This window comes from Chromatiales bacterium 21-64-14, from assembly GCA_002255365.1.
Classification (GTDB): Bacteria; Pseudomonadota; Gammaproteobacteria; order 21-64-14; family 21-64-14; genus 21-64-14.
This window is the reverse complement of sequence record NCBI01000001.1, coordinates 287,161-343,875: the sequence shown is the minus strand read 5'-3', so window position 1 is coordinate 343,875 and position 56,715 is coordinate 287,161. Positions and strand designations below refer to the sequence as shown.

The 56,715-nt window shown below is 66.6% G+C and carries 53 protein-coding genes and 1 pseudogene (2 of these 54 cut by a window edge); 36 read left to right on the top strand and 18 right to left on the bottom strand.

Annotated features, from left to right (window positions below):
* The 11 genes from B7Z66_01565 to B7Z66_01515 all read left to right on the top strand — a co-directional run.
* Positions 1–136, top strand: the final stretch of a protein-coding gene (locus tag B7Z66_01565) for a phospho-N-acetylmuramoyl-pentapeptide-transferase (protein ID OYV78259.1). 947 nt of this gene lie to the left of the window's left edge; only the last 136 of its 1,083 coding nucleotides appear in the window; its start codon lies off the left edge, out of view; its stop codon occupies positions 134–136.
* A gap of 167 nt (positions 137–303) precedes the next feature.
* Positions 304–1,647, top strand: coding sequence for a UDP-N-acetylmuramoyl-L-alanine--D-glutamate ligase (locus B7Z66_01560; protein ID OYV78397.1), 1,344 nt, complete (start codon positions 304–306; stop codon positions 1,645–1,647).
* Entirely contained in the window at positions 1,644–2,864 is a 1,221-nt protein-coding gene (locus tag B7Z66_01555; GenBank protein OYV78258.1) for a putative lipid II flippase FtsW, read from the top strand. The genes B7Z66_01560 and B7Z66_01555 overlap by 4 nt, the downstream gene beginning before the upstream one ends.
* The gene (locus B7Z66_01550; GenBank protein OYV78257.1) at positions 2,861–3,967 is read left to right on the top strand and encodes an undecaprenyldiphospho-muramoylpentapeptide beta-N-acetylglucosaminyltransferase; all 1,107 of its coding nucleotides are present in this window, start codon (positions 2,861–2,863) and stop codon (positions 3,965–3,967) included. Before B7Z66_01555 ends, B7Z66_01550 begins: the two co-directional genes overlap by 4 nt.
* Before the next feature lie 52 nt (positions 3,968–4,019).
* On the top strand, positions 4,020–5,471 hold the full coding sequence (locus tag B7Z66_01545) for a UDP-N-acetylmuramate--L-alanine ligase (protein OYV78256.1): 1,452 nt from the start codon (positions 4,020–4,022) through the stop codon (positions 5,469–5,471).
* Between the two features lie 23 nt (positions 5,472–5,494).
* A complete protein-coding gene (locus B7Z66_01540) occupies positions 5,495–6,409 on the top strand; it encodes a UDP-N-acetylenolpyruvoylglucosamine reductase (GenBank protein OYV78396.1) in 915 nt (304 codons plus the stop codon).
* A gap of 59 nt (positions 6,410–6,468) precedes the next feature.
* The gene (locus tag B7Z66_01535) at positions 6,469–7,416 is read left to right on the top strand and encodes a D-alanine--D-alanine ligase (GenBank protein ID OYV78395.1); all 948 of its coding nucleotides are present in this window, start codon (positions 6,469–6,471) and stop codon (positions 7,414–7,416) included.
* Positions 7,404–8,234 (top strand): hypothetical protein, encoded by an 831-nt coding sequence (locus tag B7Z66_01530; protein ID OYV78255.1) that lies wholly within the window; start codon positions 7,404–7,406, stop codon positions 8,232–8,234. Before B7Z66_01535 ends, B7Z66_01530 begins: the two co-directional genes overlap by 13 nt.
* 7 nt (positions 8,235–8,241) lie before the next feature.
* Positions 8,242–9,477, top strand: a complete 1,236-nt coding sequence (locus tag B7Z66_01525) for a cell division protein FtsA (protein OYV78254.1) — start codon at positions 8,242–8,244, stop codon at positions 9,475–9,477.
* Positions 9,478–9,610: 133 nt separating this feature from the next.
* A complete protein-coding gene (locus B7Z66_01520) occupies positions 9,611–10,750 on the top strand; it encodes a cell division protein FtsZ (protein ID OYV78253.1) in 1,140 nt (379 codons plus the stop codon).
* Positions 10,751–11,031: 281 nt separating this feature from the next.
* Positions 11,032–11,943 (top strand): UDP-3-O-[3-hydroxymyristoyl] N-acetylglucosamine deacetylase, encoded by a 912-nt coding sequence (locus B7Z66_01515; GenBank protein ID OYV78252.1) that lies wholly within the window; start codon positions 11,032–11,034, stop codon positions 11,941–11,943.
* 80 nt (positions 11,944–12,023) lie between these two features.
* Here B7Z66_01515 and B7Z66_01510 read toward each other — a convergent pair whose 3' ends face one another.
* The gene (locus B7Z66_01510) at positions 12,024–12,581 is read right to left on the bottom strand and encodes a hypothetical protein (protein ID OYV78251.1); all 558 of its coding nucleotides are present in this window, start codon (positions 12,579–12,581) and stop codon (positions 12,024–12,026) included.
* A gap of 63 nt (positions 12,582–12,644) precedes the next feature.
* Between B7Z66_01510 and B7Z66_01505 the strand changes: the two genes are divergently transcribed.
* From B7Z66_01505 to B7Z66_01490, 4 genes are all read left to right on the top strand, one after another.
* Positions 12,645–13,568: a hypothetical protein gene (locus B7Z66_01505; GenBank protein ID OYV78250.1), complete on the top strand. Its 924-nt coding sequence runs from the start codon at positions 12,645–12,647 to the stop codon at positions 13,566–13,568.
* Positions 13,569–13,713: 145 nt separating this feature from the next.
* Complete coding sequence (locus B7Z66_01500; protein OYV78394.1) at positions 13,714–16,443, top strand: preprotein translocase subunit SecA; 2,730 nt, start codon at positions 13,714–13,716, stop codon at positions 16,441–16,443.
* Positions 16,444–16,498: 55 nt separating this feature from the next.
* Positions 16,499–17,707, top strand: a complete 1,209-nt coding sequence (locus B7Z66_01495) for a bifunctional ornithine acetyltransferase/N-acetylglutamate synthase (protein OYV78393.1) — start codon at positions 16,499–16,501, stop codon at positions 17,705–17,707.
* A 346-nt stretch (positions 17,708–18,053) separates the two neighbouring features.
* Positions 18,054–19,052: a thiamine monophosphate synthase gene (locus B7Z66_01490; protein ID OYV78249.1), complete on the top strand. Its 999-nt coding sequence runs from the start codon at positions 18,054–18,056 to the stop codon at positions 19,050–19,052.
* A 91-nt stretch (positions 19,053–19,143) separates the two neighbouring features.
* On the opposite strand, the gene B7Z66_01485 is transcribed toward B7Z66_01490, so the two are convergent.
* The 6 genes from B7Z66_01485 to B7Z66_01460 all read right to left on the bottom strand — a co-directional run bounded on the left by B7Z66_01485 (position 19,144) and on the right by B7Z66_01460 (position 24,892).
* Complete coding sequence (locus B7Z66_01485) at positions 19,144–19,347, bottom strand: DNA gyrase inhibitor YacG (protein ID OYV78248.1); 204 nt, start codon at positions 19,345–19,347, stop codon at positions 19,144–19,146.
* Between the two features lie 36 nt (positions 19,348–19,383).
* Entirely contained in the window at positions 19,384–20,247 is an 864-nt protein-coding gene (locus tag B7Z66_01480) for a hypothetical protein (GenBank protein ID OYV78247.1), read from the bottom strand.
* 1 nt (position 20,248) lies between these two features.
* Positions 20,249–20,851, bottom strand: coding sequence for a dephospho-CoA kinase (locus tag B7Z66_01475; protein OYV78246.1), 603 nt, complete (start codon positions 20,849–20,851; stop codon positions 20,249–20,251).
* A 107-nt stretch (positions 20,852–20,958) separates the two neighbouring features.
* A complete protein-coding gene (locus tag B7Z66_01470; protein OYV78245.1) occupies positions 20,959–21,837 on the bottom strand; it encodes a prepilin peptidase in 879 nt (292 codons plus the stop codon).
* Positions 21,838–21,949: 112 nt separating this feature from the next.
* A complete protein-coding gene (locus B7Z66_01465; GenBank protein OYV78244.1) occupies positions 21,950–23,167 on the bottom strand; it encodes a type II secretion system protein F in 1,218 nt (405 codons plus the stop codon).
* Positions 23,168–23,170: 3 nt separating this feature from the next.
* Entirely contained in the window at positions 23,171–24,892 is a 1,722-nt protein-coding gene (locus tag B7Z66_01460) for a type IV-A pilus assembly ATPase PilB (protein ID OYV78243.1), read from the bottom strand.
* A 621-nt stretch (positions 24,893–25,513) separates the two neighbouring features.
* Between B7Z66_01460 and B7Z66_01455 the strand changes: the two genes are divergently transcribed.
* Positions 25,514–26,866 carry a hypothetical protein gene (locus B7Z66_01455; protein ID OYV78242.1) on the top strand — a complete coding sequence of 451 codons (1,353 nt, stop codon included), beginning with the start codon at positions 25,514–25,516 and terminating at the stop codon, positions 26,864–26,866.
* Positions 26,867–26,926: 60 nt separating this feature from the next.
* Here the strand turns inward: B7Z66_01455 and B7Z66_01450 are convergent, their stop codons facing one another.
* From B7Z66_01450 to B7Z66_01420, 7 genes are all read right to left on the bottom strand, one after another.
* Positions 26,927–27,793 carry a glycosyl transferase gene (locus B7Z66_01450; GenBank protein ID OYV78241.1) on the bottom strand — a complete coding sequence of 289 codons (867 nt, stop codon included), beginning with the start codon at positions 27,791–27,793 and terminating at the stop codon, positions 26,927–26,929.
* 40 nt (positions 27,794–27,833) lie between these two features.
* Complete coding sequence (locus tag B7Z66_01445; GenBank protein OYV78240.1) at positions 27,834–29,816, bottom strand: hypothetical protein; 1,983 nt, start codon at positions 29,814–29,816, stop codon at positions 27,834–27,836.
* 26 nt (positions 29,817–29,842) lie between these two features.
* The gene (locus B7Z66_01440; protein OYV78239.1) at positions 29,843–30,277 is read right to left on the bottom strand and encodes a hypothetical protein; all 435 of its coding nucleotides are present in this window, start codon (positions 30,275–30,277) and stop codon (positions 29,843–29,845) included.
* Between the two features lie 157 nt (positions 30,278–30,434).
* A complete protein-coding gene (locus B7Z66_01435; GenBank protein ID OYV78238.1) occupies positions 30,435–30,926 on the bottom strand; it encodes a hypothetical protein in 492 nt (163 codons plus the stop codon).
* Between the two features lie 610 nt (positions 30,927–31,536).
* Complete coding sequence (locus B7Z66_01430; protein OYV78237.1) at positions 31,537–32,865, bottom strand: sigma-54-dependent Fis family transcriptional regulator; 1,329 nt, start codon at positions 32,863–32,865, stop codon at positions 31,537–31,539.
* Position 32,866: 1 nt separating this feature from the next.
* Positions 32,867–34,642, bottom strand: a complete 1,776-nt coding sequence (locus tag B7Z66_01425; protein ID OYV78236.1) for a hypothetical protein — start codon at positions 34,640–34,642, stop codon at positions 32,867–32,869.
* Positions 34,643–34,735: 93 nt separating this feature from the next.
* Positions 34,736–34,972: a hypothetical protein gene (locus B7Z66_01420; protein ID OYV78235.1), complete on the bottom strand. Its 237-nt coding sequence runs from the start codon at positions 34,970–34,972 to the stop codon at positions 34,736–34,738.
* A 108-nt stretch (positions 34,973–35,080) separates the two neighbouring features.
* Between B7Z66_01420 and B7Z66_01415 the strand changes: the two genes are divergently transcribed.
* From B7Z66_01415 to B7Z66_01405, 3 genes are all read left to right on the top strand, one after another.
* A complete protein-coding gene (locus B7Z66_01415) occupies positions 35,081–36,250 on the top strand; it encodes a succinate--CoA ligase subunit beta (protein OYV78234.1) in 1,170 nt (389 codons plus the stop codon).
* Positions 36,251–36,341: 91 nt separating this feature from the next.
* The gene (locus B7Z66_01410) at positions 36,342–37,214 is read left to right on the top strand and encodes a succinate--CoA ligase subunit alpha (GenBank protein OYV78233.1); all 873 of its coding nucleotides are present in this window, start codon (positions 36,342–36,344) and stop codon (positions 37,212–37,214) included.
* 55 nt (positions 37,215–37,269) lie between these two features.
* Positions 37,270–38,925 (top strand): NAD+ synthase, encoded by a 1,656-nt coding sequence (locus B7Z66_01405; GenBank protein ID OYV78232.1) that lies wholly within the window; start codon positions 37,270–37,272, stop codon positions 38,923–38,925.
* Here the strand turns inward: B7Z66_01405 and B7Z66_01400 are convergent.
* Positions 38,916–39,437 (bottom strand): nitroreductase, encoded by a 522-nt coding sequence (locus B7Z66_01400; GenBank protein ID OYV78231.1) that lies wholly within the window; start codon positions 39,435–39,437, stop codon positions 38,916–38,918. The genes B7Z66_01405 and B7Z66_01400 overlap by 10 nt on opposite strands.
* A 50-nt stretch (positions 39,438–39,487) precedes the next feature.
* Complete coding sequence (locus B7Z66_01395; GenBank protein ID OYV78392.1) at positions 39,488–40,252, bottom strand: outer membrane protein assembly factor BamD; 765 nt, start codon at positions 40,250–40,252, stop codon at positions 39,488–39,490.
* Between the two features lie 255 nt (positions 40,253–40,507).
* On the opposite strand from B7Z66_01395, the gene B7Z66_01390 reads away from it, so the two are divergent.
* From B7Z66_01390 to B7Z66_01350, 9 genes are all read left to right on the top strand, one after another.
* Positions 40,508–41,479: a 23S rRNA pseudouridine(1911/1915/1917) synthase gene (locus B7Z66_01390; protein OYV78230.1), complete on the top strand. Its 972-nt coding sequence runs from the start codon at positions 40,508–40,510 to the stop codon at positions 41,477–41,479.
* A 17-nt stretch (positions 41,480–41,496) separates the two neighbouring features.
* Entirely contained in the window at positions 41,497–42,258 is a 762-nt protein-coding gene (locus tag B7Z66_01385) for a hypothetical protein (GenBank protein OYV78229.1), read from the top strand.
* Positions 42,259–42,327: 69 nt separating this feature from the next.
* Positions 42,328–43,104: a ZIP zinc transporter gene (locus tag B7Z66_01380; GenBank protein ID OYV78228.1), complete on the top strand. Its 777-nt coding sequence runs from the start codon at positions 42,328–42,330 to the stop codon at positions 43,102–43,104.
* Positions 43,105–43,130: 26 nt separating this feature from the next.
* Entirely contained in the window at positions 43,131–43,652 is a 522-nt protein-coding gene (locus B7Z66_01375; protein OYV78391.1) for an amino acid-binding protein, read from the top strand.
* A 65-nt stretch (positions 43,653–43,717) separates the two neighbouring features.
* Positions 43,718–44,257: a peptide deformylase gene (locus tag B7Z66_01370; protein OYV78227.1), complete on the top strand. Its 540-nt coding sequence runs from the start codon at positions 43,718–43,720 to the stop codon at positions 44,255–44,257.
* Positions 44,258–44,278: 21 nt separating this feature from the next.
* Positions 44,279–44,935: an amino acid transporter gene (locus B7Z66_01365; GenBank protein ID OYV78226.1), complete on the top strand. Its 657-nt coding sequence runs from the start codon at positions 44,279–44,281 to the stop codon at positions 44,933–44,935.
* Between the two features lie 98 nt (positions 44,936–45,033).
* Positions 45,034–47,631, top strand: coding sequence for an ATP-dependent chaperone ClpB (locus tag B7Z66_01360; protein ID OYV78225.1), 2,598 nt, complete (start codon positions 45,034–45,036; stop codon positions 47,629–47,631).
* A 74-nt stretch (positions 47,632–47,705) separates the two neighbouring features.
* On the top strand, positions 47,706–48,131 hold the full coding sequence (locus tag B7Z66_01355; protein OYV78224.1) for a hypothetical protein: 426 nt from the start codon (positions 47,706–47,708) through the stop codon (positions 48,129–48,131).
* On the top strand, positions 48,128–48,871 hold the full coding sequence (locus tag B7Z66_01350) for a hypothetical protein (protein OYV78223.1): 744 nt from the start codon (positions 48,128–48,130) through the stop codon (positions 48,869–48,871). Before B7Z66_01355 ends, B7Z66_01350 begins: the two co-directional genes overlap by 4 nt.
* 15 nt (positions 48,872–48,886) lie before the next feature.
* Here the strand turns inward: B7Z66_01350 and B7Z66_01345 are convergent, their stop codons facing one another.
* Positions 48,887–49,729, bottom strand: coding sequence for a short-chain dehydrogenase (locus B7Z66_01345; protein OYV78222.1), 843 nt, complete (start codon positions 49,727–49,729; stop codon positions 48,887–48,889).
* A gap of 59 nt (positions 49,730–49,788) precedes the next feature.
* Positions 49,789–50,200 (bottom strand): annotated as a pseudogene (locus tag B7Z66_01340) (hypothetical protein).
* A gap of 170 nt (positions 50,201–50,370) precedes the next feature.
* Here B7Z66_01340 and B7Z66_01335 point away from each other — a divergent pair.
* From B7Z66_01335 to B7Z66_01300, 8 genes are all read left to right on the top strand, one after another.
* On the top strand, positions 50,371–50,676 hold the full coding sequence (locus B7Z66_01335) for an FmdB family transcriptional regulator (GenBank protein ID OYV78221.1): 306 nt from the start codon (positions 50,371–50,373) through the stop codon (positions 50,674–50,676).
* 141 nt (positions 50,677–50,817) lie between these two features.
* On the top strand, positions 50,818–52,599 hold the full coding sequence (locus tag B7Z66_01330) for an aspartate--tRNA ligase (GenBank protein ID OYV78390.1): 1,782 nt from the start codon (positions 50,818–50,820) through the stop codon (positions 52,597–52,599).
* A gap of 18 nt (positions 52,600–52,617) precedes the next feature.
* On the top strand, positions 52,618–53,118 hold the full coding sequence (locus B7Z66_01325) for a dihydroneopterin triphosphate diphosphatase (protein OYV78220.1): 501 nt from the start codon (positions 52,618–52,620) through the stop codon (positions 53,116–53,118).
* Between the two features lie 5 nt (positions 53,119–53,123).
* Entirely contained in the window at positions 53,124–54,224 is a 1,101-nt protein-coding gene (locus tag B7Z66_01320; GenBank protein ID OYV78219.1) for a quinolinate synthetase, read from the top strand.
* Positions 54,225–54,286: 62 nt separating this feature from the next.
* Complete coding sequence (locus B7Z66_01315; protein OYV78389.1) at positions 54,287–54,934, top strand: hypothetical protein; 648 nt, start codon at positions 54,287–54,289, stop codon at positions 54,932–54,934.
* 49 nt (positions 54,935–54,983) lie between these two features.
* Positions 54,984–55,727 (top strand): YebC/PmpR family DNA-binding transcriptional regulator, encoded by a 744-nt coding sequence (locus tag B7Z66_01310; GenBank protein ID OYV78218.1) that lies wholly within the window; start codon positions 54,984–54,986, stop codon positions 55,725–55,727.
* 139 nt (positions 55,728–55,866) lie between these two features.
* Positions 55,867–56,385, top strand: coding sequence for a crossover junction endodeoxyribonuclease RuvC (locus B7Z66_01305; protein OYV78388.1), 519 nt, complete (start codon positions 55,867–55,869; stop codon positions 56,383–56,385).
* Positions 56,382–56,715 carry the 5' portion of a Holliday junction branch migration protein RuvA gene (locus B7Z66_01300; GenBank protein OYV78217.1) on the top strand. The gene runs 275 nt beyond the window's last position, so 334 of the gene's 609 nt are visible here — the first part of the coding sequence; the start codon lies at positions 56,382–56,384; the stop codon falls past the right edge of the window. Before B7Z66_01305 ends, B7Z66_01300 begins: the two co-directional genes overlap by 4 nt.

The window sequence follows — 56,715 nt, the reverse complement described above, 5'->3', positions numbered from 1 at the left end:
ACGAGTGTTCCGCATGGCGCCGTTGCATCACCATTTCGAATTGAAGGGCTGGCCCGAACCGCGGGTCATCGTGCGGTTCTGGATCATTACCGTGATCCTGGTGTTGATTGGTTTGGCAACCCTGAAGATCCGGTGAGCAGCACGCGTGGGTGCCGGCTGCGGGCAGCCGGGGTCAATGACACATTGGTTGGAGGTGGATGGACGATGGCAGGCAGCACATGCCCCTGGTACCGGTGGGACCGCGCTCCGGGTCTGGCCGTGCTCGGCGGGCGCGGCTGACCGATGGCCGTCGCCAGCGCGTACATGACCACGATCCAAGACGCGGGACGTCGTGTGCTCATCGTCGGCCTCGGGGCGACGGGCCTGTCCTGCGCGCGCTTTCTCGCCGCCCATGGCGCGGAGATCGCGGTGACGGATACGCGGGTGCATCCTCCAGGCCTGGATGACTTGCGCGAGACGTTGCCGGACGTGGCTGTGTTCCTGGGCGGGCTCGACGAGCAGGCACTACGTAGCGCCCACGAGATCGTGGTGAGTCCCGGGGTCTCCCTGCGCACTCCAGTCATCGCGGCGGCGATTGGGCGGGGGACGCCGGTGATCGGTGACGTGGAGTTGTTCGCCCGATACGCGCGCGCGCCGGTTGCGGCAATCACGGGTTCCAACGGTAAAAGCACGGTCACTACCCTGCTTGGCGAGATGGCGCGTGCGGCGGGGCGCGATGTCCGGGTGGGAGGTAATTTGGGTACGCCCGCCCTGGACCTGTTGAGTGATGGTGAGCCGGATCTCTACGTGCTGGAGCTCTCCAGTTTCCAGTTGGAGACCACCGCGAGCCTGAGTCCCGCCGTCGCGGCGGTGCTGAACCTGAGTCCCGATCATATGGACCGCTATCAGAACGTCGCGGAATATGCGGCGGCCAAGGCCCGCATCTACCGGCGGGCATCCATGCAAATCGTGAACGCTGATGATCCGCAGGTGGTGGCGATGCATGACCCGCGCAGGGCCGCACGCCGCTACACCCTGCAAGCGCCCGGTACCGGCGAGTTCGGTTTGGTGCAGGACGGGTCGGAGGTCTGGATGGCGTGTGGGACCGAGCGTCTGTTGCCGGCGGCGGAGCTGCGCATCGCCGGGCGTCACAATTTGGCGAATGCCTTGGCGGCCATCGCTATGGGCGATGCCCTTGGGCTTTCCAGAGAGGCGATGCGCGCGGCGTTGGCCGGGTTCAACGGGCTCCCGCATCGCACTCAATGGGTGGCCGAGCGCGCCGGCGTGACTTGGTACAACGATTCGAAGGGGACCAACGTGGGCGCCACGATGGCGGCGCTCAACGGTTTCGACGCACCGGTGGTGCTGATAGCCGGGGGTGACGGGAAAGGGGCGGATTTTACCCCGCTGCGCGCGGTGGTGGCGGCGCGCGCGCGCGCGGTGGTATTGATCGGGCGTGACGCGCCGCGCATCGAAGCGGCCTTGGCGGACAGTGTGCCGGTGTTCGCGGCCCGTGACCTGGATGAGGCGGTACGCACGGCCGCCGCTCAGGCGCGCGCCGGCGATGTGGTATTGCTGTCACCGGCGTGCGCCAGTTTCGACATGTTTCGGAACTATGAGGACCGCGGTGAGCGTTTCACGACAGTGGTCCGGAGGTTCCTGGAATGAGCGCGGTGGAGCTATGGCCGTTCGGGACGGTGCGACCGGATGGTCGGCGGCAGACCGTCATGCCTCTGCAGTTGGATCGACCCTTGATCGTGTCGGTGGTCGCGTTGGCGTCCTTGGGTCTGGTGATGGTGGCGTCCACATCCATGGGGCTGGCCGACCGGCAGTTCGGTACCCCCTTCCATTATGTGCTGCGGGACGGTGTTTATCTGGCGCTGGGTTTCGGCGCGGTGCTGTTGCTGCTGCGGATTCCGCTCGCGGCCTGGGAAGCCGGCGGGCGTGCCCTGTTCTTTATCACCCTGGTCCTGTTGGCGGTCGTGCTCGTGCCCGGGATTGGGAAACACGTCAACGGCAGCGTGCGTTGGCTGGCGTTGGGTCCGTTCCAGTTTCAGGTATCGGAACTAGCGAAGCTCACGGCGGTCATCTATCTGGCCGGTTACATTGTGCGCCAAGCGGATGCGGTGCGTACGACGGCGAGGGGTTTCCTCACCCCGATGCTGCTGCTGGCTCTCGCTGGCGTGTTTCTGCTGCTGGAGCCGGACTTCGGCACCACCGGGGTGATCATGGCTACGGCGCTAGGCATGCTGTTTCTGGCGGGGGTACAGCTCTGGCAGTTCGGTGCGCTGTTCCTGACGGTATCGGTGGGCCTCGGCCTACTGGCGGTATTGAGCCCTTATCGCCTGGAGCGCCTTACCTCGTTCCTCAATCCGTGGGCGGATCCCTTCAGTTCCGGATTCCAGTTGACCCAGGCATTGATCGCGATCGGCCGCGGCCAGTGGTTCGGCGTCGGCCTGGGCAACAGTGTCCAGAAACTGTTCTATCTGCCAGAGGCCCACACCGATTTTCTGTTCTCTATCCTTGCCGAGGAACTCGGCCTGCTCGGTGTGGTGGTGGTGGTGGGTCTGTTCAGCTGCGTGGTGTGGCGCGCGTTTCGCGTCGGACTCCGTGCCGAGCGCGCCGGACGCCCCTTCGGCGCCTATCTGGCCTACGGGATCGGCATGTGGCTTGGAATCCAGGCGTTTCTGAACATCGGCGTGAACATGGGCGTACTCCCTACCAAGGGACTGACCCTGCCCCTGATGAGCTACGGTGGCAGCAGCCTGCTGATCGCATGCGTGGCGATCGGTTTGCTGCTGCGGGTAGACCGGGAGGCGCGCCGTGCCGAGTCGGGAGCGGCGCGGGTCCCTACCCGTGCGCAGGCGCCGGGGGGCGGCCGATGACTGTGTCCCAGTCGAGGCGCAACGCCGGCCCGGTCCTGATCATGGCGGGCGGTACCGGCGGGCACGTCTTTCCCGCCCTGGCGGTGGCCGAGCAGCTGCTGGCCGACGGGGTCGAGGTGCTGTGGCTCGGGACCCGGCGCGGCCTGGAGGCACGGGTGGTTCCGGCAGCGGGGATTCCGATTGTATGGATCCGGGTGGCCGGTTTGCGTGGCAAGGGCGTGCTGGACCGGGTGCTGGCACCGTTGATGTTGGCGCTGGCGCTGGTGCAGGCGCTATGGGTGATGCTGCGGGTGCGTCCGTGCGCGGTGCTGGGGATGGGCGGCTACAGCGCCGGGCCGGGCGGAGTGGTGGCGTGGTTCCTGCGCCGCCCGTTGCTGATCCACGAGCAGAACGCGCTGCCGGGTCTTACCAACCGTTGGCTCGCGCGCTTTGCGACCCGGGTATTGGAATCCTTCCCGGGCAGTTTCGAATCCTGTTACCAGGCGGTGCTGACGGGCAATCCGGTGCGCGCGGCGATCGCCGCGGTGCCGCCGCCGGAAGCGCGGCTCGCCGGGCGTGACGGGCCGTTGCGGTTGCTGGTGTTGGGCGGCAGTCTGGGTGCCCGGGTATTCAACGAGACGGTGCCGGGCGCACTGCGGCGCCTGTCTGCGGAGCAGTGCCCGCAGGTTTGGCATCAGGCCGGGGAGCGCACCCTCTCGGTGGCCCTGTCCCAGTACCGTGCGGCGGGCATTGAAGGGGCGCGGGTGGAGGCCTTCATCGAGGACATGGCCCAGGCCTACGGTTGGGCCGATCTGGTGCTGTGCCGGGCGGGTGCCATGACCGTGTCGGAGCTTGCGGTGGTGGGATTGGCGGCGATCCTGGTGCCCTACCCGCACGCCGTGGACGATCACCAGACCCGGAACGCGCGTTACTTGGTGGAGCGCGATGCGGCGCTGCTTGTTGCGCAACGGGACTTCGACGAGGCGTGGCTGGCAGCCTGCCTGCGCGAGTTCCATCCTGCGCGCCGGCGGCTGATGGAGATGGCGTGCGCGGCGCGCGGGGCGGGACGCCCGCAGGCGGCGCGGCAGGTGGCGACTCTATGCCGCGAGGCAGCGGGTCTGTGAGCGCGGGCCCGATGGACCGTGCGCCATGAGGCAGAACCGGCGGGTTTCACTGATGAGCATTGAAAGCGACACCGGCATGGGCCGCATCCAGTGCATCCACCTGGTGGGGATCGGGGGCGCCGGCATGGGCGGCATCGCCGAGGTGTTGATCAACCTTGGGTACCAGGTGACCGGATCGGATCTGCGAGAGAACGCGGTCACCCGGCGCCTTACCGGGCTCGGCGCGCGCGTGGTGTTCGGTCACGACGCCGCTCACATCGAGGGCTGCGACGTGGTGGTGGTTTCCACCGCGGTGGGTTCCGAAAACCCCGAGGTGATGGCGGCACGGGCGCGCCGCATCCCAGTGGTGCCGCGTGCGGAGATGCTGGCGGAGCTGATGCGTTTCCGCTACGGCATCGCGGTGGCCGGAACCCATGGCAAGACCACCACCACCAGCCTCGTGGCCACCATCCTGGCGGAGGCCGGTCTGGATCCCACGTTTGTGATCGGTGGCCGCTTGAACAGTTCCGGAAGCAACGCGCGCTTGGGCACTGGGCGTTATCTGGTTGCCGAGGCGGACGAGAGCGACGCCTCGTTCCTGTACCTGCAGCCCATGATGGCGGTGGTGACCAACATCGACGCCGACCACATGGGCACCTACGGTGGAGATTTTCAGGCCCTGCGGCATGCGTTCCTGGAGTTCCTGCACCATCTACCGTTCTATGGCTTGGCGGTGCTGTGCCTGGACGACCCCGTGGTACGGGATCTGCTTCCGGAGATCGGGCGCCCGGTGATGACCTACGGCTTTGCGCAAGACGCCTATGTACGCGCGGTGGGCTTCCGTCAGGAGGGCACGCGGACCCATTTCGCCGTGCAACGCAACGGTGTGCGCGAGTGGCTCAACGTCACCCTGAACTTGCCGGGCCGGCACAACGTGCAGAACGCCCTCGCGGCCATTGCCGTGGCCCATGAGCTGGGGATCGATGATGCCCACCTGCTGCGGGGATTGCAGGGCTTCCAAGGGATCGGGCGTCGCTTTCAGGTCTACGGTGAGCTGGACACTCCGCGTGGACGAGTTCTGTTCGTGGATGACTATGGCCATCATCCCCGGGAGATCGAGGCCACCCTGCAAGCGATTCGGGACAGTTGGCCGCAGCGCCGCTTGGTGGTGGCGTTCCAGCCCCATCGCTATACCCGTACCCGCGACCTGTTCGAGGACTTCGCACGGGTCCTGTCCGGCGTCGACGTGCTGTTGCTCGCGGAGGTCTACGCGGCCGGCGAGGTGCCGATCCCCGGCGCGGATGGTCGTACCCTGTGTCGCGCGATCCGTGCCCGCGGCCAAGTGGATCCGGTGTTCGTGGAGCGGGTCGGCGAGCTGCCACAAGTGCTGGATGGTGTGCTAACGGACGGGGACGTGCTGCTTACCCTGGGCGCCGGGGACATCGGCGCGCTGGCCGCGCGTATCCCCGAGGCGCTGCAGCCTGGGGCCAGCGACGCGGCGCCCGGAATGGGGTGCGCACCGTGACACCCATCGGAACCCCGACGGCCTTGCGCGGTGTGCTGCGCCGGAATGAACCCCTGGCGCGCCACACATCCTGGAGGGTGGGTGGCCCGGCGCGTTATTTTTACCAGCCAGCGGACATTGCCGATCTGGCGGCTTTCCTACGACAATTGCCGGCGCAGGAACCGGTGTTGTGGCTCGGATTGGGAAGCAACCTGCTGGTACGTGACGGCGGCGTCGCAGGAACCGTGATCGCGGTGGCCACGGTGCTCAATCGCCTGGAGCGGGATGGAGACAATGTGGTGCGCGCCGACGCCGGGGTGCCATGCGCGAAGGTGGCGCGGTTCTGTGCCCGTCACGGGATGTTGGGCGCGGAATACCTGGCCGGTATTCCCGGCACCCTGGGGGGTGCGCTGGCCATGAACGCCGGGGCGTTCGGGGGCGAGACCTGGGAACGGGTGGTGGCGGTGGAGACCCTGGACCGTCACGGCGAGCTACGGGTGCGTAGTCCACAGGACTTCCGGGTGGGCTACCGCAGTGTGGAGGGTCCACCCGGAGAATGGTTCGTGGCCGGCCACCTGCGGCTGGCGCCGGGGGATCCCCGCACTGGGAGTGAACGCATCAAGGAATTGCTGGCGCAACGCGGTATGAACCAGCCCACCGGCCAGCCGAGTTGTGGTTCGGTGTTCCGCAACCCGCCCGGGGATTACGCTGCGCGTTTGATCGAGCAGTCCGGCCTCAAGGGCGCGCGTATCGGCGGTGCCGCGGTATCGGCCAAGCACGCCAACTTCATTCTCAATACCGGGGGCGCCAGCGCGGCGGATATCGAGGCGCTGATTCAGCAAGTGATCGAGACCGTGGAACGTCTCCACGCGGTGCGTCTGCAGACGGAGGTCCGAATCGTTGGGGAGCCCGCCGCGGCCGGTACGCCCACGCGGATCTCGGCGGAGGTCCGGCAGTGAACCCGCGCGCACCGGATCGCTCCCGCGTGGCTAGTGACTGCGGCCGGGTCGCCGTCCTGATGGGCGGGCGTTCCGCGGAACGGGATATCTCGCTGCTCAGCGGCGCGGCGGTGCTGACCGCTCTGCAGCGCCAGGGCGTGGACGCCCACGGGGTGGATCCAGTGCAGGAGCCCGTTGCGCGGTTGCGGGATGCAGGCTACGACCGGGCGTTCATCGCCCTGCATGGGCGCGGAGGGGAGGACGGCGTCGTTCAGGGTGCCCTGGAGGCCCTTGGTTTGCCCTACACCGGCAGCGGCGTGCTTGGCTCCGCCCTCAGCATGGACAAGCTGCGCAGCAAGCAGGTGTGGATAGGCGCCGGGATTCCCACACCGGAATTCGAGGTCCTCGGGCCGGAGTCGTCAGACTTTGGAGCGGTGGTGGATCGTTTGGGCCTGCCGCTCATGGTCAAGCCGACCCTGGAGGGTTCCAGCCTGGGCATGACCAAGGTGACACGGGCCCAGGACTTGGAAACGGCGCTGGCGGAGGCGTTGCGCTACGACCGTTGCGCGCTGGCGGAGCGCTGGATCGCCGGCCCCGAATACACGGCGGCAATTCTCGGTGAGCGGGTGCTGCCCCTGATCCGGCTCGAGACCCCGCGCGCGTTCTACGACTACGAGGCGAAGTACCATGCCGACACCACCCGTTATCACTGCCCCTGCGGCTTGTCCGCGGAGCGGGAGCAGGCCTATGCGGCCCAGGCCCGCGCCGCGTTTCGTGCCCTCGGCGCGTCGGGTTGGGGACGGGTCGACTTTCTGGTGGATATCGACGCCGAGCCCAGGTTCATCGAGGTCAACACGGTCCCGGGCATGACTGACCACAGCCTGGTGCCCATGGCGGCGCGCGCTGCCGGCATCGGGTTCGATGAATTGGTGCTGGATATCCTGGCGACCACGCTGGCGCCGGCTGGGCAGGCCGGGGTTCCAGATTCCTCCGGCACCCTCGGGGGTACGCCGACATGGCGAGTGTAATCACCGGTCCCTTGAGGCGCGGGGCGCGCAGCCGTCCGGCGCCACGCGTCTCCGGTCGGCGCCGCGACGCGGCGCCGACCCGTGTGTTGCGTGGCGTGTTCCGGGCCCTGCCGGCGGCGTTGGTGCTGATACTGGTACTGGCGGCGGTGACCTGGGGCTGGGAGCAGTTGCGCAATCCGCTGGTGTTCCCGGTGCGTCAGGTCCGGGTCACCGGCACCTTTCATTATCTGAGTCCCGACCGCCTCAAGACCGCGCTGGCGCGGGCAGTGTCGGGCAGCTTCTTCACCGTGAACGTGAAGGCGATCCAGAACGCGGCGGATGCGGTGCCGTGGGTACGCAGGGCGACGGTGTGGCGGGTGTGGCCCGCGACCTTGGTGATTCACGTGGTGGAGCAGACCCCGTTTGCCCGCTGGGGCGACGACGGTGTAATTACCCCCCAGGGCGTCGTGTTCTTCCCGGGGGTCCCCACCGCGTTGCCAGGGTTGGCCCGGCTGGATGGTCCTCCCGACAGTGGAGAGGTGGTATTGGACCACTATCACCGCATGACGAACCTGCTCGCCACAGTGGGACTGCAGGTGGCTGGGGTGACACTGGACGCGCGGCGCGCCTGGCAGATCGACTTGGCGGACGGGATCGTCCTGCGGCTCGGCCGAAAGAACACGATGCGGCGCTTGGGGCGTTTCGTTCGCGCCTATCCGATCGCATTGGCCAAACGGGCGCAGCAGGTGAGTGTCGTGGACTTGCGCTATACCAACGGATTTGCAGTGCGGTGGAAGGCCCCGGGCGGGCGCCCCGCTACCACGACTCAGGGGAGCTGACGCGAGTATGGCAAAAAAGCCGGAAAAGAATCTGATCGTCGGCCTCGACATCGGTACGTCGAAGGTGGTGGCGATCGTCGGCGAAATAACCCCTGAGGGGGGTATCGAGATCATCGGAATCGGCTCCAATCCGTCGCGCGGCCTCAAAAAGGGCGTGGTGGTCAACATCGAGTCCACGGTCCACTCCATCCAGCGGGCGGTGGAAGAAGCGGAACTCATGGCGGGATGCCAAATTCACTCCGTCTACGCGGGGATCGCGGGCAGTCACATCCGCAGCCTCAACTCCCACGGTATTGTGGCGATCCGCGACAAGGAGGTCAGTTCCAGCGATGTGGATCGCGTTATCGATGCGGCGCGCGCCGTGGCGATCCCCGCCGACCAGCGCATCCTGCACATCCTGCCCCAGGAGTTCGTGATCGACGGGCAGGAGGGGATACGCGATCCGGTGGGTATGTCCGGGGTACGCCTCGAGGCCAAGGTGCACATGGTGACCGGCGCGGTCAGTGCGGCCCAGAACATCATCAAGTGCGTGCGCCGTTGCGGCTTGGAGGTGGACGACGTGATCCTCGAGCAGCTCGCCTCCAGCCAGTCGGTGCTTACCGACGACGAGAAGGAACTTGGGGTATGCCTGGTGGACATCGGTGGCGGCACTACTGATATCGCGGTGTTCACTGAGGGTTCGATCCGTCACACCGCGGTGATCCCCATCGCCGGAGACCAGGTGACCAACGACATCGCGGTGGCGTTGCGCACTCCGACGCAACACGCCGAGGACATCAAGATCAAGTACGCCTGCGCGCTGACCCAGCTGACCGGGCCGGACGAGACCATCGAGGTGCCCAGCGTCGGTGACCGGCCGGCGCGGCGGTTGGCGCGCCAAACGCTCGCGGAGGTGGTGGAGCCGCGCTACGAGGAACTGTTTACCCTGATTCAGGCGGAGTTGCGTCGCAGCGGGTTCGAGGAACTGGTCGCGGCCGGTTTCGTGCTGACCGGGGGCAGCGCCAAGATGGAGGGAGTGATCGACCTCGCGGAGGAGATCTTCCATATGCCGGTGCGCCTCGGGACGCCGCAGTACGTGGCGGGCCTGGCGGACGTGGTGCGCAATCCGATCTATTCCACTGGGGTGGGGTTGCTGCTCTTCGGGCAGCAGCACCGCGGGTCGCGCGCCCCGGTGTCGGCGGTGGGTCGTGGGCTGCGCGGGGCATGGGATCGGATGAAGAGCTGGTTTCAAGGAAACTTCTGAGCTTGGAGTGACACACGGAACGGTGCATGGAGGAAATACTGGATGTCGAATACGGGTGGTCATGGGTCGGATCCCGGGGCGTTTTGCCGTCCCGGTCGGGCGATGTTTTCGGTGATTCTGAAGGAGGTAGGATATGTTTGAGCTAATGGATGCGTACAGCCAGAACGCAGTGATCAAGGTCATCGGTGTCGGCGGCGGTGGCGGGAACGCCGTGCAGCACATGTTGGCCCAGAACATCGAGGGTGTCGATTTTATCTGTGCCAATACGGACGCACAGGCGCTGAAGAATACGCAGGCACGCACGGTGTTGCAGCTCGGCAGCACTATTACCAAGGGGCTGGGTGCAGGAGCCAACCCGGACGTAGGCCGCCACGCGGCGATGGAGGACCGCGACCGGATCATCGAGGTGATCGAAGGCGCCGACATGTTGTTCATCACTGCGGGCATGGGCGGTGGCACGGGGACTGGGGGCGCGCCGGTGGTGGCCCAGGTGGCCAAGGAACTCGGCATCCTCACGGTGGCGGTGGTGACCAAACCATTCCCCTTCGAGGGCGCCAAGCGTATGCAGATCGCGGTGGCGGGCATCAAGGATCTGTCCCAGTACGTGGACTCTCTGATCACCATTCCCAACGAGAAACTGCTCAGCGTGCTGGGTAAGGCCATCAGTCTGCTGGACGCCTTCAAGGCGGCCAACGACGTTTTGCGCGGCGCAGTGCAGGGGATCGCGGAGCTGATTACCCGGCCGGGGCTGATCAACGTCGATTTCGCAGACGTACGCACCGTCATGTCGGAGATGGGTATGGCCATGATGGGCTCCGGGGTGGCAACCGGTACTGATCGTGCCCGGGAGGCCGCGGAGGCCGCTATTGCCAGCCCGTTGCTGGAGGACGTCAACTTGGCCGGGGCGCGCGGCATCCTGGTCAATATTACCGCCGGGCCTGATATGGCCATCGGGGAGTTCGAGGAAGTGGGCAATACGGTTAAGGAATTCGCATCGGAGAACGCTACTGTCGTGGTTGGCACGGTGATCGATCCCGAAATGCGCGATGAGTTGCGGGTCACTGTGGTGGCTACCGGGCTGGGTGCTCGGGAACGGCACGAGGAACCACCAGTCAAGCTGGTCCAACGCAACAAAAACGGCGAGATCGACTACGATCAATTGGAGCGGCCGACGGTGATTCGCAAGCAGGCGGTGCACGATCATCGCCTGCCCAGCGAATCGGACCTGGACTATCTGGACATCCCGGCGTTCCTGCGCCGTCAGGCGGACTGAAAAATGCCCTGTGGAGTGCCGGCATGAATTTTGCATTCCCCAGGGTGGGGTGGCTCCCCGCCCGGCGTTGGAAGCCCGCCGGACTATGTGGGTCAACTGGCGCCGGACTGCCGCGTTACTGAGTGTGACGGAGTTCGCAATTTTACCGAACCGATGTCGGGAGCGGGCCTTTGATCGGACTTTACGCAGATTTACGCCGATTTCGGGCGCGTCCGGAGATGCCCTTGTGTTAACCTACGCGCGGTTTTGCAAACCGCTGACCGGATGGAACTAATACACCGATGATCAAGCAACGCACCTTGAAGAATGTGATCCGGGCCACCGGCGTCGGTTTGCATACCGGTGAGAAGGTCTACCTGACGCTGCGGCCGGCCGCGGTGGATACCGGCATCGTGTTTCAGCGCACCGATCTGCCGGAACCGGTGCAGATAAAGGCCAGCCCCGAAAACGTCGGCGAGACGCGCTTGTCGACCACGCTGGTGAAGGGGGCCGCGCGGATCTGCACGGTCGAACATCTGTTGTCAGCCTTTGCAGGGCTCGGGATCGACAACGCCTACGTGGACGTAAGCGCACCCGAGGTCCCGATCATGGATGGCAGCGCTGGTCCGTTCGTATTTCTCATTCAATCCGCCGGTATCGAGGAGCAGCCCGCGCCGAAACGTTTTATCCGGATCAAGCGGCCGGTGGCAGTGGAGGACGGCGACAAGTGGGCCCGTTTCGAACCCTATGACGGGTTCAAGGTATCCTTCGACATCGATTTCGACCATCCCGTGTTCAGGGACCATACCCAGCGGGCGGTGATGGATTTTTCCACCACCTCTTTCGTCAAGGAGGTGAGCAGGGCGCGGACCTTTGGGTTTCTGCGCGACATCGAGCTGCTGCGTGAGCGCCGTCTCGCCTTGGGCGGGCGGCTGGATAATGCAGTGGTGGTGGATGACTATCGGATCCTCAACGAGGACGGGTTGCGTTACGAGGACGAATTCGTCAAACACAAGATTCTAGACGCTATTGGAGACCTGTACCTGTTGGGTGCGAGCCTGATCGGGTCCTTCAGCGCCCACAAGTCGGGCCACGCCCTCAACAACCGCCTGCTGGGGGCGTTGTTGGCGGATCAGGCGTCTTGGGAAGTGGTCACCTTCGAGGGGGATGAACGAGCGCCGATCTCCTTCACCCAGCCGGTAGAGGTGGCCTGAAGCGCATTATAGGCCGATCCACATGCACGGGATTGGATCAGGAAGGCCGCTTGCGCGGCCTTCCGCGTTTCTGGACCCGGTCAGCCTGGGGTTTCCCCGGTTTCGTCGTCGGGGGCGCAGGGCGCGGCGGGGTCGGGAGTATCCTGGTGGCGGCCGGATAGCCGTTCGAGAGCGGCCCGCAGCGCCGGATCCCGGACCGTGGCGGCGTAGCGCCGGATGAATCCTGCGCTTTCCCGGGATATCCGCGCGCTGCGGGAAGCGGTAAGTGTGCCCATGGGCCGCCGCTCCGGGGCAATCCGGACCAAGATTTCCCGCAGGTCCAGGCCCTCGCGCTCCAGGCAACGCCGCAGGGACGGAGTCTGGTAACGCAGGCGGGCAGACCAGACCGGGGAGTCCGTCTCCAGTACCAACCGCCCATCCTGGTATCGGGCCGCGCGCAGATGATGGGCCGGAATCTCGGGCAGGCAGCGGGCAACGACCCGCTCCAGCGCCCGCAGGCGTCGCGCTGCGGCCAACAGATCCCCGAAGTCGCCGCCTTCCCGGGCGAGCCATTCCCCCATCGAAACTGGAAATCGGCCTTGGGTCACAGTATTCTTCTTTGGGAGGGGGCTAAGATCAAAAAATCGCCGATCATGCATTATAAAAACAAATTGTCGGTCCGTGCGATAGCTGCTCAACCAGTGTTCGCTGAGGCCGATAATATGAGCATGATCAATGTCCTGTGTTTCCGTAAGACGGCCAGCCGGCCGACTTTAGTCGATCTGGGCCAACCCAAGTTTATTGGTTTTTTCCTGCTTTTCCTAGGTGTTATGGCCGCTGGCATTGGCTACGGCGGGTATCGGCTGGGCCTGGGCCAGTCCCAGGTCGTGATCCGCGCGATGACCCAAGCGGTGGCGTCCCAGCAGGGCCAGATCCAGCGTGCCGAACGGAATGCGCGGGACAACATGGACGCCTTGGCGCTCCGTCTCGGCCAGATGCAGGCGGGTATGATACGCATCGACGCGCTGGGTGAACGGCTGGTGGAGATGGCCAAACTGGACAAGGGGGAGTTCGACTTCAGCCAGCCTCCAGCCGAAGGCGGGCCTAAGGATCCCGCGGAACTGGAATCCGTGTCCGTCCCGGACTTTATGGCGTCCCTCCAGATGCTTTCCGCGCAGCTCTCCGACCGGGATCAGCAGCTCCAGGTCCTCGAGAACCTGCTGATGCACCGGAAGCTCCAGGAGGAGGTTCTGCCCGCCGGGTGGCCGATCCAGCACGGCTGGATCTCCTCCTATTTCGGGCGCCGTACCGACCCGTTTACCGGGCGTCCCGAATTTCACCCCGGGGTGGATTTCGCGGGCAAGGAGGGCTCCCCGGTGGACGCGGTCGCCGCCGGGATCGTGACCTGGGCGGGTTCCCGCTACGGTTACGGGAACCTGGTGGAGATCGACCACGGAAACGGGTACGCCACCCTATATGGCCACAACGAAAAGTTGCTGGTCCACGTCGGTCAAAAGGTGGCGCAGGGGCAGGAGATTGCGCAGATGGGCTCCACCGGCCGCTCCACCGGACCCCATGTGCATTTCGAAGTGCGCTATTACGGCAAGGCAATCAATCCCGTCAAGATGGTGCAGAGTCGGCGCTGAGCGCCGCGGCCCTGCGCACCCAGACCGCCAACCTCACACCCTGCTGCCCGTCCCGTGCAGCAGGGCTCCTCCCGGTCTGCGCCGGAGCGCCGACTTGCGCTATCATGCACGGATATCCTTCGGACAGACGGAAATCGGGTCCCCCATGGTCACCAATCTGGTCAAGCGCATCTTCGGCAGCCGCAACGAACGCCTCGTTAAGCAGAACCGCCGGGTAGTGGAGAAAATCAACGCCCTGGAGCCTTCAACCCAGGCCTTGTCGGATGACGAACTCCGCGCTCGGACCGCGGAGTTCCGTGATCGCTATGGCGCTGGCGAAGGCCTCGACGCCCTTTTGCCCGAGGCGTTTGCCGTGGTGCGGGAGGCCGCCCTACGGACCCTCAACATGCGTCACTTCGACGTCCAGCTCATCGGCGGGATGGTGCTCCACGAGGGCAAGATCGCGGAGATGCGCACCGGCGAGGGGAAGACCCTGGTGGCCACCCTGGCCGCCTATCTGAATGCGATCCCGGGCAAAGGCGTTCATATCGTCACGGTCAACGACTACCTGGCGCGCCGCGACGCGGCCTGGATGGGCCAGATCTACGAGTTCCTTGGACTAACGGTGGGGGTGGTCGTTGCGGAAATGTCCCCCGAGGACAAGCGGGCGGCGTACCAGTCGGACATCATCTATGGGACCAACAACGAATTCGGTTTCGACTACCTGCGGGACAACATGGCGTTCCGGATCGAGGACAAGGTCCAGCGGGGACTCTATTATGCGATTGTCGACGAGGTGGACTCGATCCTTATCGACGAGGCCCGCACGCCGCTGATCATCTCCGGGCCCTCCGACGACAACTCGGATCTGTACCGGCGGGTCAACGTGCTGGTCGGACAGCTCACCGCCCAGAAGGAAGAGGACGGACCGGGCGACTACAGTCTGGACGAAAAGCACAAACAGGCGTTCCTCACAGAAGACGGGCATCAGCGGGTGGAGGAACTGCTGGCCAAGGCCGGGTTGCTTGAGGAGGGTCACAGCCTCTACGACGCCGCCAACTTGGCGCTCATGCACACCCTGAACGCCGCGCTGCGGGCCCATGCCCTCTACCACCGCGATGTGGACTACATCGTGCGGGACAAGCAGGTGATCATCGTCGACGAGTTCACCGGCCGTACCATGGTAGGCAGGCGCTGGTCGGAGGGCCTGCACCAGGCTGTGGAGGCCAAGGAAGGCGTGCCGATCCAGAGCGAAAACCAGACTTTGGCCTCGATCACTTTTCAGAATTACTTCCGTATCTACACCAAACTCTCGGGGATGACCGGTACCGCGGATACCGAGGCCTATGAGTTCCAGACCATCTATGGGCTTGAGGTGGTGGTGATCCCGACCCACAAGCCCATGGTCCGGGAAGACCTTGGGGATTTGGTCTATCTCACTGCCCGGGAAAAGTTCGAGGCCATCGTCGAGGATGTGCGGGACTGCCACCAGAGAGGGCAACCGGTCCTGGTGGGTACCGCCTCCATTGAGGCATCGGAGCTCCTCGATGAAGAGCTGAAGAAGGCCGGCGTTCCGCACGAAGTGTTGAATGCCAAGTTCCACGAGAGGGAGGCCCAGATCGTGGCTCAGGCGGGCCGGCCCAAGGCAGTGACCATCGCCACCAACATGGCGGGCCGCGGCACCGATATCGTGTTGGGTGGCAGCCTGCAGGCGGAGCTCGCCGAGGCCGGAGAGTTGGATGAGGCGGCTGCCCGGCGCATCCGCGAGGATTGGCAGCGGCGTCACGACCAGGTGGTGGAACTGGGTGGATTGCACATCGTGGGTACCGAACGTCACGAGTCGCGGCGTATCGATAACCAGTTGCGGGGCCGCTCCGGACGTCAGGGCGATCCGGGCTCCACTCGGTTCTACCTGTCGTTGGAAGACAATCTGATGCGGATCTTCGCCTCCGAGCGGGTCGCGGCGATCATGCAGAAACTGGGCATGAAGGAGGGCGAGGCCATCGAGCACCCCTGGGTCAGCAAGGCGATCGAGAACGCGCAGCGCAAGGTGGAGGCCCATAATTTCGATATTCGCAAGCACCTCCTGGAATATGACGATGTCGCCAACGATCAGCGCAAGGTGATCTACGGCCAACGCAACGAGCTGCTGTCCGAGGACGACGTCTCCGATACCATCGAGGCGGTCCGCCGCGACGTGGTTACCCAGGTCGTCGATCAATACATCCCGCCGCAGAGCCTGGACGAACAGTGGGACTTGCCGGGGGTGGAAGAGGCACTGGACCGCGAGTTGGGTTTGCAGGTCCCGGTCCGGGCGTGGTTGGAGGCAGACGAGGCCCTGGACGAGGACGCCCTGCGCGCCCGTATTTTGGGCGAGTTGGAGCGGATCTACGTTGAGAAGGAGACAGCCGCCGGTACCCCGGTGTTGCGCCACTTCGAGAAGGCGGTGCTGCTCCAGGTGCTGGATACCCACTGGAAGGAGCACCTGGCGGCCATGGATTATCTGCGCCAGGGGATCGGCCTGCGTGGCTACGCCCAGGTCGACCCGACCCAGGAATACAAGCGGGAGGCCTTCGAGATGTTCTCGGAGATGCTGGAGCAGATCAAGCGGGAGACTATCAGCGTATTGTCCCGCGTTCAGGTGCGCGCCGAGGAGGATGTGGAGGCGATGGAAGCGCGCCGGCGTGCCAGCGCTCCACCCAAGGTCCAATACGAACATGCCCAGGCCTCGGCGCTAACCGCCGCGGGCGCCGATTCAGGGCCGGAGGGGGATGGGGCCGCCGAACCCGCGTCCCAGGAACCTTTCGTACGCAACGGCCGCAAGGTCGGGCGCAACGAATCCTGCCCCTGCGGCTCGGGCAAGAAGTACAAACATTGCCACGGCCGGTTGGAGTGATCGTGGGCCCATCGCACGGAGCGGGCAGGACCCTATGGGCGGACGGGCGGCGTCGATGGCGGTAGGGTTGACCGGTTTGCCGCCACTCCAGGCGGTATCCGGCATCCGGCTGGGTACCGCCTCTGCCGGCATCAAGCGCCCCGGGCGGCGCGACCTGGTGGTGATCGAATTGACCGCCGAGACCGTCTGCGCCGCCCTGTTTACCCGCAATGCCTTCCAGGCGGCACCGGTGCAGGTCGCGCGCCGGCACTTGGCTGCGGGTGCGCCGCGCTACCTGTTGATCAATACCGGCAATGCCAACGCCGGCACCGGACAGGCGGGGATCCAGGACGCCGAGCAGTGCTGCGCTGCCCTCGCTGCCCTCGCGGACTGCGCGCCTGACGCGGTGCTGCCTTTTTCCACGGGTGTGATCGGCGAATCGCTGCCGGTCTCCCGGATACAGGCGGCCTTGCCAGCGGCGATCGGGGCCCTCGGAGAAGATGAATGGCCGCGGGCCGCCGCGGGTATCATGACTACCGACACGGTTCCCAAGGGCGTCTCGCGCGTAGCGGCCATCGAGGGCCACACCATTACCGTGACTGGGATCGCCAAGGGCTCCGGCATGATCCGCCCGGACATGGCGACCATGCTGGCGTTCATTGCGACCGACGCTGCAGCGGACCCGGCTTGGCTGCAGGGCTGTCTGGCGCGCTCGGCGGCGGTGTCCTTCAACTGCATTACCGTGGATGGAGACACCTCCACCAACGACGCTTGCGTGCTGATGGCCACTGGGCGTCAAGCCCTGCCGGATACGGACGCGGCCCGGCAGCAACTCGAGGAACTGGTGCGCTCGGTGTGCGTTGGGCTCGCCGAGGCCCTCATCCGTGACGGGGAGGGCGCCAGCAAGTTCATCACCATCCAGGTTGAGGGCGCCGCCGATGCCCTGGAGGGCCGTCGGGTGGCAGACGCCGTAGCCCACTCGCCTCTGGTGAAGACCGCTTTTTTCGCCAGTGATCCCAACTGGGGCCGGATTCTGGCCGCCGTGGGGCGCGCTGGGATTACGGACCTGAATCTTGACCGGGTGAGCATCTACCTGGGCGCGGTATGCATCGTGCGCGCGGGTGCCCGTGCCGCGGACTACCTCGAGGCCGAGGGCCGGACGGTCATGGCCCAGGACGAGATCACGGTGCGCATTGAGCTCGACCGGGGTAGCGCTAGCACCCAGGTGTGGACCTGTGATCTATCCTACGACTACGTGCGTATCAATGCGGAGTATCGTACTTAATCTGCATAGAACGAACCTATACCAAAATCGCAGATCGGGCGTTCAGGCACGGCGCGGGCCCTGCGATGAGCGCCGTTTACACCCGGTAAATGAGCACCGCAGCAGGGTCCGCAACGCCGCATGGGCGACCGGCATGCATTTTGAGATAGGTTCTAGTTCATGTAGGGTCGCGGAGGATGGTGCGGTACGCAGCCGGGATCGCGCCGCCCTGGAACAAACCCCGTCGCGCTGCGATGGGGACATCGGGTTCGCACCGATCCGCAACGCCGGAGTCGGGCCGGCTCGGCCCGGCCCATACCGGTCCGTCGATTGATTACCGGATTCTCCGACAGGCGCTACCGTTCCCATGCACGCCGTCCCCATACACGTTGCCGTTGCCGTTATCTTCGACACGCGCGGGCGCGTGCTGATTACCCGCAGGCCGCACCACGCCCATCAGGGGGGGTTATGGGAATTCCCCGGGGGGAAGGTGGAACCGGGGGAGAGCGCGCGCGCCGCCCTGGGACGGGAGCTGGCCGAGGAGTTGGGCATTGAGGTGCAGGAGGCGCGGCCGCTGATCCGGGTACCCCATGATTATCCGGACCGCCGGGTGATGCTGGATGTGTGGCGAGTGGCCGCTTTTCACGGCGCTCCGGAAGGCCGGGAGGGGCAACCCCTGGATTGGGTGTTTCCGCAGGATCTGGGAACCCGGGCGTTCCCTGCCGCGGACCGGCCGGTGCTGGTGGCACTGCGGCTTCCGGACCGCTATCTGATCACGCCCGAGCCGGGTCCTGATCTGGGGGAGTTCCTGGACCGGTTGGAACAGCGACTGGCCCTTGGTCTGCGCCTGGTGCAGTTGCGGGTCCGACGCCTCGATCCCCAGGATGGAGAGTGGCTGGCCGCGCGCGCCGTGGCCTGCTGTCACCGCTATGGCGCGCAACTGCTGATAAATGGGGCGCCGTGCGCGGCGCAGGCACTCGGTGCCGACGGTGTTCATCTCTCTGCGGCGCGACTGATGGCCCTTATCCAACGACCCCTGCCGCCGGATCAATGGGTCGCCGCGTCTTGCCACGACGCATCGGAACTGGCCCACGCGGCCCGGGTCGGCGTGGACTTCGCCGTGCTTTCGCCAGTGGCGCCGACCCCGAGCCACCCGGGAATGCCGGTGCTGGGATGGGACGGTTTCGCCCGGCTGACGGACGCGGTTCCGTTCCCGGTGTATGCCCTCGGGGGTGTTGCGGTGGGGGATCTGGCCGACGCGTTTGCCAGTGGCGCCCAGGGTGTGGCGGCGATCCGGGCGCTGTGGGGAGCCGATGGCCCAGTCGCACCACCCGCGGCGGACCTCAACGCCGGTTCCGCGGGCTGAGCGGTTCCAGCCTGGTGCTTCCAGATTAACCGGCATTTTTCGGTGTGGTCGCCGCTGCGCTTGCCGGGACGAGCACCGGTGGAGCACGACATCAGGGCTCCACTTCGTCCTCCGCGGACTCGGGGGGGACCGGTGCTCCCGGGATGGCGCGGCTGCCGTCCAACCAGGCGCCGAGATCGATGAGCCGGCAACGGTCGCTGCAGAATGGGCGCCAGGGGCTGCGGGCCGACCATTCCACGCGCCTCCCGCAGGTGGGGCACTGCACGGTGGGCGGTGGGGTTGGATCGCGGCTCATGACGGCATCCCGGTTGCGCGATGCGGTTTCCAGGAATCAACCGGCGCAGCAGGCGAGACCGAAATCCACGTCGCGCGCGGTTTGGATCGCGCGCGCCACAGGTGATTCCTGTTCCCAGAAACGGATGGTGAAACGGTGGCGTCCGCCGCTGATCTCCGGGAAATGGCGTGCGTCTGCGGGTAGCGCAACGCGCATCAACAGGCATGGGGTGTTGGGGTCCAGGTTCTGCTGGAAGAATCCACGCTCGGCACGCGTGGGTAGGGCTTCGGCACTCTGGCGGATCAGGAACAGGATCAGGGTGATGGGTTGGTATAGCGGTTCGAACACGTCGAACCAGCCGCGCAGCTGGCAGTAGCGCGTGTCCGGCTCCTGTTGCAGCCAGTAGTGGTAACCGGGCATGTCGAATTCGCAGGTTCCCCCAGGGATTGCGCTACGCTGGCGGATGCTGGCCAGGAAGTCGTTCTCCCGCAGTTCCAGCGCGAATTGTGCGCTGGAACCGTACAGGCTCTCGGTGAGAGAGGTCAGTTTCTGGAGCAGTTCGGCCAAGCGCTGACGGTCCACCCCGGGGCGCTCCCGCAGCGCGGCGAGGTTAGAGGCATGGCGCTCCAGCTCCTTCAGCAGTTCTGCTTTCAGGTCGTTGCGGCCCAGGATGCTGAGGATTTCCAGCATTCCCTGGAGCGCGGCGCGGCTGTCCCAGAGCGTCCGCCCTTTCAGATAGTGGAGGGTGCTCTTGAACAGGAACTCAAGGCGCAGAAAGGTCCGCACCCGCTCGGTCAACGGGTGTTCGTAGTAGATCTGTCTGTCTGCGTCCATGATGGAATGCGTACCGCGCTGCGGGATGGTTTCCGCGGGGGCCTGCGCCACGTCGCACAGATCGGCCCAGCCGGGTTCCTGGATCATGTCAGGCGTAGGGCCTGGCGAGTTGCAGATAACGCTGGTGCAAGGCCTCGACCTGTCGTTCCAGTTGGGAGCGATCGAGATCGTTGACCAGGACGTCGTCTGCGGCGGCAAGCCGGGTGACGCGGTCGCTCTGTGCACTCATGATGGCATCTACCTGTTCCCTGGATAGTCCGTCGCGGACACTGGCCCGGTGCCGTTGCAGCGATTCGGGGGTGTCTACCACCAGGATCCGTTGGACCAGATCACCCTGAGCGGATTCCAGCAGCAGTGGAATCACTACAATAACATAAGGCGCGTCCAGTACCGCAAGCCGCTTGCGGGTCTCCGCGCGGATCGGCGGATGGAGGATCTCCTCCAGGCGGTGGCGTGCGGCGGGGTCCCGGAACACCCTGCGGCCGAGGGCCCTGCGGTCCAGGCGACCCGCCGCAGTGAGGACTTCGGACCCGAAGTCCGCCACGATCCGCATAAGCGCCGGGGTGCCGGGTTCCACCAGTTCGCGGGCGATCCGGTCGGTGTCGATCACTGGGGCGCCGCGCTTGGCGAAGCACTCCGCTGCAGTGGATTTGCCGCTGGCAATTCCGCCGGTGAGCCCTACGATCAGCATTGGTAATTGCCCCTGCCCGCCCTTGGGAACCGACCCCCCGCCCGGGTGCAGTGTAGGACCGGCGCGCGCTGGCGCCAAGGGTGACGGGTGCCGGCGCGCGGGGTGCGTCAGCGCACCCCAAACCAGCTCCAGTAGAGGCGGATCAGGTCGTTCCCCCAGAGCATAGCGATCCACCCGGCCGCCCCAAGATAGGGGCCGAAGGGCATCGGTTGACCCCGCTCGCGGTGCTGGACCACCAGCAGAGTGATCCCCACCGCGGCACCCACTACCGAGGAGAGCAGAATGACGAGCGGCACACTCTGCCAACCGAACCACGCGCCGAGCATGGCGAGGAGCTTGAAGTCGCCATAACCCATGCCCTCCTTCCCGGTTACCGCTTTGAACAGTTTATAGACGGTCCATAGGCTCATATAGCCGATCACCGCGCCGAGTATGCTTGCGCGGGGGCCGGTGAACACGCCAGGCAGGCTGAGCATCAGGCCGAGCCACAGGAAAGGGAGGGTGATGAGATCGGGCAGCTGCTGATGGTCGATGTCGATCAGGGTGAGGCAGATCAGTGCCCAGGTCAGCAGCAGCGCCGCGCCCGCCTGGGGGCCGTAGCCGAAGTGCCAGACCACCAACGCGGACAGCCCGGCGGTGGCGAGCTCCACCAGTGGATAGCGTATGGAGATGTGGGCCTTGCAGGTGGAACAGCGGCCGCCGAGTAACAGATAGCTGATGACGGGGATGTTCTCGGCGGCCGAAATCTGCTGTCCGCAGTGCGGGCAGCGCGACCGCGGCGCCACGAGGTTGAAGGTCTCCGCTGCCGGTCCCGGCTCCGCACCGTCACCGAGCCATTCGACGCACTGTTCCCGCCAGTCCCGCTCGAGCATGATCGGAAGCCGGTGGATGACCACGTTCAGGAAGCTGCCGATCATCAGACCCAGGACGCCGGCCACGACGGCCAGCAGCACCGGATTTTGTTGCAGAAGTTCGATCAGAGGCATGCCCGGCTATGGCCCGTCTAGGGTGCCGGCGGGCGGCACACAGTGGGTGGACGCCGGCGGCGGCAGGGATGCATGCGGTCCGCGGCCCGGATGGCCCACGGACCGCCGTCGGTCAAACCACCGAACCCATCTTGAAGATGGGCAGATACATGGCGATCACCAGACTGCCGACCAGCACACCCAGTACCGCCATGATAAGGGGCTCAAGCAGGCTGCTCAAGCCGTCCACCGCATTGTCCACTTCTTCCTCGTAGAAGTCCGCCACCTTGCTGAGCATTGCGTCCAAGGAGCCGGATTCCTCTCCGATGGCCACCATCTGGACCACCATGTTGGGGAACAGGCCGACCTGCTGCATGGCGATTTGCAACTGCTGGCCGGTGGCCACATTCTCGCGCATCTGGAGCACGGCATTGGCGTAGACGCTGTTGCCGGTGGCGCCGGCCACCGATTCCATCGCCTCCACCAATGGTACGCCGGCGGCGAACATGGTGGCCAGGGTACGGCAGTAGCGCGCGATCGACGCCTTGTTCAGGATATCGCCGATGATGGGGATCTTGAGGACCATGCGGTCAAGGAGTTCCCGGAATCGCTTGGAGCGCCGTTTGGCCTGTACAAAGCCCGCCGCTGCCCCCGCGATGCCGATCAGCGCCACCCACCACCACTTCTGCAGCCATTCGGACAGGTTGATCACCATCTGGGTGAAGGCGGGCAGGTCGGCGCCGAAGCTCTTGAACAGGCTCTGGAAGGTGGGCACCACGAACAGCAGCATGATCGTGGTCACAATGATCGCGGCGATCACGACCGCGGTTGGGTAGAACAGGGCCTTCTTGATCTTGCCCTTCAATGCCTCCGTCTTTTCCTTGTAGGTCGCGATCTTGTCCAGCAGGGAATCCAGGATACCGGCGTGCTCCCCAGCCCGCACCAGGTTGCAGAACAGGCCGTCGAAGTGGCGCGGGTGCTTGGACAGGGCATCGGTCAGGTTACCACCGCCCTCCACGTCGGCCTTGATGGCCATGATCAGTTCCTGCATGCCCGGGTTTTCGTGGCCGCGGCCGACGATCTCGAAGGCCTGCACCAGCGGTACGCCGGCCGCGATCATGGTGGCCAACTGGCGGCTGAAGATCGCGATGTCTTTGGCGGTGACCTTCTTTTTTCCGCCGAACAGGGGCTGGCCCTTTTTGCGCACCTTCAGCGGTTTGATGCCCTGGCGGCGCAGGTCCGCCTTGACCATGGCCGGGTTCGATGCGCGCGCTTCTCCTTTGACGCGCGCCCCGCGCCGGTCCGAGCCTTCCCAGAGGAATAGGGTGTTCTTGATCGCTTTCGCCGCCATGGTCTAGTCCTTGGTAACCCGGTTGATCTCATCGAGGCTGGTAACGCCCTGCATCACTTTTCTCAAGCCGGATCTGCGCAGGTCGGCGATGCCCTCCCGCGTCGCCTGTTCAGCGATCAGCATGGCGTTTCCAGCCTCGAGGATGATGCGTTGGATCGCTTCCGTCATGGGCATGACTTGATAGATGCCCACACGCCCCTTGTAACCGCTGGCGCACTGCTCGCAGCCGACGGGCCCGTAGATCTTGATGTGTTCGAGGTCATCTTCACGAAACCCCTCGTCCAGCAGTACCTCCTTGGGTACGTCCACCGGGCGGCGGCAGTGGTTACACAGCCGCCGCGCCAAGCGTTGCGCGATGATCAGGCTCACCGAGGAGGCGATGTTGTAGGACGGCACGCCCATGTTCATCAGCCGGGTAAGGGTTTGCGGGGCGTCGTTGGTGTGCAGGGTGGAGAGCACCATATGACCGGTCTGGGCGGCCTTGATGGCGATTTCGGCGGTTTCCAGATCCCGTATTTCTCCCACCATGATCACGTCCGGATCCTGGCGCAGGAAGGCGCGCAGCGCCTCGGCAAAGGTGAGCCCGGCCTTGGAATTCATGTTGACCTGGTTGATGCCGGGCATATTGATTTCCACCGGGTCTTCCACCGTGGAGATGTTGCGGTCCGCGGTGTTGAGGATATTCAGCCCGGTGTACAGCGATACCGTCTTGCCGCTGCCGGTGGGGCCAGTGACCAGTACCATCCCGTAGGGCTTGTGGAGCGCTTCGAGATAGAGTTGCTTTTGGTCATCCTCGTAGCCCAGGGCTTCGATGCCCAGCTTCGCGCTGCTGGGGTCGAGGATACGCAGTACGATCTTCTCGCCGAATAAGGTGGGGCAGGAATTCACCCGGAAGTCGATGGCGCGGCTCTTCGACAGGGTCATCTTGATGCGCCCGTCCTGGGGGACGCGCCGCTCCGCGATGTCCATGCGTGACATCACCTTGATGCGCGCGGAGATGCGGCTCGCAAGGTTGATCGGCGGCGAGGCGATCTCGTAGAGGACGCCATCCTGACGCAGGCGCACCCGGAAGGTCTTTTCATAGGGCTCGAAATGGATATCGGAAGCCCCTTTGTTGATGGCATCCAGCAAGACCTTGTTCACGAACCGCACCACCGGGGTGTCGTCGATCCCGGAGTCCAGGTTGTCCGCCGCCGATTCGTTTCCACTATCCGGCTCGGCGCTGAAATCGACATTGTCCAGGTCCGCGTCCAACAGGTCCGAGAGGGCGGTGTCGTTGGCCTCCAGCGCGCGCTCGATGGCCTTGGTGAGCTTGTCCTCCTCGACCAGGATCGCTTCGGTACTGATCCCGGTGTGGAACTTGATGTCGTCCAGGGCCTGCAGGTTGGTGGGCTCGGAGACCGCCACGTAGAGACGGTTGCCGCGCTTGAACAGGGGCAGGGCGTGGTGTTGCCGGATCAGCTTCTCGCTGACCCGTTTGATCGGGGCGTGCTCCAGATCCATCGCCTCCAGATCAAACAGGGGGACGCCGAATTCGTGGCTGGCAGCGGCCGCCAGCTGGCCGCTGTCGAGGATGCGGTTCTCCACCAGGTAGGTGACGAACGGGATGCGTTTTTTCTGGGATTCGTCGTAGCTCTGCTGAGCCTGCACCTCGGTGAGCAGGCCGTCCTGTACCAGCCGGTGGGGGAGGCCGCCGAAACGGACCTGCGGGTTGGTGATCGCCATGGTGTCCTACCTTGCGTGTGGCGCGACGCTACCATGTTCCCTTGGAACAGGGCCGCAAACCTTGACCGGGTTCACCAAATAATCCATTGATACCAAATATTTATTGGTACGGCTGTGGGGCTCCCGGGCCCTTTGGATATCGACCGTTGACCCCATGAACTTAAGGGGACGGGGTAGGGGCGGAAACACGGCGGATGGCAACGGTGCCCCGCCCCCCGGAAGGTGGGCAGCGATGGACCGGCCAGGGGACGTTGCCGTGGGCCAGCCACGGCAGTACGGCGGAAGATGCCCGTTCGGTAAGCCTTTCATCCCACGTCCCTGTGGTTGCGGCCCGGTGGTGGATGGGCCGGGGCGTACCTTTCAATAGTACCATTGCCCGGCGCGGCGTACAGGGCCGACTCAGGGTGGCCGGCCGGGGGCCTAGAAGAACCCCCGGGTTCCCAGGCGCCGCCGGGCCGCCCGCGGGCACCCGGCGGTCTTCAGCGCCCGGGGCCTGGGGTCGAAACAGGAGCGGTGGTGTTACGCCGACCCCGGATTCAGCCCCACCGGCGCTGCGGGCACCGCCCCGCGCGATTGCGGCCGTTTCCCACGGGCACAGCCGCGGCGGCCCAAGGAGTCACGATGAATCCCCAGCGTGGAACCACGGACGGACCAGCCCCCGGCGGCGTGGCGCGGTTATGGCGGGGCGGCCGGTGGGTGGCCTTCTATTGGACCTTGGCCACGGTGGGCGGCGTGGCGGTCAATGTCTTGGTTACGCGCTTGCTGGCCCCGGATGCAGCGGGTGCGTATTTTCTGATCGTGAGTCTGGTAGGCGCGGCCGCGCTGGTGGCGCAGTTGGGGCTGGCCAATACCCTGGTGCGTTTTCTGGGCGAGTCCCTGTCCACCGCGGACCCCGTGCGTGCGCAGCAGACCGTGCGCAAAGTGCTGGTACTGGCGCTCTGCGGGACCCTGGGGGTCACGGTGGCCCTGACCGGCGGTGGCCACTGGATCGCGGTCCATGTGTTTGATTCCAGACCGATGGCAGCGGCGATGGGCCCCGTGGTCCTGTGGGTGCTGTTTATCGGGTTCCAGCGCCTTGCAGCGGAAGGCTGCCGCGGTTTCCATGCCGTGGGGCGGGCCACCCTGTTCGGGGGCGCGCTGCCCAACGCCCTGACCGCGGTCACGCTGTTCACCGCGTGGTCCGCCGGTGTGGGCATGGAATTGAACGGGGTGGTGATGGTGTCCGCGGCGGCCTCCATGGTAGCGGCCTTGGCCGGGGGTGCCTGGCTGATCCGGCGCTCCTCCGTGGTCCCGGCGCAAGCGCTGCGCGCGGGTACCGTCCGTTATCGTGCGCTTATAACCGTGGCCTGGCCGATGCTGGTCAGCGACCTGGCGTTCTTCGTGCTGGGCCAGATGGACCTGTGGGTAGTGGGCAGCTTCCGGGCCGGTGCGGATGTAGCGCTCTACGGCGCCGCTGCCCAGCTGGCACGGCTGGTGCGGATCCCGCTGCTGCTGGCCAATGGCGTCCTGCCGCCGGTGATCGTGGACCTGCACACGCGGGGGCGCCTGCGGGAACTCGAGGACACCCTGCGCGGCAGCGCCACGCTCACCATCCTGCCGTCGCTGCTTGCCCTGGTGGCCATTGCGGTGGCGCCGGATTCCGTCATGACCTTGTTCTATGGCGGATATTACCGGCACGCGGGCAGCGCGCTCCTGTTCCTCGCCATTGGCCACGTGGTGCACGTCGGGACCGGATCCTGTGGATATACCCTGATCCTCACCGGGCATCAGCGTGCGATGATGAAGATCACGCTGGTGACCGGCGGCATGACGATCCTGGGGATCCTGCTGGTGGTGGACCGCTACGGGATCGCCGGCGTCGCCGCGGTGGCAGGCGCCGGCATGGTGGCCCAGAACATCGGGATGCTCCTGGGTGCGCGCCGGCTGGTCGGGGTATGGACCCACGCCCGGGTCCCATGGTTGCGGCGGCGGTAGCGGAAACCCGGTGCGATCCCGGTTGCGTACCGCGCCATCGGCCGGACCCCGGACCGGCTCCTAGCGGTCCTTGTGGGAGGCTTGGTAGACCAGCATGGTGATCTGCTCCGAGACCAGGCCGATCAGGAATACCAGGACCGCCATGATCAGCAGCAGCGCGCTCATATTCGTGAAGGTACCGTGCAGGGCGTAGGTATAGCTGTAGCGGATGAGCCCAAGTACGAAGAATGCGGCGCTGATCGGCAGGAACAGTTTCAGCGGTGAGTACAGGGTCGCCACCCGGAAGATGATCATGAAAAACCGCAAGCTGTCCCGTAGCGGGTGGATGTGGCTGCGGCCCAGGCGTTTCCCGGCATGGATCGGGACGAACGCGAGGGCGTAGCCGGCGCGGAAAAAGGCCATGGTGCTGGTGGTCGGGTAAGAGAAGCCGTTCGGCAGCAGGAACAGGAATTCGCGGAATTTCGCTGCGCGTACGGCGCGGAAACCCGACGTGAGGTCATCGATCCGGTGGCCCACCATCCAGCTCGCCAATCGGTTGTAGAGCCGGTTGCCGATGCCCCGCCACAGGCTCGCCTGGGACGCACCGTCCCGCGCGCCGATCACCATGTCGTAGCCCTGCTCCAGGGCCGCGGTCAACCGGGCGATGTCGTTCGGGTCATGCTGCCCGTCGGCGTCCATGAAGACCAGCACCGCGCCGCTTGCGACGCGGGCGCCGGTCTTCACCGCCGCGCCGTTGCCCTGGCCGTAGGGATGGGAGATGACGGTCGCCCCGTGGCGCAGGCCGACCGCGCGCGTGGCGTCCGCGGATCCGTCGTCCACCACCAGGATCTCGGCGTCGGGGTGCTGAGTGCGCAACGCCGGCAGCAACCGTTCGAGACCCTCGGCTTCATCCCGCGCGGGGATGATGATACTGAGTGTATGCGGCATCGCGGCCCCGGGTCGTCGCGCTTACGGCGGCCCGGCCATTCTATGGGCTCCGGGCCGGCGCGGCAATCGGCGGGTGCGGTGCGGCGGCGTGCTGCGCCTGTTCCACGTCGCGCGCGACCGGGGCGATGGCCTCCGTGAGCTCACCGAAGCGATTGAGCTTCCGCAACGCGCTCAGTTCCCGGGCCGCCGCTTGCGGTTCGTCCATGGCCAGCAGGAGGTTGATCAGATTGATCCGGTACTGGGCACTGCGCGGCGCCACCTGCACGGCGCGCATGAACAGGACCTTCCCGGACGGAAAATCGCGCAGCACGTTGATCTTGTATTGGCCATAGATGGTGAGCAGGTCCGCGTGGTGCTGTACCAGGCGGACCAGATTCGGGCTGGCGAGGCCCGCCTGGAAGATGCGCTCGACATCGTGCTCTGGAATCCGGCAGTCGGCCTGCAGGCACAGCACCAGTTGCGTGAGCGCGCTGATGTCCGACGGGGTGATCGGCGTCGTGTCCAGCTTGTGGACGATGCTGTCGATCCACGCCGGGCGCAGCGCCTGGTGCAGCTTCTCGCTGACCAGGATCAGCGCCACCTCCGGGGTGATGTCGGGGCCGAGCCGGGCGGCACGCTCCAGCATCGTGAGCGCTGGGCCGGCGTCCTTCAAATGTCCGCTCAGGGCGGCGTTGGCATAGACGCGTCCCAGCATATAGGCGCTCAGGGCGGAACGCGGGTGGTGCAGAACGCCGTAGATGGCCTGATCCACCGGGTTGCTCCATTCGGTGGCCCGCGTCAGGGTGGTCACGAACAACAGGGCGAGGAACCCGGCGGTGGCCACGCGCAGGACGATCCGCAGCCGGGTCCGCGCCCCCGGGCCCAGCGCCAGGAACAGGAGCGCCAGCAGGATCCCATAGTCGGCCAGGTAATTGCGCTGCTCCTGGGCGATGAGCAGCGGGAAGACCGTGGATTCCAGCAACTGCCCGGTGAAGAACCACAGGATGCCGAGGCCCACCAGCGGCGCTTTGCGCAGGGCCGCCAGTCCGAATGCCACCAGGCCCAACACGCCGAGGATCGCGGGCAGGGTGGTGAGCGGGTGCAGCAGGCCGTGGGATACGCGGATATCGTCGTGGTAGAGCCCCAGGGCGCGGATGGTGGGCGCGACGATGAGCCGCAGGTACCACAGCACCACGCGGGGCTCGGTCATCAGGCGCTGGGCGAGGGTGAACCCCCGTCCCGCATAGCCGCCCACCACGGCCCGCGGGTCCAGCAGCCACCAGAGCCCGGCGCCCAGCACGGTGATGGCCGCGCCGCCGGCGTAGAAGCCGGTCAGGACGCGGTCGCGGCCACCGGCGGCGGTGCGGAACCGGAACAGGGCGGCCTCCACCACCAGCATGTAGACCGGGAGCAGCACGCCGGTCTCCTTGCTGAACACCGCCAGGACACCGCACGCCAGGGGTCCTATCAGTGCCGCGCGCAACCCGCCCGTGCCGTCCAGCATGCGCATCCGCGCCCGCACGTAGAGGCCGAGCCCCAGGAGGGTGAACAAGGCGGCGAGGCTCGCCATGCGCTGGACCACGTACAGGACCGGGGTCAGGTTCATGGGGTGGAGCAGCCAGGCGCCGGTCACCGCCAGGCTCAGCCAGCGGGCGGTGGGCTCGGGGAAGGCCGGGTCCCGGATGCCGCGGTAGGCGCGCAGGATCAAGGTGGTGAGCCAGAAGATCAGCACGCCGTTCAACAGATGGATGACGAGGTTGGTGGCCTTGAATGAATAGGGCGCGAGCCCGAATGCGTAGTAGTTGAGGGCGAAGGTGAGCATGCTCACCGGGCGCATCAGGGGACCGGAGTGGGAGGAGAACGCCGCGGAGAACAGGGCCTCCGGCGCCAACGAATGGATGTGGAGCCGGACGTTCTCGACGATATTGGGCCCATCGTCGTAGAGATAGCCCCCGGCCAGCCCCGGCCAGTAGGCCGCCGCGGTGAGGGCGAGGAGCAGCGCGAGCACGAACAGGCGGGCGCGGTTTCCCTGCAGCGCGGTCATTGGGTGGAGTCCCTTCCTGGCGATGGTTACGGGCGGCAGACGGCAGGCCGGTACATGACCGGCAGTGTACTGCCGGCGCCGCCGCAATCCCAGTGGATGCCGCCCGCCGCCGTGGTGGGTGTCAGCACCAGCACCGTGTTGGAGGCGCTCCCCCCCACGGTGCGGTAGGTGATCTTGATGATGCCCCCGTTCACGTCCACCTGCCGGGTGTAGCTGCCTTGGATGCTGGCGGGCTTGGGCAGATAGTATTTGGTGTTACCCCCCGCCGGCAGCGATCCGGTGGCGAGAAACTGTTCATCGATCGCGGTCTTGGCGGGGGCGATCAGGGTCAGTCCTTCCGCCACCTTGGCGCGGATCGTGTAGTCCTGGTAGGCGGGGATCGCGATCGTCGCCAGGATCCCGATGATCGCCACCACGATCATGAGCTCGATCAGGGTGAATCCGGCGTGCGGGTGTTTCATGGGCGGATCCGGTCGTCATGGATGTCCGCATGGAAGAAGCAAGAAATGCGCCAAACACGCGTGCGGGTTTAGAGAGTTTTACAGGGGCGCAGAGGTGAAAAAAAAGCGCCCCCGTTCCCGGGGGCGCTGGATACCGACCGCGTCGGCCAAGCCAGGATCAACGGCAGTTGGCGGGCAGATACTTCGCGGGCATATTGGTGCCGGTGCCCGACACTGTACCAAGTGTGGAGTACCCGCAGACCCATGCGATGGACCCGGCATTGGTCGTGACTGGGGTCAATGTGAGCACCTTGCCGTTCGCCGTGGGATTCCCACCCAAGGTCTTGGCGGCGTAGGTGATCTTGATTTGCCCTGAGGTCCCGGTGATCACTTCGACCGACGCCACGTACTTGCCGGTGATGCTAGTGTACAGCGGCAGGCCGAAGCTGTTGGGGGTGATTTTAGTGCCGGTGGTCGGCATATGGCCGTCGGACTGGAAGGTCTCGGCCACCGCGGTCTTGGCGGCGTCGGCCAGGTTCAGGCCCTCCGTCACCTTGGCGCGGACGGTGTAGTCCTGGTACGCCGGGATGGCGATGGCGGCCAGGATGCCGATGATCGCGACGACGATCATCAGCTCGATCAGTGTGAAGCCCTGTTGGGTACGTTTCATGGCAACTCTCCTCGGTAGACGACTGGTTAACCGGTCATGGGGTCCTGCGACTTCGCGCTGGCGGCCCGCCGTGCCGGTTGCCTGCGGGCGGGGCCGGGTACGACGCGAGCGGCCATCGGCCTGCCCTTGGGGTAGCAGGATCCGTGCCAGGGACAGCGGAGGCCGGGGGCGGTGGATCCGATGTTCCCCAAGTGCCCGGTTTTTCGGCATCTCTTAGGGAAAGTGCAGGGGGGGCGGGGGCCCATCCCGCGGCCAGGGGCGCACGAGCAGACCTGGACTGGCCCGCTGACGTCACAAGCTGACGCCCCGCGTCACCGGGTGGGTACGCCCGTGCGGACGATCCTTCCATGGCTGGGGCCTCCGTGCCCGTGCCGCTTCCACTGCCGACGCACACCGCGGAAAGCAGCGTGCGTCTCCCGCGTTCGCCGAGCCGCCGGCTCCCCACTTTGTCCGGCCCGGCGGATACGGCGGGAGCGTAGGCAGGCGTACTTGCCTGCGGTACCCACCATAATAGTATGAATTCCCCGTCCCGCGCGGTGCGCAAGAAAGCGCGCCGGTCACCGGTGGTACGCCGTGGTTTTCCCCCGGGAATGGGCCCCGGTGCGCGGGCCTATTCCAGTCCCAGTTTTTTCAACCGGTAGCGCAGGGCCCGGAACGTGATCCCCAGCAATTTGGCGGCCGCGGTCTTGTTGTAACGGGTCTTCTCCAGGGCCTTGAGGATTGCGTCGCGCTCCACCGAATCCAGGTAGTTTTCCAGCGGCACCTCCCGGGACGCCGGCGGATCATCCACCGGCGCCGATTCGGGTAGCCGCAGGTCCGCGCGGCGCACCACATGGCCCTCGCACAGGGTCATGGCGCGTTCGAGGATATTCTCCAGTTCCCGCACGTTGCCGGGAAACCGGTAGCCCTGCAGGGCCTGCAGGGCGTCGTCCGCGAGCCGGATCCGGCCCGCGCCGGTGCCCGCCAGCCGTTCCAGGATGGTGTCCGCGAGTTCCGGGATGTCCATTGGCCGTTCGCGGAGATTGGGGACGTGCAGATCGATGACGTTGATGCGGTAGTAGAGGTCCTGCCGGAAGTCACCGGACTGGATCAGGACGCCCAGGTCCTTGTGGGTGGCGCTCAGGATGCGCACATCCACGGGCACCTCGCGCTGCGTGCCCACCGGCCGTACCGCCTTCTCCTGGATCGCCCGCAGCAGCTTCACCTGCATGTGCAGGGGCAGTTCCGCCACTTCGTCCAGAAACAAGGTGCCGCCGTTGGCGGCCTGGAACAAGCCCTGCTTGTCGGCGACCGCCCCGGTGAAACTCCCCTTGGTGTGGCCGAAGAACTCGCTCTCCATCAGGTCGGCGGGAATCGCGCCGCAGTTGACCGCCACGAACGGGTGGTCCGAGCGCGGGCCCTTCTCATGGATCAGGCGCGCCACCAGCTCCTTGCCGGTCCCCGACTCGCCGCTGATGTAGACTGGGGCCTGACTGCGCGCGAGCTTGTTGATGGTGGAGCGTATCTCCTGCATGACCGGCGAGTCCCCCAGCAGGGTGCGACGCGAGCGGCGGTCCACCTCCGGATAGGTGCGGCGCAGCTTCAGGGCGCTGTTCACCAGACTGCGCAATACCTGCAGGTCCACCGGCTTGGAGACGAAATCGAAGGCCCCGGCCTTGAGGGCCTGCACCGCCGAGTCCATGCTCCCGAACGCCGTGATCATCGCCACCGGAACCTCCGGGTGGCGCTCCTGAATGTACTGTACCAACTCGATCCCGTCGCCGTCGGGCAGGCGCATGTCGGTCAGGCACAGGTCGAACGCGTGTCTGGGCAGCAGCGCCTTGGCCTCCGCGACGTTCGCGGCGCTGTGGGTAGTAATTTCCATCCTGCCGAGCGTCAGTTCCAACAGTTCCCGGATGTCGGGTTCGTCGTCCACGATGAGGGCCACGGAGCGGGTCACGTCAGTTGGCCCCGGATGCCCTGTCGGTCCGGAACGCGATCCGGAAGCAGCTCTGCCGTTCCCCGGTAACCTGGTAGTCGAGGCTGGCCTGATTGAGTTCGCACAACTCCCGGGCGATGTAGAGGCCCAGCCCGGTGCCATGGGTGGAGCGGGTGTAGAACGGTTCGAAGATCTGCTCGGCGATGTCCGGGGGAATGCCGGGACCCGGATCGGTGACGTCCAGGTACGGGGCCCCGGAGGCCGGATCAACCCCGGTGCTCAGGCCCACCTGCGGCGTCGTGCGCCCAGTGTTCCCATACTGCAGGGCGTTCTCGCACAGGTTCCAGAGCACTTGGTGCAGGTGCGTTGGATCCAGCCGCACCTCCAGGACCGGGTCCGCGACCGTCACCTTTACGCAGGCGGGTGCCAGATGGTGGGTCCCCGCGAACTCGGCGGCGAAGGCGTGCAACCACTCCGCGATGCGGATCGGTTCCGATTGCGACGGCTTGCCGCGCGACAACTGCAAGACGTTTTCCACGATGGTGTTCACCCGTGCCGCCTGCGCCCCGATGATCTCGGTGAGGCGCCGTTCGTCCTTGGCGAGGGCGGCGGACTCGCTGAGCAGTTGTGCGGCGTGGCTGATGGCGCCGAGCGGGTTGCGGATCTCATGGGCAATGCTGGCGGTGAGGCGCCCCAGGGATGCGAGCTTCATCTGCTGCGCCTTCTGCGCGAGTTGGGCAGTGTCGTGCAGGAACACCAGGATACCGGAGCGCGCACCGGAGCCGAGCCGGGTAAAACGCGGTTGCAGCGCGCTGCGCTGGGCCCCGGGTCGGAATGTCTCGGGTTCCGCGGCGGGCTGGTGTTGCCAGCGCTGCAACCGGTCGGCGAGTTCGGCGGATACTGCGTGCAGGCTGGCGATGGCGCGGTTCCCCGGGATTCCCAGCAGCTGGTGGGCCGCTTCGTTGATCAGACGGATCCGGTTGCCGTGATCCACCACCAGCACGCCGGCGTCCAGGTGCCGGATGATAGTTTCGTTGAGGCGCTCCAGGTTGGCAAGGTCGGCGCCACGCTGGGCCGCCAGGGCCTCGCTTTCCCGGATCCGGCGCGCCAGGAGGTAGGCGATGATGGCGGTGGCGAAGTAGGCGGAGCCGAGGATCCCGGCCTGGGTAAAGGACCCACCGGTCCCCTGGTGTTGAAAGGCGGCCAGCGTTTGTTCCAGGAGCACGGCGAGTGCCGCGAGCGCCGCGAACAGGATTGCCAGGCGTCCCGGGAGCAGCAGGGCTCCAGCCGCGATGGAGATTACCAGCAGTACGCCGAGGCTGCTCTCGACGCCGCCGCTGGCATGCATGAGCAGGGTGATGGCGATGATGTCCGCCACGATCTCGATGTAGACCTGCGACGCGAAGCCGGGCCAGCGCAACTGATGGGCCAGGCTGGCGACGATGGCGAATGCCAGGTAGGACAGACACACGGTCTCGAACAACCGCGGCGCGTACATCCCGAACACCTCGGGGGGTGTCGGACTGGCGAAGTAGGCCACGGCGAACAGGCCGGCCAGGACCAGGCGATAGATATTGAAGAAACGCAGCGGTTTCCAGGTGTGGGCGTCGCCGCCCCGGGCGGAACCGGCGGCGTTCGCGGTGTCGGGGAGCGCGCGGACCATGGCGGGGATGGTACCTGATTCCGCGCATCTTGTTGACGGTGCCCGATCGGTACCGGTCCCGTTGCCCGGGGATGCGCCGGTACCCGGCGCGCGCCCGCTATAGCGGCGCCGCCGCGGTTCGTGAGGCGGGGTCATGGAGCCGGAAACCCGCCGCCAGGCCGAATGGTGCCTGACGGGTCCCGCCGGTGCCGGCGGATAGCGCGTAGCGCCCGGGCGTGCTGCGCTACGCTAGGGCGCAGAGCGCCGGGCGCGCTGCGCGGCGCGGTGTCCCTCGGAGCAGTAGTGCTGCTCGCCGTCGTGTAGCGCCTCGGACTCCGGGACAAAGAGTCCGCAATGGGTGCAACGCACCATGCGTTCCGCGCGCGTTACGCGGCGCTGCGGCGGGGCCGCCGGCGGGGCGAGGGCGCCGCGGATCAGGGTCATGACCCCGTAGGCGAACAGTGCGAAGAGCAGGACGCGAAGCATCCGAATAGTTTCGGCGCTGCGGGGTTTTGGCGCAAGCCGGTACCACGTCCTTTTGCGAAACACCGCGGTTTCATCCAAAATAGCGCCCCTTCTCCGCGCGGGGGCCATATGCACTTCCACGAATATCAGGGCAAGGTCTTGCTGGCGCAGGCCGGTGTGCGGGTCCCGGACGGCCGGGTAGCGCGTACGCCCCAGGAGGCGGCGGCTGCCGCCCGGGAATTGGGGGGCGAGGAATGGGTGGTGAAGGCCCAGGTCCACGCGGGTGGCCGGGGCAAGGCGGGCGGGGTGCGCCGGGCCGCCACGCTGGAGGCGGTGGAACACGCCGCCGCGCAGCTGCTGGGTACCCGGCTGGTGACACCGCAGACCGCGGCCTGCGGTTTGCCGGTGGACACGCTGCTCGTGGAGCGCCCGGTGACCGCGGTGCGGGAGCTGTACCTGGGCTTGCTTGTGGACCGCGCCCGGGAGCGGGTGGTATTGATCGCTTCGGCCATGGGGGGAATGGAGATCGAGGCGCTGGCGGCGCAGCGGCCGGACGCGGTAGTTTCGGTGAGTGTGGATCCGGTGGTCGGCCTGCAACCCTTTCAATGCCGGCGCGTGGCCTTTGCGCTTGGGCTGGATCCACAGGTCGGCCAAGCCCTGGGTCGTGACCTGATTGCCCTCTACCGCCTGTTCGTGGAGAAGGACCTGAACCTGTTGGAGGTCAATCCCCTGGCGATCACCGCGGACGGTCTGCCCCTCGCCCTGGACGTGAAGGTCCAATTGGACGACAACGCCCTGTATCGTCAGCCGCGGCTGGTGGAGTGGGCGGATCCCGCGCAGGAAGACCAGAAGGAGCGCGTTGCACGCCGCTACGGGTTGAACTACATCGCACTGGATGGCGACATCGCGTGCATGGTCAATGGTGCCGGCCTTGCCATGGGGACTATGGACCTGATCAAGCTGCAGGGGGGCAGGCCCGCCAACTTTCTCGACGTGGGCGGTGGCACTACGGCGGAGCGGGTGTCCGAGGCCTTCAAACTCATCCTGTCGGATGCCAACGTAAAGGCCATCCTGGTAAACATCTTCGGGGGCATCGTGCGCTGCGACCTGATCGCCGAGGGCATCATCCAGGCGCTACGGGAGGTGCGGGTGACGGTGCCCGTGGTGGTGCGCCTCGAGGGCACCAACGCGGAATCGGGCCGCGCCCTGCTGCGTGCCAGCGGGCTGGACCTGATGACCGCGGGCGATCTGACCGAGGCCGCGCGCAAGGCGGTGGCCGCGGCGGCCCAGGGCGGTTGAACAACCGCCTGACCGGCGGCCCACGGATGCGGCGCATCCTTTTCCAACCTCCACTATTAAGAAGCGCTTGGACGATGGGCGGAGAGACGCGATGAGCATCCTGGTGGACGCGGATACCCGGGTAATCTGCCAGGGGTTCACTGGCAAGCAGGGTACCTTCCATTCCCGGCAGGCCCTGGCCTACGGCACGCGGCTGGTAGGGGGGGTGACCCCGGGCAAGGGCGGGCAGACGCACCTGGACCTGCCGGTGTTTGATACCGTGCACGATGCGGTAGCGCAAACCGGCGCGGACGCAACCATGATCTATGTGCCGGCGCCGTTCGCCGCGGACGCGATCCTGGAGGCCGCGGATGCGGGAATCCGGCTCGTGGTATGTATCACGGAAGGCATTCCGGTACACGACATGATCAAGGTGAAGGCCGCGCTGCGCGGTTCCGGCGTGCGGATCGTGGGTCCGAACTGTCCGGGGGTCATTACCCCCGGTGCATGCAAGATCGGCATCATGCCGGGGGAGATCCACAGCCCCGGGATCATCGGCATCGTCTCGCGCTCCGGCACGCTGACCTATGAGGCGGTGTACCAGACCACCCTCGCCGGCCTCGGTCAGAGCACCTGCGTGGGGATCGGCGGCGATCCGGTCCATGGCGTCGGATTCGTGGGGTGTCTGGAACTCTTCGAGCAGGACCGCCAGACCCAGGGCATCGTCCTGGTGGGGGAGATCGGGGGCAGCGCCGAGGAGGAGGCCGCCGAGTTCATCCGCCAGCGGGTGCGCAAGCCGGTGGTGGCCTATATCGCCGGCATGACCGCACCGGCGGGACGGCGCATGGGTCATGCCGGGGCCATCGTGACCGCCGGCAAGGGCACGGCGCAACAGAAGTTCGCCGCCCTCGAGGCGGCGGGCGCCGCGGTGGTACACAGTCCCGCGGAGATCGGCGCGCGCATGAAGGCCTTCTTCACCGGCTGAGCCGGCGCGCCCGGTTCCACCGCCCGTTGAGCATCCACTTGGGAGCGCATCACCCGTGAGTAGCCCACTGCGCATCGCTCTGGCTCAACTCAATCTCCTGGTGGGCGACGTCCCCGGTAACGTGGCGCGGATTGCCGCCGCCGCGATCCGTGCCCGCGATGAACTGGCGGCCGACCTGGTGGTGTTCCCGGAGCTGGCGCTGAGCGGCTATCCCCCGGAGGACCTGTTACTACGCGACGACTTCCGACGCGCCGTGACGGCGGGGCTCGAGCAGCTGCGCGCCGCGGTGCGGGGGATCCACCTGCTGGTGGGTTACCCGCGGACGCACGCGGACGCGCTCTACAACGCCGCGGCCCTGCTGCGCGACGGCGCGATCGAGGCCGTCTACCACAAGCACCTGCTTCCCAACTACAGCGTGTTCGACGAGAAACGCTATTTCAGCGCCGGTACCGAGGCCTGCGTGGCAGACGTCCGCGGGGTGCCGGTGGGTATCACCATCTGCGAGGACATCTGGGCGCCGGGACCGGTCCGCCAGGCGGCCGCGGCGGGGGCGCGGCTGATCCTCAATCTGAACGCCTCGCCCTTTCATCTCAACAAGGCCGCGGAGCGCGAACGGGTGGCGGCCGAGCGCGCCGCGGAATGCGGATTACCGCTGGTCTACGTGAATCAGGTGGGTGGTCAGGACGAGTTGGTGTTCGACGGGCAGTCCTTCGTGACGGGCGGCGACGGCGCGGTGCGCTTGCGCGCGCCGGCATTCGTGGAGGACCTGTCCGTGGTCGGGATCGACCCGGGCGGCGCCGGACCGGAGCCGGCGTTCGGTGCGCTTGCGCCGTTGCTCTGTGCCGAGGCCAGCGTTTATCAGGCGTTGGTGCTGGGGGTGCGCGACTATATCCGCAAGAATGGTTTTGACGGCGCGGTGCTGGGCCTGTCCGGGGGCATCGATTCGGCCCTGTGCCTGGCCATCGCGGTGGACGCCATCGGCCCGGAACGGGTGGAGGCCATCCTCATGCCTTCGCGCTACACCTCCGCGATGAGCGTGGAGGACGCCCAGTCCCAAGCGCAGATCATGGGCAGCGCGCACCGGGTGATCTCCATCGAACCGCCGTTTCAGGCGTTCCTGGCGTCACTCCGGGAGGCGTTTTCGGGGTGCGCGCCGGACGTCACCGAGGAGAACATCCAGGCGCGCTGCCGGGGTGTGCTGCTGATGGCGATCTCCAACAAGACCCGTCGGATTCTGTTGACCACCGGCAACAAGAGTGAGATGTCCGTGGGTTATGCCACGCTGTACGGCGACATGGCGGGGGGGTTCGCGCCGATCAAGGATGTACCCAAGACCCTGGTGTACCGCCTGGCACGCTACCGCAACGGCATCGCACCGGTTATTCCGCAGCGGGTGTTCGATCGTCCACCCTCGGCGGAATTGGCGCCGGACCAGAAGGATTCGGACCTGCTGCCTCCCTATGAAGTGCTGGATCCGATCCTCGAGCGCTACGTGGAACTGGACCAGGGGGTGGATCAGATCATTGCCGCCGGGTTCAGCGCGGCAGTGGTGCACCGGGTGGCGCAACTGGTGGACCGCAACGAGTACAAGCGTCGGCAGGCGCCCCCGGGGGTGCGTATTTCACGGCGTGCCTTCGGACGCGACCGGCGCTACCCCCTCACCTGTGGCCACCGCCATGCCGGGGGGCCGGGATCCGACCCTCAGGGATAGACCACCATCTCGTCGAGGCGCCGGCGCCGCGTGGGTTCCGGGAGCTCCGCCGGGTATCCCAGGCTCAGCAACGCCACCGGCGTCAGCACCGCGTCGAGCCCCAGGGCCTGGATCACCCGGGGCTCGTCGAAACGCCCTACCCAGGTGGACGCCATGCCCGCCGCCACCACCGCCAGTTGCGCGTAGGCGGCGGCGATAGTGGCGTCCTGCAGGGCATAGAGTTTCTCACCCCGTTCGCCGAACTGTTCCGCGGAACGTCGCGCGTCGGCGCAGAACAGCAGGCATACGGGGGCCTCGGAAATGAACGGCTGGTCGGCGGCGGCCGCCCGCAGGGCGTCACGCTGCGCCTGATCGGTGACCACCACGATCCGGTAGGCCTGCAGATCACCGGCGGACGGCGCGCTGCTGGCGGTCTCCAGTATCGCGTGGAGTTTCTCCGGTTCCACCAGCATGTCCGCCTGGTAGCGGCGGATCGAATGGCGGTGGCGCACGGTCTCGAAAAAGTCCCACATCGGTGCTTCCTCCCGCAAACTGACCGCGTGATGGCGGTCCTGCGCGCCGTTTACTTCGCCGGCTGGGTCTCGAGTCGCGCCACCGCCGGGTTTTTGGGGAAATTGACCTTCAGCACCTGGTAGGCGTTGTTCGCCGGGCCTACGAGCCCCATGCGCCGATAGCCCTCGACCATGATGATCAGTGCCTCGGGGGTGGACGGGGTCTCCTGGTAATGGTCCAGCACGTACTTCGCGCGGTCCACCGCCGCGACGTAGGCGCTGCGGTTCATGTAATAGCGCGCGACATGGATCTCGTGTGCGGCGAGGGAATTGCGCAGGTAGATCATCCGCTCGCGGGCGTCCTCGGCGTAGCGGCTGTGGGGGAACCGGCGCAGCAGCTCGCCGAAGGCCTGGAACGACTTGTGCGCGGCACCCTGGTCCCGCCGGGTGCGGTCCACGTCCATGAGCCGCTGGATGAAGCCTTGGCCGCGGTTGTATTCGGTTATGCCGATGAGATAGAAGGCGTAGTCCACCCCCGGGTTGCGCGGATACATCTTGATGAACCGCTTGGCCTCCGCGATCGCCGAATCGGATTCGCCCTGCTTGTAATAGGCATAGGCGATCTCGAGCTGCGCCTGTTGGGCGTAGCGGCCGAACGGGAACCGCGCCTCCAATTTCCCGAAGTAGTTGATCGCGGTCTCGTAGTTGCCGGAGTTCGATGCGTCCATCGCCGCGGCGTAGAGTTTGGCGACCGGCCAGTTCTTGGTCTTGTCGGCGGTTTTGCCGAACATCGCACAGCCGCTCAGGCTGAGCAGCAAACAGGCGGCGGCAAACATGGCCATGAGGCGCAGCGACTTCGGCGGCATGATGATTCAGGGCTCTCGCACAGACGGGGATTTTGCGGCACAGTATACCGCAACCATCCCCGCCGGGCGGTATTCCGGGGGGCCACGCCGCGCCCGGGGTTCACGCCGGCGCGCGGCGTACCAACAACGCGGTTCCATCGGCTGGGATTTCCTTGTCCATCAGTCCCAACATGCGTAACGGCAGGCGCGTACCGGTTCCAGCGCTGGAACCGGGGGGCCGCCGCCGTGACTGAGGCGGAACAGCTCAGCGCCGAGATCCCCCAGGCCATGTCCGGGCGGCGGCTCGATCAGGCGTTGGCGGAGTTGTTTCCGCGCTACTCCCGCAGCCGGATCCAGCAGTGGATCCGCGCCGGGAGTGTGACGGTGGATGGGCAGCCCGGGCGTCCCCGGGACCGCTTGGCCGGGGGCGAGCAGGTGGTTCTGGAGCCCACGGCGGGCGCGGTGACGGAGATCTGTCTGCCCCAGGCGATCCCCTTGGACATCGTATTCGAGGACGGCGCCCTGCTGGTGATTCACAAACCGGCGGGCTTGGTGGTGCATCCGGCGGTGGGCAACCGGGAGGGAACCCTGCAGAACGCCCTGCTGCATCACGCCCCGGAGCTGGCGGCCCTGCCGCGCGGCGGATTGGTGCATCGCCTCGATAAGGACACCTCCGGGTTGCTGGTGGTGGCCCGCACCCTGCCCGCCCACAAGTCCCTGGTGGACCAGATCCAGGCGCGCACGGTGGAGCGGGAGTACGACGCACTGACCCATGGCGTGATGACGGCGGGGGGGACCGTGGACCTCCCGGTGGGACGCCATCCGGTGGATCGCAAACGCATGGCGGTGGTCCCCACCGGTCGCCGGGCGGTGACCCACTACCGGGTCCGGGAGCGCTTCCGGACCCATACCTGGGCGCGGGTCCGTCTGGAAACCGGGCGTACCCACCAGATCCGGGTGCATATGGCCAAGCTCCGGTTTCCGTTGGTGGGCGATCCGGTCTACGGTGGTCGTCTGCGTATCCCGCCCCGGGCCTCGGAGGCCCTGCAGGAAGCCCTGCGCGGGTTCGGCCGCCAGGCCCTGCATGCCGGCCGCTTGGCGCTGGTACACCCGGAAACCGGCGCGCGGGTCGAGTGGCAGGCGCCGCTGCCGGCGGACATGGCGGCGTTGATCGCGCTGCTCCGCACGGATGCGCAGCGCGAGGCCCCGGAGCCGTAAGGCCCCGGATCGCGCGCATGCAGGAATTCGCCTACATTGTTCCCGATTGGCCCGCACCCCCCAGCGTGGGTGCCGCCGTGACCACGCGCCAGGGCGGGGTCAGTGTGGGTCCCTACCGGAGCCTCAATCTCGGGGATCGGGTGGGAGACGATCCGCGGGCGGTGGCGGAGAACCGGGCGCGGGTGATGGCGGCCTTGGCGTTGCCCGCCATGCCCGATTGGTTGGAACAGTGCCACGGCACCCGGGTGCTGCGGTTGCCGGCGGACGCGCGCGACTGGCGTGCCGACGCGGCCTGGACGGCGGATCCGGGGGTGGTCTGCGCCGTGCTGACCGCCGACTGCCTGCCGGTGTTGCTGTGCGACCGGGCCGGCACCCGAGTGGCGGCGGTTCACGCGGGCTGGCGCGGGCTGGCGGCGGGGGTCGTGGAGGCCGCGGTAGCTGCACTGGCCACGCCGGGGCGCGAACTGCTGGCGTGGTTGGGACCCGCCATCGGGCCGAGCGCCTTCGAGGTGGGCGATGAGGTCCGCCAGGGATTTCTCGCCCCGGACTCGGCCAGTGCCGATGCGTTCCGCCCCAGCCGGCCCGGGCACTGGCATGCGGATCTCAGCGCCCTGGCGCGACGGCGCTTGACACAGTGCGGCGTGGAGGCGGCGTTCGGGGGGGACGACTGCACCTACCGGGAGGCGAACCGGTTCTTTTCGTACCGCCGCGATCGGGTCACCGGCCGCATGGCGGCCCTGATCTGGATTCGCCCCGCGGTGTCCGGCGCCCTGTCGTAAGGCGCGCCCGGCGGGTATCATCCCCGCTCCGGCCCCCGCCGGCCCCTAGAAGCCGAACCCGGTGGCGCCATGTCCATGCTGATCTGGATCCTGTTGTTCTCGTTGCTGGGCGGTGTCTTGAGCGTTACTGCCGCGGCCTCGTTCCTGGCCCTGTCGGACCGCAATCAGGGGTGGTTGTTGCCCCATCTGGTGAGCTTCGCCACCGGCGCATTGCTGGGCGCTGCATTTCTGGCCATCCTGCCCCACGCCCTGGACAGCCCGAGTGCCGGACCGACCCGCGTCCTGGCGGCGACCCTCCTGGGGTTGCTGGCCTTCTTCGTGCTGGAGAAGCTGGTGCTGTGGCGCCATTGTCACGCGGAACAATGCGAGGCGCACGCCCCGCACGACGGACCCGGCCATTCCGCCGCCGGGGTGCTGATCCTGCTCGGCGACGGTATCCACAATTTCCTGGACGGGATCCTGATCGCGGCGGCGTTCATGTCCGATTTCCAGCTCGGGGTGGTGACCGCGCTGGCGGTGACCGCGCACGAGATTCCCCAGGAGCTGGGGGACTTCGCCATCCTGCTCCATAGCGGGTTTGGGCCCCGGAAGGCCCTGATCTTCAATCTGCTCTCCAGCGTGACCACGGTGGCGGGTGCGTTGCTGGCCTACTACAGTCTACAAGATCTGGAGAGTTGGAAGCCCTATGTGCTGGCGGTGGCGGCGTCGAGTTTCATCTACATCGCGGTGGCGGACCTGATCCCCGGGCTGCACCGGCGGGTCGAGGCGCGCGCCACCGCGCAACAGTTGGTGTTGATCGGGGCCGGCATCGGGTTGATCTATCTGGCCCACCGTTCGCTGGGATGAGCGGAACGGCGGGGCACGGGATGACCATGCGTCATTGGTATCTGTTGACCCTGGTGGGAGAGGACCGGCCCGGCATCGTGGCCGGAATCACCGGCGCCTTGTATGCCGGTGGCTGCAACCTGGGCGAGGCCTCCATGATCCGGCTCGGGGGCAATTTCACCATCAGCATGATGGTGCAGCACGACGGCGGCGCCGACGCCCTGCAGGCCCTGGCGCGGCCGGTGGCGGATGGCCTGGGATTGCACAGCCATGTGGACCCGATCCAAGGCGAATTGCACCGCCATGTGGTACCGGACGTGCGCATCCGCGTGCATGGCGCGGACCGTGCCGGTATCGTGGCCCAGGTCACCGGCGTTTTGGCTCGGGCCGGGTTGGATATCACCGACCTGGAATCGGATGTGGCGGGCACACCCTCGCGGCCGGTGTACGTCCTGCACATCGAAGGTGTGGCGCGTGCCGGGATCGACGCCCTGCGGCAGGCCCTGGACCCGGTGGCCGACAGCGGCGTGGAGGTGAGCCTCGATCCCATCGACACCTTGGTGGGATAGAGGCCGCGGATGGTGTCCCTGTCCCCACCTTGCCAGGGGTCTGCGGATCCGGGGAGCCCCGGGCGGTGAGCGGCCGCGAGACCGGTCCCGCGGGGGAGGCGGCGGGCACGGTCCGGCCGGTCATCACCTACCCGGACCCGCGCCTGAAGCAGATCTGCGCCCCGGTGGAGCGTTTCGACGCGGCGCTGCGGGACTTGGTCCACGACCTCGAGCAGATCCTGCGCGCCGGGCCCGGTGCGGTGGGGATCGCCGCGCCCCAGGTGGGTTGCCTCCGGCGCGTGGTGATCGTGGACGTGTCCGACCGGCCCAAGGTGGCGGGCCACGGGCGGCTGGTGCTGGTGAACCCGGAGATCACCGCGTGGGAGGGGTATGCGGTGGGGCGCGAGGGCTGTTTGTCGGTGCCTGATTTTACCGGCAACGTGATTCGGGCCGAGTCGATCCGGCTCAGCGCCCGCGACCTCCAGGGCGTGGCGGTGGAATACCAACTGCGGGGGTTCGAGGCGCGCGTCGCGCAGCACGAGCTGGATCACCTGGAGGGACTGTTGTTCCTGGACCGCCTGGTGAGTCGGCGCCACGACTTGTTTCGGCGCAAGGGCGCCCGGTAACCGCGCGGGGGAACCGGAAGCATGCACGGATTTTCGGTCGACTGGACCTATACCGCCCGCAGCTTGGTGGCCCTGATCGCCATCCTGAACCCGGTGGGGGCGGTGCCGGTATTCATGTCCGTCACCGCCAGTCAAAGTGCCGCGGAGCGCACCCGTACCGCACGGGTGGTCGCTCAGAGCGTGGCGGTGGTGCTGCTGATCAGCGCCTTCTTCGGCGAGCCGATCCTGGCCTTTTTCAGCATCAGCATGGCGGCGTTCCGGGTCGGTGCCGGGCTGCTGATCCTGCTCATGGCCATCGCCATGCTGCATGCCCGTGCCTTCGGCGTACGCCAGACGCCGGAGGAATTGGAGGAGGGGGTTCAGAAAGAGGCGGTGGCGGTGGTGCCCCTGGGGATCCCCCTGTTGGCCGGGCCGGGCGCCATCAGCACCGTGATCCTGCACGCCCAGCGCGCCCACGGAGCCCTGGAACTGGGCCTCCTGTCCGGGGTCATCCTGCTTACCGCGTTGCTTACCTACGTGGTGCTGCGCTTGGCCGATCCGGTGGCGCGTCGCATGGGGGTCGCCGGCATCAACATCGCTACCCGGGTGTCCGGGCTGCTGCTGGCGGCCATCGCCGTGGAGATCCTGGCCGCCGGCCTGTTGCAGTTGTTCCCGGGCCTGGCGGGCGTCGGGCACTGAGGGCGACGCGCGCGGCACCGGTCGGCGGGGCTTGAAATTGGCCCGTTACGCCCAATAACTAGGGATGACGCGGCATCTCGTGCGCGGGAGAGCACACCATGCGGATGGACAAATTGACCAGCAAGTTTCAGATGGCACTGGCGGACGCCCAGAGCTTGGCGGTGGGTCGCGACCACCCGTTCATCGAGCCGGTACACGTGATGACCGCCCTCCTGGACCAGCAGGGCGGCAGCGTGCGCCACCTGCTGACCAAGGCGGACGTGAATGTGAACCGTTTGCGTTCCCAGCTCGGGGAGGCGCTGGATCGCCAGCCTCAGGTGGAGGGGACCGCAGGCGACGTGTCGATCTCCAATGAGTTGGGACGCATGTTCAACGTCACCGACAAGCTCGCCCAGCAGCGCAAGGACCAGTATCTGTCGAGCGAACTGTTCGTGCTGGCGGCGGTGGAGGACAAGGGCGCCTTGGGAGATCTGCTGCGCAAGGCGGGGGCCTCCAAGGCGGGGATCGAACGGGCCATCGACGAGCTGCGCGGTGGCCAGAAGGTCGACGACCCCAACGCCGAGGATCAGCGTCAGGCGCTGGAGAAATACACCGTCGACCTGACCGAGCGCGCTGAGCAGGGCAAGCTCGACCCGGTCATCGGGCGCGACGACGAGATCCGCCGCACCATACAGGTGCTGCAACGGCGCACCAAGAACAACCCGGTGCTGATCGGCGAACCCGGGGTGGGCAAGACCGCCATCGTGGAGGGGCTCGCGCAGCGGGTGATCAACGGGGAGGTGCCGGAGGGACTCAAGGAAAAACGCATCCTGGTGCTGGACATGGCGGCGCTCATCGCGGGCGCGAAGTTCCGCGGCGAGTTCGAGGAGCGGCTCAAGGCGGTGCTGACCGATCTGGCCAAGCAGGAGGGCCAGATCATCCTGTTCATCGATGAGTTGCACACCATCGTCGGCGCCGGCAAGGCGGAAGGGGCGATGGACGCGGGCAATATGCTCAAACCGGCCCTGGCCCGGGGCGAGCTGCACTGCATCGGCGCCACCACCCTGGACGAGTACCGCAAGTACATCGAGAAGGATGCCGCCCTGGAGCGGCGTTTCCAGAAGGTCCAGGTGAACGAGCCCACGGTGGAAGACACCATCGCCATCCTGCGCGGGCTCAAGGAACGCTACGAGGTGCATCACGGCGTGGAGATCACGGATCCCGCGATCGTGGCCGCGGCGACCCTTTCCCACCGTTACATCACCGACCGCCAGCTCCCGGACAAGGCCATCGATCTGGTGGACGAGGCGGCAAGCCGCATCCGCATGGAAATGGATTCCAAGCCGGAGGAGATGGACCGGCTCGAGCGGCGTCTGATTCAGCTCAAGATCGAACGCGAGGCCCTCAAGAAGGAGAACGACGAGGCGTCCCGCAAGCGTCTGGAAAACCTCCAGGCTGAGATCACCCGCCTGGAGCGGGACTACTCCGATCTGGAGGAGATCTGGAAGTCGGAGAAGGCCGCCATGCAGGGCGCCGCGCATATCAAAGAGGCGCTGGAGCGCTCGCGGCTCGAATTGGAGACCGCGCGCCGTGCCGGTGATCTGGGCCGCATGTCGGAGATCCAGTACGGGCGTATTCCGGAACTGGAAAAGCAACTGGCGGCCGCCACCCAGGTCGAGCAGCAGGACTTCAGGCTGTTGCGTAACAAGGTCACCGATGAGGAGATCGCGGAGGTGGTGTCCAAGTGGACCGGCATCCCGGTCTCCAAGATGCTGGAGGGCGAACGGGACAAGCTGCTGCGCATGGAAGATGCCCTGCGCGTGCGTGTGGTGGGCCAGGACGAGGCGGTGCGCGCGGTCTCCGATGCCATCCGCCGTGCGCGCGCCGGGCTCGCGGATCCCAACCGTCCGAACGGCTCGTTCCTGTTCCTGGGTCCCACGGGGGTCGGCAAGACCGAACTCACCAAGGCGCTGGCGGGGTTTCTGTTCGATACCGAAGAGGCCATGGTGCGCATCGATATGTCCGAGTTCATGGAAAAGCACTCCGTGGCCCGGATGATCGGCGCGCCACCGGGTTACGTAGGCTACGAGCAGGGCGGCTATCTCACGGAAGCGGTGCGCCGCAAACCCTACTCGGTGATCCTGCTCGACGAGGTGGAGAAGGCCCACCCGGACGTGTTTAATGTGCTGCTGCAGGTGTTGGACGATGGGCGGCTCACCGACGGCCAGGGCCGTACCGTGGATTTCCGCAACACGGTGATCGTCATGACCTCGAACCTGGGCTCGCAGCTCATCCAGGAGATGGCCGGCGAGGAGCACTACGAACGCATGAAGTCCGCGGTCATGGAGATCGTCGGTGGCCACTTCCGCCCGGAGTTTATCAACCGCGTGGACGAGGTGGTGGTGTTCCATCCCCTGGGCCGGGAGCAGATCCACGCCATCGCCGCGATCCAGGTGGGTTATTTGCAGCGGCGCTTGCGCGATCGGGACATGGACCTGGAACTGACTGATGCGGCCCTGGACAAGCTCGGCGCCGCGGGTTTCGATCCGGTGTACGGCGCACGGCCCCTGAAGCGCGCCATCCAGCACCAGTTGGAGAATCCGTTGGCCCAGGAGATCCTCGCCGCGCACTTCGTGCCGGGTGACCTCATCCGGGTGGACGCGGAGGGCGACCGGCTGGTGTTCCGCAAGGTCGCCCGCAAGGCCTCCGCCGCGTAACGAGGCCGCGACGAGCCCACATCGCGGCTTGTGGCCGTTGGTACCCTTGATACCACTCGGCGGGGAGGCGAGCGGTGCTGCGACCGGACTATGAAGGGGGTGGCCTGGTCAACCTCATGGCCTCCTTGATGACAGGACTGGGAGGCCGGCCGTCGGATCTCTATCCGCCGCTTGCCGGCCTGCCGCCGCAGGAGGTGAAGGCAGCTGCGAACGTAGTCCTCCTCCTGCTGGACGGGCTCGGCCACGATTACCTGATCCAAAACGGTGCCGGCGGCGCCCTCTGTCGTCACCTGCAGGGCCCCATCACTTCGGTGTTTCCACCCACCACCGCGGCGGCGGTCACCACGGTGCTCACCGCGGTCGGGCCCCAGCAACACGCCGTGACCGGCTGGTTCGTCCACCTGCGGGAGTTGGGCACGGTCAGCGCCTTGCTGCCGTTCCGACCCCGCTGGGGGGCGGGCGCGGTTTCGATGAAAACGGACTGGATCCGAGGTCCTTGATCGACGCCCCGCCCGCGTTCCCGAGTTTGGGGGCGGACGCCTATGTCGTGGTTCCGGAGCACTTGGTGAATTCCGCCTACAGTCGGGCCATGACGGGTAGCACGCGCCGGGTCGGTTACCGGGATCTGGAGGATTTCTTCACCCGCATCGCCGCTATCGTACGGGCCGGTGGCGGGCGCCGTTTCGCGTACGGGTACTGGCCCGAACTGGACACGTTGGCCCACATCCATGGCGTGGGCAGCGCGCCGGTGGCGACGCATCTGCATGCCCTGGACCGCGGATTCCAGGCCTTGCTGGACCAGTTGGGCGGTACCGATACCCTGGTGTTGGTGGTGGCCGACCACGGCTTCGTGGATACCCGCCCGGAGTCCGTGATTCATCTGGACCGGCATCCCGATTTGCACGCGTGCCTGTCCCTGCCCTTGTGCGGCGAGCCGCGCGCGGCCTACTGCTATGTGCGCCCCGCCTGCGTTCAGCGCTTCGAGCGCTATGTGACGGAGGAACTGCGTGATCAATGCGAACTGTTCCCCGCCGCGGCCCTGGTGGAGGGCGGGTGGTTCGGCCTCGGTACGCCGTCGCCCCGACTGCTGGAGCGCGTGGGGGATTATGTGTTGTTGATGAAGGGCGATCGGGTGATCAAGGACCGCCTCCCCGGGGAAGCGGTGTTCCACCAGATAGGGGTGCACGGTGGCGTGAGCCGCGCGGAGCTGTACGTGCCCCTGGTGATGGCCCGGGTATAGCGGGGCCCCGGACGGCTATTCTCCGCGCGCGATGCGCAGCAGTACGCGGTCCAGGGCGCGGTGGGATAGCAGCCGGCGCAGCACCGCGAACAAATGGGTGGGAAAGGTGACGTAATAGCGGGGTTTCGGCCGCCGGCGTTCCAGGGCTTGGATCAGCTTCGCCAGTACCGCCTCCGGCGGGCGGGTAAACGGGGCGGCAGGCCCCCGGCGGGCGAGCCGTGCCTCGAGCCGCCGGTAGGCATCGCGGTGGGCACTGCGCCGAATATCGATGTGGGTGGTGAAGGCGGCGTGGGCACGGGCCCGCAGCTGGCTGCGGATCGGGCCCGGCTCGATCAGGCTGACATGGACACCGCTCCCTGCCAGTTCCAGACGCAGGGTGTCGGCAAGGCCTTCCAGTGCGAACTTGGTCGCGTTGTAGGCGCCCCGGTAAGGCAAGGCCACCAGCCCCAGTACCGAACTGTTGATGACGACGCGCCCCTCCCCGCGGGCGCGCATGGCCGGGAGCAGGCGGTTGATCACGTCGAGCCCGCCGAAGACGTTGGTCTCGAACTGGGCGCGCAAGGCCGCGCGGCTGAGATCCTCCACCGCGCCCGGCTGCTGATAGCCGCCGTTATGGAATACCCCGTAGACGGCGCCCGCAGTGCGCCGCAACACCTCCTCGGTGGCGGCCTGGATGGAATCGGGGTCGTCCAGATCCAGCGCCAGGGCCTCCAGCCCCGTGGCGGCGAGCGCCGCCACGTCGGCGGCTTGGCGCGCGGTGGCGAACACGCGATAACCGCGCGCCGCGAGACCGCGTGCCGCGCATTGGCCGATGCCGCTGGAACATCCCGTGATCAGCACTGCGCGCGGGCCGCCCATGGCCTTCGGTCCCTCCGGTTGCCCCGTGTCCACTCTGCCGGTCCGCTGTGCGCCCCGGTTCAGGCCAGCAACACCGCTACCAATCCGTTAATAAAGATCCCGCCGAAGGTACCCGCGCCGCCGATGGAAGCCATGGGAGGCTGGGCGGCAGATCTCCGGCAGGTGCACAGCAGGCTGGCGCCCAACAATATCCCACAATACTCACAGGGTACCGCATATGTAGGCCGGAGGCGCGCCGTGCGCCGGTTCTACCATCACCGCCACCACGGCGGCGGTGATGGGTGCCACCAACACGCGCAGGCTGACGGCGCTGCCGATCGCCGCGGTGAACAGCAGCAGAAACGCCGATCCCGCGGGCAGCCCCAGCTTGTCGGAGGGGATAGTGAGTAGCGCCATTTGCGCGAAAGCGCGCAGGCAGCCCAGGGCGAACAGGAACAGCCGTAGGTGGGCCGGGGAGAACGGTGGGCGCATCTTCAGGCTTCCGGCGTCGCAGGAGCCGCGGGGTTCTCCCGGCGGGCCCATGATGACACGCCTGGGCCGGGGCTGGCGAATCTTGCCGCTCTCGGTGGAGGCCCTTGATTTTGCTACAATGCGCCCATATTGCCTTGAAAGACGGGCAACACGATCCGAGGAAGGTAGCGATGCCGATCTACGAATATCGATGTACCGGTTGCGGGCATGAGCTGGAGGCGATCCAGAAGATGAGCGACGATCCTCTTTTGGACTGCCCGGCCTGTGGAAAGCCCACCCTGCAGAAACTGATCTCCGCCGCCGGATTCCGCCTGAAGGGTGGCGGCTGGTACGAGACCGATTTCAAAAGCGGTCACAAGAAGAACGTGGTGGAATCCGACGGCACCAAATCGGAGGGTAAGGCCAAGAGCGAGCCCGCCGGTGACGCCAAGCGCGACCCCAAAAAGAAAACGACCACCCCGACCGGTACCGAGTAGCGCTGTTCCGGTCTATCGTCACCGGCGTGCGTGGGGGTCCCGCGCCGGCCTGGTAAAGTTGCGTGGGCCGGGGCAAGGCCGTAACATGGCGACCTCCGGAATCTCCGGTCTTTCTTGCGAAATCTCAAGGGCTTCTGCGTCATGCGCACCCACTACTGCGGGCAGTTGGACGAGTCGCTGTTGGATGGCGAGGTGGTCCTGTGCGGGTGGGTCCACCGCCGCCGTGACCACGGCGGCGTGATCTTCGTGGACCTGCGCGACCGCGAGGGTTTGGTGCAGGTGGTGTTCGATCCGGACCGCAAGGACAGCTTCGCCATCGCAGAACGGGTGCGCAGCGAGTACGTGCTGCGGGTCCACGGACGCGTGCGGCACCGGCCGGCCGGTACCGAGAACCCGGCATTGGCGACCGGTCAGGTGGAAGTGTTGGGGCAGGAGCTGGAGATCCTGAATGTGGCGGAGACCCCGCCGTTTCCGCTGGACGACGAGGCGGTCAGCGAGGAGGCGCGCCTGCGTTTCCGCTACGTGGACCTCCGCCGCCCCGCGATGCTCCAGCGCCTGCGGCTGCGGGCCGAGGTGACCCGCACCCTGCGCCGGTTTCTGGACGAGCACGGCTTTCTGGACGTGGAGACGCCGGTGCTGACGCGCGCCACGCCGGAAGGGGCCCGGGACTACCTGGTACCGAGCCGTACCCACCCCGGTGCATTCTTCGCGCTGCCCCAGTCACCGCAGTTGTTCAAGCAACTGCTCATGATCGGAGGGCTCGATCGCTACTACCAGATCGCCCGCTGCTTCCGAGATGAGGATCTGCGTGCCGACCGTCAGCCGGAGTTTACCCAGCTGGATATCGAGACCTCCTTCATGGACGAGGAGGACCTCCTGCCGGTGATCGAGGACATGATCCGGCGGCTGTTCGGCACGGTGTTGGGGGTGGTGTTGCCGGATCCGATCCCGCGCATGAGCTATCAGGACGCGGTGGCCCGCTTCGGTACCGATCGCCCGGACCTGCGTATTCCGCTGGAGCTGGTTGAATGCACCGACCTGATGCGCGCGGTGGAGTTCAAGGTGTTCGCGGGACCCGCCAACGACCCACATGGGCGCGTCGCGGGCCTGCGGCTGCCCGGCGGGGCGGCGCTCACCCGCAAGGAGATCGACGACTACACGGCCCTGGTGGCGCGCTACGGGGCCAAGGGCTTGGCGTATATCAAGGTCAACGACCGCGGCGCCGGGCGCGCAGGTCTGCAGTCGCCGATCCTGAAGTTTCTGCCGGATCCGGTGGTGGAGCAGATCCTGGCGCGCTGTGGCGCGGCGACCGGGGATCTGGTGTTTTTCGGGGCCGATCGCGCAGCGGTGGTGAACGAGTCCCTGGGTGCGCTGCGGGTGCGGCTCGGTCACGACCGCGGTTGCGTGGAGGCCGGCTGGCGCCCGCTATGGGTGATGGATTTTCCGATGTTCGAGTGGGACGAGCGCGCGCGGCGCTGGGTGGCGTTGCACCATCCGTTTACCGCGCCCCAGGTGCCGGATTCGGAGCACCTCGCCGCGCAGCCCGGCTCGTGTCTGTCCCGCGCCTACGATCTGGTGCTCAACGGCACCGAGGTCGGCGGCGGTTCGATCCGTATCCATAGCGCCGAGATGCAGGCGGCGGTATTCCGCCTGTTGGGAATCTCCGACGCGGAGGCGCGCGACAAATTCGGTTTCCTGCTGGATGCGTTGCGCTACGGTTGTCCGCCGCACGGGGGCATCGCTTTCGGACTGGACCGCTTGGTGATGCTGATGAGCGGCGCCGAGTCGATCCGCGAGGTGATCGCGTTCCCCAAGACGCAGACTGCGAGTTGTCCCCTGACCCAGGCGCCGTCCGCGGTGCCCGAGTCCCAGCTTCACGAGTTGGGATTGCGCATGCGCGGTCCGGTGACCCAGCAGGCCTGAGCCGCCGCTCGCTGCACTGTGGACAGCGAGCGCTACAAGCGGCCCGAGTCGGTGTTGGTCGTGGTCCACACCCGGGAGCGCGCAGTGCTCATGCTGGAACGCCGGGTCCCGCTGGGATACTGGCAATCGGTGACCGGCAGCCTGGGCTGGGGCGAGACTCCTCAGGCGGCGGCGTGCCGGGAACTGCGCGAGGAAACGGGCTTGGTGGCGGGGGGCGCGGTGGTGCTCCGCGACCGGGGCGAACAGAACCGTTTTCCCTTACTCCCGGAATGGCAGGCGCGCTACCGGCCTGGGGTACGATATAATCTGGAGCACGTTTTTACCGCCGAGCTGGCCGTGCCAGCGGATATCCGCCTGGCCCCGACGGAGCATGTGGCCCTGCGTTGGGTCGCATGGCCCGCGGCGGTGGCGTTGGCCGCCTCGTGGACTGATCGCGCCGCGATCCGGCGCTATGTCGCCGCGGATGACGCTGGCGGCGGATCGAAACCCCGCCGCTACCCCATACCCAAGAGCAGGTAACGTCCATGGCCGCCGACCCGTCCACCCTGCAAACCTATGCGCTGCTGGACGATGCGGCGTGCGAGGCGCGTATTCGCACCGCCAAGGCGGCCCTCGGCGAACGCCTGGTGATCCTCGGCCACCATTATCAGCGCGAGGAGGTTTATCGCCACGCTGACTATACCGGCGATTCCCTCAAGCTCTCGCGGCTCGCCGCCGCCTCGCGTGCCCGCTATATCGTCTTCTGCGGCGTGCACTTCATGGCGGAGGTGGCCGACATCCTGTCCCGGCCCGATCAGGTGGCGGTGCTTCCGGACCTGGCGGCGGGATGTTCCATGGCGGACATGGCCAGCCTCGCGAAGGTGGAGCGCGCATGGCGTGAACTGGCGACGGTGCTGGACCCCGACGTCCATTGCACCCCGGTCACCTACATCAATTCCGCCGCGGACCTGAAGGCGTTCTGTGGCCGCCATGGTGGGATCGTGTGCACGTCCACCAACGCGCGCCAGGTCATGGAGTGGAGTCTGGAACGCCGTGCCAAGGTCCTGTTTTTCCCCGACCAGCACTTGGGCCGCAATACCGGATATCGGATGGGGATTTCCCTGGAGCGGATGGTGGTGTGGGATTTCGATCGGCCCATGGGGGGGCTGACCGAAGCGCAGATCCGGGACGCGACCGTGATCCTGTGGAAGGGCTTCTGCTCCGTGCACCAGATGTTCCAGCCGGCGCACGTGGATCAGTTCAAGACGCGCTATCCGGATGCCAAGGTGATCTCCCATCCGGAATGCTCGTTCGAGGTATGCCAGAAGTCCGACTACGTTGGTTCCACGGAATTCATCATCAAGACCATCGCCGATTCGGCGCCTGGCACCCGGTGGCTGGTGGGCACCGAGCTCAATCTGGTGGATCGCCTCAATGAACAGTTTCGCCACCAGGGGAAATCGGCGCACTTCATGTCGCCAACGGTGTGTATGTGTTCCACCATGTTTCGTATCGATCCCCAGCACCTGGCGTGGATCCTGGAAAACCTGGCGGAAGATCGGGTGGTAAACCGCATCCAGGTTCCCCCTGCTACCGCGGAGCCGGCGCGCCTCGCGCTGGAGCGCATGTTGGAGATCTCGCCGTAAACGGTGGCGCGGGTTCCGCGGGCGACGACGCCCCTCTGGTGGTCCTGATCCACGGCTTGTTCATGTCGGGTTGGGTGATGGGGTGCTTGGCGCGGCGCGTGCGCGGCTGCGGGTTCCGAACAGCGATTTTTTCGTACCCCTCGCGCGGCCGCAGCCCGGTGGACAACGCCGCGGATCTGGCCGGGTTTCTCGCGCGGCTGCGGGCTTCACGCATACATCTGGTGGCCCATAGCCTGGGTGGTTTGGTGGTGCTGCATCTGCTGCAGGACATTCCCGAGCCGCGATTGGGCCGGATTCTGTTGCTGGGCACCCCTTTGGCGGGCAGTACCCTGGTGCGGCGCCTGTTGCGCCACCGCCCCGGCCGTTGGTTGCTGGGGCGCAGTGTCGAACGCGGTTTGCTTGGCGACCGTCCGCGTGCAGCCCCGGGACTGGACGTGATGGTGATCGCCGGCCGCCGGAGTATGGGGATCGGGTGCCTGTTCGGCGGGCTTCCGGTGCCCAACGACGGCACCGTAACCGTGGCGGAGACCCGCGCGCCGGATTGCCCGCGACGGGTGATCGTCCCGACCACCCATATGGGCTTGGTGCTCTCCCGGCGTGTCGCCCGTCAGGTGTGCGGTTTCCTGCGTGGCGATCTGGTCCAGGAGGCCGCCGCGGGCGATGACGGATCGGCGGTGTCGCCGTCATCGTCGGCACCAAAAGGGCCATGATAAACTACCGCACCGGGCGCCGTGAGGCGCAGGCGACGCGAGGCAGCGCATGGCGGGACACAGCAAATGGGCCAATATCCAGTACCGCAAGAATGCCCAGGATGCACGGCGCGGCAAGTTGTTCACCAAGCTGATTCGGGAGATCACGGTAGCGGCCCGTACCGGGGGCGCCGATTCGGGCATGAATCCACGCCTGCGCCTTGCAGTGGACAAGGCGCTGGTTGCCAATATGCCCAAGGACAAGGTCGAGCGTGCTATTAAACGCGGCGCCGGGGCGCTGGAGGGCGAGGCTTACGAAGAGGTCCGCTACGAGGGCTACGGGCCGGGCGGGGCGGCGGTTATCGTGGACTGCATGACCGACAATCGCAACCGCACCGTGGCCGAGGTGCGCCACGCATTTTCCAAGTGCGGCGGTAACCTCGGTACCGAAGGCTCGGTGGCCTATCTGTTTGTACACTGCGGCTTGCTCACCTACCCGGCGGGCAGCGATGAGGACCGGATCATGGAGCTCGCCCTGGAAATGGGCGCCGAGGATGTGGTCAGCCAAGAAGACGGTTCCATCGAAGTGCTGAGTACCCCGGATGGTTTCATCGCGCTGAAACAGGCCATGCTCGACGCGGGGCTGGAGCCGGAGTACGCCGAGATCACCATGCGCGCCTCGGTGTCCACGCCCCTGGGTGGTGATGAAGGCCGGCTGCTGGTGCGTCTGTTGGAGATGCTGGAGGATCTGGACGATACTCAGCAGGTATATTCCAATGCAGACCTCGCGGAGGATGTCCTTGCGGAGCTGTGAACCGGTGGGTAGACCATGAACCCGGCGCAGGGGGGAGTTTGCGCCCCGGGTCGGAGCTGGCGTGTCGCTCCCCGCCGCGGCGGGTTTGCCGGCTGGGGGCCCCGGGGGGTCCCCCACCGTGAACCACTACGCTAGCGTGGTGCGGATCCTCGGGATCGACCCTGGTTCGCGGATCACCGGTTACGGTGTCATCGATGTGGTCGGGACCCGCGCGTGCTACGTGGCCAGCGGCTGTATCCGGGTCCAGGGGACGGATCTGGCGTCCCGGCTGCGGCTGATTTTCGAAGAGGTGCGTCAGATCGTGGACGGCTACCGACCCGAGCAGGTGGCGATCGAGCGGGTGTTCCTGCACCGCAACGTGGATTCCGCGCTCAAGCTTGGACATGCACGGGGCGTAGCCTTGTGCGCCGCGGCACTCGGCTCGGTACCGGTCACGGAGTACAGTGCCCGGGAGATCAAGCAGGCGGTGGTGGGTACCGGCGCCGCCGCGAAGGTCCAGGTCCAGCATATGGTGCGCCAATTGCTGGGTCTCGACGCCAGTCCCCAGAGCGATGCCGCCGATGCCCTCGCGGTGGCTCTGTGCCATAGTCACACTGGCGCCACCCTGTTGCGGCTGCCATTGGCGGGCCGCGTGCGCCGCCGCGGGCGGCGGCGATGATCGGACGCCTGCGGGGCCTGCTGACGTACAAGCAGGCGCCACACTTGGTGGTTGACGTCGGTGGCGTGGGTTACGAGGTGGAGGCGCCCATGTCCACCTTCTACGTACTGCCGCCGGTGGGGGACGAGGTCACACTCCACACCCACTTGGTGATCCGCGATGATAGCCATACTCTGTTCGGTTTCGCGCGCGAATCGGATCGGCTGCTGTTCCGTGGCCTGATCCGGGTCAACGGCGTGGGGGCGCGACTGGCCCTCACGATTCTCTCCGGTGTGAGCAGCGAGGAGTTCGTGCGCTGTGTCCATGACCAGGATGCCGCGGGACTGACGC

What these genes read in the sequence shown, in the direction of transcription:
- B7Z66_01560 (OYV78397.1), top strand. Translation starts at nt 304, where the DNA reads ATGACCACGATCCAAGACGCGGGACGTCGTGTGCTCATCGTCGGCCTC.
- B7Z66_01480 (OYV78247.1), bottom strand. Translation starts at nt 20,247, where the DNA reads ATGATCCAGGAACCCGGCTGGGCCGATCTGTGCGACGTGGCGCAGGCC.
- B7Z66_01425 (OYV78236.1), bottom strand. Translation starts at nt 34,642, where the DNA reads ATGACCCCGCCTCACGAACCGCGGCGGCGCCGCTATAGCGGGCGCGCG.
- B7Z66_01530 (OYV78255.1), top strand. Translation starts at nt 7,404, where the DNA reads ATGGCGAGTGTAATCACCGGTCCCTTGAGGCGCGGGGCGCGCAGCCGT.
- B7Z66_01365 (OYV78226.1), top strand. Translation starts at nt 44,279, where the DNA reads ATGCACGGATTTTCGGTCGACTGGACCTATACCGCCCGCAGCTTGGTG.
- B7Z66_01335 (OYV78221.1), top strand. Translation starts at nt 50,371, where the DNA reads ATGCCGATCTACGAATATCGATGTACCGGTTGCGGGCATGAGCTGGAG.
- B7Z66_01320 (OYV78219.1), top strand. Translation starts at nt 53,124, where the DNA reads ATGGCCGCCGACCCGTCCACCCTGCAAACCTATGCGCTGCTGGACGAT.
- B7Z66_01360 (OYV78225.1), top strand. Translation starts at nt 45,034, where the DNA reads ATGCGGATGGACAAATTGACCAGCAAGTTTCAGATGGCACTGGCGGAC.
- B7Z66_01410 (OYV78233.1), top strand. Translation starts at nt 36,342, where the DNA reads ATGAGCATCCTGGTGGACGCGGATACCCGGGTAATCTGCCAGGGGTTC.
- B7Z66_01330 (OYV78390.1), top strand. Translation starts at nt 50,818, where the DNA reads ATGCGCACCCACTACTGCGGGCAGTTGGACGAGTCGCTGTTGGATGGC.
- B7Z66_01345 (OYV78222.1), bottom strand. Translation starts at nt 49,729, where the DNA reads ATGGGCGGCCCGCGCGCAGTGCTGATCACGGGATGTTCCAGCGGCATC.
- B7Z66_01535 (OYV78395.1), top strand. Translation starts at nt 6,469, where the DNA reads ATGGGCGGGCGTTCCGCGGAACGGGATATCTCGCTGCTCAGCGGCGCG.
- B7Z66_01385 (OYV78229.1), top strand. Translation starts at nt 41,497, where the DNA reads ATGCAGGAATTCGCCTACATTGTTCCCGATTGGCCCGCACCCCCCAGC.
- B7Z66_01520 (OYV78253.1), top strand. Translation starts at nt 9,611, where the DNA reads ATGTTTGAGCTAATGGATGCGTACAGCCAGAACGCAGTGATCAAGGTC.
- B7Z66_01505 (OYV78250.1), top strand. Translation starts at nt 12,645, where the DNA reads ATGAGCATGATCAATGTCCTGTGTTTCCGTAAGACGGCCAGCCGGCCG.
- B7Z66_01310 (OYV78218.1), top strand. Translation starts at nt 54,984, where the DNA reads ATGGCGGGACACAGCAAATGGGCCAATATCCAGTACCGCAAGAATGCC.
- B7Z66_01455 (OYV78242.1), top strand. Translation starts at nt 25,514, where the DNA reads ATGAATCCCCAGCGTGGAACCACGGACGGACCAGCCCCCGGCGGCGTG.
- B7Z66_01550 (OYV78257.1), top strand. Translation starts at nt 2,861, where the DNA reads ATGACTGTGTCCCAGTCGAGGCGCAACGCCGGCCCGGTCCTGATCATG.
- B7Z66_01510 (OYV78251.1), bottom strand. Translation starts at nt 12,581, where the DNA reads ATGCATGATCGGCGATTTTTTGATCTTAGCCCCCTCCCAAAGAAGAAT.
- B7Z66_01450 (OYV78241.1), bottom strand. Translation starts at nt 27,793, where the DNA reads ATGCCGCATACACTCAGTATCATCATCCCCGCGCGGGATGAAGCCGAG.
- B7Z66_01445 (OYV78240.1), bottom strand. Translation starts at nt 29,816, where the DNA reads ATGACCGCGCTGCAGGGAAACCGCGCCCGCCTGTTCGTGCTCGCGCTG.
- B7Z66_01525 (OYV78254.1), top strand. Translation starts at nt 8,242, where the DNA reads ATGGCAAAAAAGCCGGAAAAGAATCTGATCGTCGGCCTCGACATCGGT.
- B7Z66_01395 (OYV78392.1), bottom strand. Translation starts at nt 40,252, where the DNA reads ATGTTTGCCGCCGCCTGTTTGCTGCTCAGCCTGAGCGGCTGTGCGATG.
- B7Z66_01315 (OYV78389.1), top strand. Translation starts at nt 54,287, where the DNA reads ATGTCGGGTTGGGTGATGGGGTGCTTGGCGCGGCGCGTGCGCGGCTGC.
- B7Z66_01500 (OYV78394.1), top strand. Translation starts at nt 13,714, where the DNA reads ATGGTCACCAATCTGGTCAAGCGCATCTTCGGCAGCCGCAACGAACGC.
- B7Z66_01465 (OYV78244.1), bottom strand. Translation starts at nt 23,167, where the DNA reads ATGGCGGCGAAAGCGATCAAGAACACCCTATTCCTCTGGGAAGGCTCG.
- B7Z66_01475 (OYV78246.1), bottom strand. Translation starts at nt 20,851, where the DNA reads ATGCTGATCGTAGGGCTCACCGGCGGAATTGCCAGCGGCAAATCCACT.
- B7Z66_01490 (OYV78249.1), top strand. Translation starts at nt 18,054, where the DNA reads ATGCACGCCGTCCCCATACACGTTGCCGTTGCCGTTATCTTCGACACG.
- B7Z66_01380 (OYV78228.1), top strand. Translation starts at nt 42,328, where the DNA reads ATGTCCATGCTGATCTGGATCCTGTTGTTCTCGTTGCTGGGCGGTGTC.
- B7Z66_01460 (OYV78243.1), bottom strand. Translation starts at nt 24,892, where the DNA reads ATGGCGATCACCAACCCGCAGGTCCGTTTCGGCGGCCTCCCCCACCGG.
- B7Z66_01420 (OYV78235.1), bottom strand. Translation starts at nt 34,972, where the DNA reads ATGCTTCGCGTCCTGCTCTTCGCACTGTTCGCCTACGGGGTCATGACC.
- B7Z66_01415 (OYV78234.1), top strand. Translation starts at nt 35,081, where the DNA reads ATGCACTTCCACGAATATCAGGGCAAGGTCTTGCTGGCGCAGGCCGGT.
- B7Z66_01440 (OYV78239.1), bottom strand. Translation starts at nt 30,277, where the DNA reads ATGAAACACCCGCACGCCGGATTCACCCTGATCGAGCTCATGATCGTG.
- B7Z66_01495 (OYV78393.1), top strand. Translation starts at nt 16,499, where the DNA reads ATGGCGGTAGGGTTGACCGGTTTGCCGCCACTCCAGGCGGTATCCGGC.
- B7Z66_01435 (OYV78238.1), bottom strand. Translation starts at nt 30,926, where the DNA reads ATGAAACGTACCCAACAGGGCTTCACACTGATCGAGCTGATGATCGTC.
- B7Z66_01470 (OYV78245.1), bottom strand. Translation starts at nt 21,837, where the DNA reads ATGCCTCTGATCGAACTTCTGCAACAAAATCCGGTGCTGCTGGCCGTC.
- B7Z66_01545 (OYV78256.1), top strand. Translation starts at nt 4,020, where the DNA reads ATGAGCATTGAAAGCGACACCGGCATGGGCCGCATCCAGTGCATCCAC.
- B7Z66_01400 (OYV78231.1), bottom strand. Translation starts at nt 39,437, where the DNA reads ATGTGGGACTTTTTCGAGACCGTGCGCCACCGCCATTCGATCCGCCGC.
- B7Z66_01485 (OYV78248.1), bottom strand. Translation starts at nt 19,347, where the DNA reads ATGAGCCGCGATCCAACCCCACCGCCCACCGTGCAGTGCCCCACCTGC.
- B7Z66_01555 (OYV78258.1), top strand. Translation starts at nt 1,644, where the DNA reads ATGAGCGCGGTGGAGCTATGGCCGTTCGGGACGGTGCGACCGGATGGT.
- B7Z66_01375 (OYV78391.1), top strand. Translation starts at nt 43,131, where the DNA reads ATGCGTCATTGGTATCTGTTGACCCTGGTGGGAGAGGACCGGCCCGGC.
- B7Z66_01515 (OYV78252.1), top strand. Translation starts at nt 11,032, where the DNA reads ATGATCAAGCAACGCACCTTGAAGAATGTGATCCGGGCCACCGGCGTC.